At 69.4% G+C, this 57011-nt stretch carries 54 protein-coding genes and 4 pseudogenes (2 of these 58 running past the window's edge); 35 read left to right on the top strand and 23 right to left on the bottom strand.

Features of this window, described 5'->3' with window-relative positions; genetic code table 11:
- Together ADL29_RS10805 and ADL29_RS10810 are read left to right on the top strand one after the other, a co-directional pair.
- A protein-coding gene (locus ADL29_RS10805; protein WP_245689313.1) for a Gfo/Idh/MocA family oxidoreductase crosses the window boundary here: on the top strand, positions 1-1463 show its 3' portion. The gene continues 532 nt to the left of window position 1, outside the view; only the last 1463 of its 1995 coding nucleotides appear in the window; the start codon falls outside the window, past its left edge; the stop codon is at positions 1461-1463.
- On the top strand, positions 1460-2002 hold the full coding sequence (locus tag ADL29_RS10810; RefSeq protein WP_157878445.1) for a hypothetical protein: 543 nt from the start codon (positions 1460-1462) through the stop codon (positions 2000-2002). The genes ADL29_RS10805 and ADL29_RS10810 overlap by 4 nt, the downstream gene beginning before the upstream one ends.
- A gap of 264 nt (positions 2003-2266) precedes the next feature.
- Here ADL29_RS10810 and ADL29_RS10815 read toward each other — a convergent pair whose 3' ends face one another.
- Both ADL29_RS10815 and ADL29_RS10820 read right to left on the bottom strand, forming a co-directional pair.
- Positions 2267-2896 (bottom strand): hypothetical protein, encoded by a 630-nt coding sequence (locus ADL29_RS10815; protein ID WP_063788436.1) that lies wholly within the window; start codon positions 2894-2896, stop codon positions 2267-2269.
- The gene (locus ADL29_RS10820) at positions 2893-3465 is read right to left on the bottom strand and encodes a hypothetical protein (protein ID WP_053923454.1); all 573 of its coding nucleotides are present in this window, start codon (positions 3463-3465) and stop codon (positions 2893-2895) included. The genes ADL29_RS10815 and ADL29_RS10820 overlap by 4 nt, the downstream gene beginning before the upstream one ends.
- Before the next feature lie 267 nt (positions 3466-3732).
- Here ADL29_RS10820 and ADL29_RS10825 point away from each other — a divergent pair, with 267 nt between their 5' ends.
- The 8 genes and pseudogenes from ADL29_RS10825 (at position 3733) to ADL29_RS10860 (ending at position 11106) form a co-directional block, all read left to right on the top strand.
- Positions 3733-4767, top strand: a complete 1035-nt coding sequence (locus tag ADL29_RS10825) for a sensor histidine kinase (RefSeq protein WP_157878446.1) — start codon at positions 3733-3735, stop codon at positions 4765-4767.
- A complete protein-coding gene (locus ADL29_RS10830) occupies positions 4764-5417 on the top strand; it encodes a response regulator (RefSeq protein WP_053923456.1) in 654 nt (217 codons plus the stop codon). Before ADL29_RS10825 ends, ADL29_RS10830 begins: the two co-directional genes overlap by 4 nt.
- A 253-nt stretch (positions 5418-5670) precedes the next feature.
- The gene (locus ADL29_RS10835) at positions 5671-5877 is read left to right on the top strand and encodes a hypothetical protein (RefSeq protein ID WP_342671149.1); all 207 of its coding nucleotides are present in this window, start codon (positions 5671-5673) and stop codon (positions 5875-5877) included.
- 118 nt (positions 5878-5995) lie between these two features.
- Positions 5996-6688, top strand: a complete 693-nt coding sequence (locus ADL29_RS10840) for a hypothetical protein (RefSeq protein WP_157878447.1) — start codon at positions 5996-5998, stop codon at positions 6686-6688.
- Between the two features lie 101 nt (positions 6689-6789).
- Positions 6790-7287: pseudogene (locus ADL29_RS10845) on the top strand (FAD-dependent oxidoreductase); the annotation flags it as partial.
- A 608-nt stretch (positions 7288-7895) separates the two neighbouring features.
- Positions 7896-8549, top strand: a complete 654-nt coding sequence (locus ADL29_RS10850; protein ID WP_245689315.1) for a papain-like cysteine protease family protein — start codon at positions 7896-7898, stop codon at positions 8547-8549.
- Positions 8550-8611: 62 nt separating this feature from the next.
- Entirely contained in the window at positions 8612-9445 is an 834-nt protein-coding gene (locus tag ADL29_RS10855) for a hypothetical protein (protein ID WP_053923460.1), read from the top strand.
- 197 nt (positions 9446-9642) lie between these two features.
- On the top strand, positions 9643-11106 hold the full coding sequence (locus ADL29_RS10860) for a glycoside hydrolase family protein (protein ID WP_053923461.1): 1464 nt from the start codon (positions 9643-9645) through the stop codon (positions 11104-11106).
- 135 nt (positions 11107-11241) lie between these two features.
- Here ADL29_RS10860 and ADL29_RS10865 read toward each other — a convergent pair whose 3' ends face one another.
- Entirely contained in the window at positions 11242-11949 is a 708-nt protein-coding gene (locus ADL29_RS10865) for an NAD(P)-dependent oxidoreductase (RefSeq protein WP_053923462.1), read from the bottom strand.
- A 118-nt stretch (positions 11950-12067) separates the two neighbouring features.
- Here ADL29_RS10865 and ADL29_RS10870 point away from each other — a divergent pair, with 118 nt between their 5' ends.
- Complete coding sequence (locus tag ADL29_RS10870; RefSeq protein ID WP_053923463.1) at positions 12068-12784, top strand: TetR/AcrR family transcriptional regulator; 717 nt, start codon at positions 12068-12070, stop codon at positions 12782-12784.
- 48 nt (positions 12785-12832) lie between these two features.
- On the opposite strand, the gene ADL29_RS10875 is transcribed toward ADL29_RS10870, so the two are convergent.
- Positions 12833-13405 carry an SRPBCC domain-containing protein gene (locus ADL29_RS10875; protein ID WP_078970887.1) on the bottom strand — a complete coding sequence of 191 codons (573 nt, stop codon included), beginning with the start codon at positions 13403-13405 and terminating at the stop codon, positions 12833-12835.
- A 159-nt stretch (positions 13406-13564) separates the two neighbouring features.
- On the opposite strand from ADL29_RS10875, the gene ADL29_RS10880 reads away from it, so the two are divergent.
- Entirely contained in the window at positions 13565-13972 is a 408-nt protein-coding gene (locus tag ADL29_RS10880) for a winged helix-turn-helix transcriptional regulator (RefSeq protein ID WP_078970888.1), read from the top strand.
- A 407-nt stretch (positions 13973-14379) separates the two neighbouring features.
- On the opposite strand, the gene ADL29_RS10885 is transcribed toward ADL29_RS10880, so the two are convergent.
- Entirely contained in the window at positions 14380-14979 is a 600-nt protein-coding gene (locus ADL29_RS10885; protein WP_053923507.1) for a 2'-5' RNA ligase family protein, read from the bottom strand.
- Between the two features lie 358 nt (positions 14980-15337).
- Here ADL29_RS10885 and ADL29_RS10890 point away from each other — a divergent pair, with 358 nt between their 5' ends.
- Together ADL29_RS10890 and ADL29_RS10895 are read left to right on the top strand one after the other, a co-directional pair.
- Positions 15338-17212 (top strand): SpoIIE family protein phosphatase, encoded by a 1875-nt coding sequence (locus tag ADL29_RS10890; protein ID WP_425424218.1) that lies wholly within the window; start codon positions 15338-15340, stop codon positions 17210-17212.
- 353 nt (positions 17213-17565) lie between these two features.
- Positions 17566-17799, top strand: a complete 234-nt coding sequence (locus ADL29_RS10895) for a hypothetical protein (protein WP_053923464.1) — start codon at positions 17566-17568, stop codon at positions 17797-17799.
- A gap of 69 nt (positions 17800-17868) precedes the next feature.
- Here ADL29_RS10895 and ADL29_RS10900 read toward each other — a convergent pair whose 3' ends face one another.
- The gene (locus tag ADL29_RS10900) at positions 17869-18678 is read right to left on the bottom strand and encodes a hypothetical protein (protein ID WP_053923465.1); all 810 of its coding nucleotides are present in this window, start codon (positions 18676-18678) and stop codon (positions 17869-17871) included.
- A 542-nt stretch (positions 18679-19220) separates the two neighbouring features.
- On the opposite strand from ADL29_RS10900, the gene ADL29_RS10905 reads away from it, so the two are divergent.
- Positions 19221-20141 (top strand): DUF1353 domain-containing protein, encoded by a 921-nt coding sequence (locus tag ADL29_RS10905; RefSeq protein ID WP_053923466.1) that lies wholly within the window; start codon positions 19221-19223, stop codon positions 20139-20141.
- A gap of 242 nt (positions 20142-20383) precedes the next feature.
- Here the strand turns inward: ADL29_RS10905 and ADL29_RS10910 are convergent, their stop codons facing one another.
- The 6 genes from ADL29_RS10910 to ADL29_RS10935 form a co-directional block, all read right to left on the bottom strand.
- Entirely contained in the window at positions 20384-21571 is a 1188-nt protein-coding gene (locus ADL29_RS10910; protein WP_053923467.1) for a cytochrome P450, read from the bottom strand.
- Complete coding sequence (locus tag ADL29_RS10915; RefSeq protein WP_078970889.1) at positions 21568-22281, bottom strand: cyclodityrosine synthase; 714 nt, start codon at positions 22279-22281, stop codon at positions 21568-21570. The genes ADL29_RS10910 and ADL29_RS10915 overlap by 4 nt, the downstream gene beginning before the upstream one ends.
- 338 nt (positions 22282-22619) lie before the next feature.
- Complete coding sequence (locus tag ADL29_RS10920) at positions 22620-23789, bottom strand: macrolide family glycosyltransferase (protein WP_053923468.1); 1170 nt, start codon at positions 23787-23789, stop codon at positions 22620-22622.
- A 613-nt stretch (positions 23790-24402) separates the two neighbouring features.
- On the bottom strand, positions 24403-25212 hold the full coding sequence (gene xdhC / locus ADL29_RS10925) for a xanthine dehydrogenase accessory protein XdhC (RefSeq protein ID WP_107094939.1): 810 nt from the start codon (positions 25210-25212) through the stop codon (positions 24403-24405).
- Between the two features lies 1 nt (position 25213).
- Positions 25214-27655, bottom strand: coding sequence for a xanthine dehydrogenase molybdopterin binding subunit (gene xdhB / locus ADL29_RS10930; protein ID WP_053923470.1), 2442 nt, complete (start codon positions 27653-27655; stop codon positions 25214-25216).
- The gene (locus ADL29_RS10935) at positions 27652-29145 is read right to left on the bottom strand and encodes a xanthine dehydrogenase small subunit (protein WP_053923471.1); all 1494 of its coding nucleotides are present in this window, start codon (positions 29143-29145) and stop codon (positions 27652-27654) included. Before ADL29_RS10935 ends, xdhB begins: the two co-directional genes overlap by 4 nt.
- A gap of 719 nt (positions 29146-29864) precedes the next feature.
- Between ADL29_RS10935 and ADL29_RS10940 the strand changes: the two genes are divergently transcribed.
- The 5 genes and pseudogenes from ADL29_RS10940 (at position 29865) to ADL29_RS46515 (ending at position 33815) form a co-directional block, all read left to right on the top strand.
- A complete protein-coding gene (locus ADL29_RS10940; protein WP_053923472.1) occupies positions 29865-30854 on the top strand; it encodes a pirin family protein in 990 nt (329 codons plus the stop codon).
- Positions 30855-32306: 1452 nt separating this feature from the next.
- Positions 32307-32768: a hypothetical protein gene (locus ADL29_RS10950; protein WP_053923474.1), complete on the top strand. Its 462-nt coding sequence runs from the start codon at positions 32307-32309 to the stop codon at positions 32766-32768.
- Between the two features lie 96 nt (positions 32769-32864).
- Positions 32865-33340, top strand: a pseudogene (locus ADL29_RS46510) (LD-carboxypeptidase).
- Complete coding sequence (locus tag ADL29_RS44485) at positions 33241-33546, top strand: hypothetical protein (protein WP_211274287.1); 306 nt, start codon at positions 33241-33243, stop codon at positions 33544-33546. Before ADL29_RS46510 ends, ADL29_RS44485 begins: the two are co-directional and overlap by 100 nt.
- Before the next feature lie 32 nt (positions 33547-33578).
- Positions 33579-33815, top strand: a complete 237-nt coding sequence (locus ADL29_RS46515; protein ID WP_425424221.1) for a hypothetical protein — start codon at positions 33579-33581, stop codon at positions 33813-33815.
- On the opposite strand, the gene ADL29_RS10960 is transcribed toward ADL29_RS46515, so the two are convergent.
- Entirely contained in the window at positions 33797-34717 is a 921-nt protein-coding gene (locus tag ADL29_RS10960; RefSeq protein WP_053923475.1) for a DNA glycosylase AlkZ-like family protein, read from the bottom strand. The two genes, ADL29_RS46515 and ADL29_RS10960, sit on opposite strands and share 19 nt — an antisense overlap.
- 15 nt (positions 34718-34732) lie before the next feature.
- Here ADL29_RS10960 and ADL29_RS45060 point away from each other — a divergent pair, with 15 nt between their 5' ends.
- From ADL29_RS45060 to ADL29_RS45070, 5 genes and pseudogenes are all read left to right on the top strand, one after another.
- Positions 34733-35638, top strand: coding sequence for a hypothetical protein (locus ADL29_RS45060; protein ID WP_053923476.1), 906 nt, complete (start codon positions 34733-34735; stop codon positions 35636-35638).
- 19 nt (positions 35639-35657) lie between these two features.
- A complete protein-coding gene (locus tag ADL29_RS10970; RefSeq protein WP_053923477.1) occupies positions 35658-36323 on the top strand; it encodes a nitroreductase in 666 nt (221 codons plus the stop codon).
- Positions 36324-36455: 132 nt separating this feature from the next.
- Positions 36456-37181: an SDR family NAD(P)-dependent oxidoreductase gene (locus tag ADL29_RS10975; protein WP_053923478.1), complete on the top strand. Its 726-nt coding sequence runs from the start codon at positions 36456-36458 to the stop codon at positions 37179-37181.
- A gap of 10 nt (positions 37182-37191) precedes the next feature.
- Positions 37192-37539, top strand: a complete 348-nt coding sequence (locus ADL29_RS10980) for a MerR family transcriptional regulator (RefSeq protein ID WP_053923479.1) — start codon at positions 37192-37194, stop codon at positions 37537-37539.
- A gap of 466 nt (positions 37540-38005) precedes the next feature.
- Positions 38006-38179 (top strand): annotated as a pseudogene (locus tag ADL29_RS45070) (pirin family protein); the annotation flags it as partial.
- A 158-nt stretch (positions 38180-38337) separates the two neighbouring features.
- Here the strand turns inward: ADL29_RS45070 and ADL29_RS46235 are convergent.
- The 3 genes and pseudogenes from ADL29_RS46235 to ADL29_RS10985 all read right to left on the bottom strand — a co-directional run.
- Positions 38338-38528: pseudogene (locus ADL29_RS46235) on the bottom strand (epoxide hydrolase); the annotation flags it as partial.
- Entirely contained in the window at positions 38518-38739 is a 222-nt protein-coding gene (locus tag ADL29_RS43400) for a hypothetical protein (RefSeq protein ID WP_157878450.1), read from the bottom strand. The gene ADL29_RS43400 and the pseudogene ADL29_RS46235, both read right to left, overlap by 11 nt.
- A gap of 233 nt (positions 38740-38972) precedes the next feature.
- The gene (locus ADL29_RS10985) at positions 38973-40082 is read right to left on the bottom strand and encodes an FAD-dependent monooxygenase (RefSeq protein WP_053923480.1); all 1110 of its coding nucleotides are present in this window, start codon (positions 40080-40082) and stop codon (positions 38973-38975) included.
- A gap of 166 nt (positions 40083-40248) precedes the next feature.
- On the opposite strand from ADL29_RS10985, the gene ADL29_RS10990 reads away from it, so the two are divergent.
- From ADL29_RS10990 to ADL29_RS11015, 6 genes are all read left to right on the top strand, one after another.
- The gene (locus ADL29_RS10990; RefSeq protein ID WP_053923481.1) at positions 40249-41211 is read left to right on the top strand and encodes a TetR/AcrR family transcriptional regulator C-terminal domain-containing protein; all 963 of its coding nucleotides are present in this window, start codon (positions 40249-40251) and stop codon (positions 41209-41211) included.
- Positions 41212-41482: 271 nt separating this feature from the next.
- The gene (locus ADL29_RS10995; RefSeq protein ID WP_078970894.1) at positions 41483-42097 is read left to right on the top strand and encodes a DUF4253 domain-containing protein; all 615 of its coding nucleotides are present in this window, start codon (positions 41483-41485) and stop codon (positions 42095-42097) included.
- Between the two features lie 396 nt (positions 42098-42493).
- Positions 42494-43642 (top strand): sensor histidine kinase, encoded by a 1149-nt coding sequence (locus ADL29_RS11000; RefSeq protein WP_245689317.1) that lies wholly within the window; start codon positions 42494-42496, stop codon positions 43640-43642.
- Positions 43639-44304, top strand: coding sequence for a response regulator (locus tag ADL29_RS11005; RefSeq protein WP_053923482.1), 666 nt, complete (start codon positions 43639-43641; stop codon positions 44302-44304). Before ADL29_RS11000 ends, ADL29_RS11005 begins: the two co-directional genes overlap by 4 nt.
- Positions 44305-44424: 120 nt before the next feature.
- Positions 44425-45072 (top strand): GOLPH3/VPS74 family protein, encoded by a 648-nt coding sequence (locus tag ADL29_RS11010; RefSeq protein ID WP_053923483.1) that lies wholly within the window; start codon positions 44425-44427, stop codon positions 45070-45072.
- Between the two features lie 19 nt (positions 45073-45091).
- Positions 45092-46627, top strand: a complete 1536-nt coding sequence (locus ADL29_RS11015; protein ID WP_211274284.1) for a carboxylesterase/lipase family protein — start codon at positions 45092-45094, stop codon at positions 46625-46627.
- Positions 46628-47263: 636 nt separating this feature from the next.
- Here the strand turns inward: ADL29_RS11015 and ADL29_RS11020 are convergent.
- Positions 47264-48202, bottom strand: coding sequence for a MerR family transcriptional regulator (locus ADL29_RS11020; protein WP_053923485.1), 939 nt, complete (start codon positions 48200-48202; stop codon positions 47264-47266).
- 367 nt (positions 48203-48569) lie between these two features.
- A complete protein-coding gene (locus ADL29_RS11025) occupies positions 48570-49172 on the bottom strand; it encodes a TetR/AcrR family transcriptional regulator (RefSeq protein ID WP_107094940.1) in 603 nt (200 codons plus the stop codon).
- A 114-nt stretch (positions 49173-49286) separates the two neighbouring features.
- Here ADL29_RS11025 and ADL29_RS11030 point away from each other — a divergent pair, with 114 nt between their 5' ends.
- Complete coding sequence (locus tag ADL29_RS11030; protein ID WP_053923487.1) at positions 49287-50297, top strand: zinc-binding dehydrogenase; 1011 nt, start codon at positions 49287-49289, stop codon at positions 50295-50297.
- 181 nt (positions 50298-50478) lie between these two features.
- Positions 50479-51423, top strand: coding sequence for an alpha/beta hydrolase (locus ADL29_RS11035; RefSeq protein WP_053923488.1), 945 nt, complete (start codon positions 50479-50481; stop codon positions 51421-51423).
- 153 nt (positions 51424-51576) lie between these two features.
- Here the strand turns inward: ADL29_RS11035 and glpK are convergent, their stop codons facing one another.
- Positions 51577-53091: a glycerol kinase GlpK gene (gene glpK / locus ADL29_RS11040; RefSeq protein WP_053923511.1), complete on the bottom strand. Its 1515-nt coding sequence runs from the start codon at positions 53089-53091 to the stop codon at positions 51577-51579.
- 36 nt (positions 53092-53127) lie between these two features.
- Entirely contained in the window at positions 53128-53895 is a 768-nt protein-coding gene (locus ADL29_RS11045) for an IclR family transcriptional regulator (protein ID WP_053923489.1), read from the bottom strand.
- A gap of 163 nt (positions 53896-54058) precedes the next feature.
- On the opposite strand from ADL29_RS11045, the gene ADL29_RS11050 reads away from it, so the two are divergent.
- On the top strand, positions 54059-54481 hold the full coding sequence (locus tag ADL29_RS11050; protein WP_053923490.1) for an ATP-binding protein: 423 nt from the start codon (positions 54059-54061) through the stop codon (positions 54479-54481).
- Here ADL29_RS11050 and ADL29_RS11055 read toward each other — a convergent pair.
- Both ADL29_RS11055 and ADL29_RS11060 read right to left on the bottom strand, forming a co-directional pair.
- The gene (locus tag ADL29_RS11055; protein WP_053923491.1) at positions 54450-54680 is read right to left on the bottom strand and encodes a hypothetical protein; all 231 of its coding nucleotides are present in this window, start codon (positions 54678-54680) and stop codon (positions 54450-54452) included. The genes ADL29_RS11050 and ADL29_RS11055 overlap by 32 nt on opposite strands.
- A 115-nt stretch (positions 54681-54795) precedes the next feature.
- A complete protein-coding gene (locus tag ADL29_RS11060; RefSeq protein WP_078970895.1) occupies positions 54796-55590 on the bottom strand; it encodes a class I SAM-dependent methyltransferase in 795 nt (264 codons plus the stop codon).
- 174 nt (positions 55591-55764) lie between these two features.
- Here ADL29_RS11060 and ADL29_RS43405 point away from each other — a divergent pair, with 174 nt between their 5' ends.
- On the top strand, positions 55765-55902 hold the full coding sequence (locus ADL29_RS43405; RefSeq protein ID WP_157878451.1) for a hypothetical protein: 138 nt from the start codon (positions 55765-55767) through the stop codon (positions 55900-55902).
- A gap of 124 nt (positions 55903-56026) precedes the next feature.
- Here ADL29_RS43405 and ADL29_RS11065 read toward each other — a convergent pair whose 3' ends face one another.
- Positions 56027-57011 carry the 3' portion of a cytochrome P450 gene (locus ADL29_RS11065; protein WP_053923493.1) on the bottom strand. 209 nt of this gene lie beyond the right edge of the window, so 985 of the gene's 1194 nt are visible here — the last part of the coding sequence; its start codon lies beyond the right edge, outside the window — the gene reads right to left on this strand; it ends in the stop codon at positions 56027-56029.

A 57011-nucleotide genomic window follows, 5' to 3' on the forward strand; every position in this document is an offset into this window, starting at 1 on the left:
TCGAGGAAGCCGGACGGCTCGACGGCGGCACCCCGCTCGTCGTCGACGCCACCGACAGCGGCCCCGGCCTGGCCGTCGCCATCGCCGCGGCCGCGGACGGCGGCCGGGTGGTACTGCTCGGATCACCGCGCGCCGACGAGGCCGACGTCCCGCTGCAACAGCTCCACGACCGTCTGATCGACCTGCGCGGCGCCCACGTCTCCCAGCTGACCGAGGCCGACGAGGAACGACTCAGCGACCAGTTCTTCGCCCTGCTGGAGCAGCGCCGCTTCACCATCAGGGACGTCCTGTCCGACTACCCGGCGCACAAGGCACCGGAGGTCTACCGGCGCCTCGCCGGCGATCGTGCTTTCGTCAGCGCCGCGCTGCACTGGAACACCCCGCGCCCCGCCCCGGCCCGGCCCGCCCTCGCCGCACGCCCGATGCGGTTCGGCCTGATCGGCTGCGGCGACATCGGCATCGAGGACGCCAAGGCGCTCGCCGCCGCGGACGAGGCCGAGCTGACCGCCTGCCATGACCCCGTCGCGGAGCTGGCCCAGGAGACCGCCGCCCGGTTCGGCGGCCGGCGGGAGCCATCGGTCGCGGCCCTGCTGACGAGCACCGACGTCGACGCGGTCGTCATCGCCACCCCGCACGACACCCACGAGCCGCTGTTCAGGGAGGCACTGGCCGCGGGCAAACACGTCCTCCTGGAGAAGCCGGTCGCCCAAGACCTGGCCTCGGCGCGGCGGATGCTCGAACTCGCGGAGGCCAGCCGGTTGCGCACCGGCGTCCTCTTCCCGACCCGCACCGACCCGAGGTTCTGCCAGGCCCGCGAGGCCCTCGCCACCGGGGAGATCGGTGCACCGCTCGGCGTCGCCACCACGTACTTCACGGACAAGCCCGCGGCCTACTTCCTCGGCGGCATCAGCGGCCGCATCTCCACCACCTGGCGTCTGTCGAAGGACCGCGCAGGCGGCGGCTTCCTCATCATGAACCTCATCCACCAAATCGACGCGGTCCGGGCACTCATGGGACAGGAACCCGACCGCGTCTACGCGGAAACCGCCCCCTCGACGACGGCCGCGGCCCCCGGAATCGAGGACGTGGTCAGCGTCGTCCTGCGCTTCGGCACCGTCGTCGCCACCCTCATCGGCAGCGCCAGCGTGGTCGGTGGGCAGGGCATGCACACGCGCGTCTGGGGCGAGAAGGGCGAGGTCCGGTTGACGCCGGACTACTCGCTCACCCACCGTGGAGCCCCCGGCCCGGCGGACAGCTCCGCAGTCGACGCGGCGCCGACCGCGATCGACCTGCGCACCTGGGCGTTCACCCGTTTCGCGCGTGCGGTCCACGAGAGGACGCCCGTAGATGTGAGCCTGGCCGACGGACTGCGCACCCAGGCGGTGGTCGAGGCCGCGTACACCTCCGCCCGGCTCGGCCGCGCCGTCTCCCCGACGCGTCTCCTCGAAGGCGGTGCACCGTGAGTACCTGGCAACGCATCCGGGGCACTTCCGACGGTCGCCCGACGCCCGGGGACCTGGTGTGGTTCGCCGACGACCCCGCAGCCGACGAGACCTGGGGGCACGGGTACCCCATCCCAGGCGCCGAGGAACGAGCCGCGCACGCCTGGGCCGCCACCGCCCGCACGGCAGCGGAAGCCGCCGGTCAGCAAGACGTCCAGGTGGTGGGTGCAGGCGCCCTCGCCCGCCTGGTCCGACTCGCTCTGCCTGACGACACGGACACCGGCTCCCTCCCGCAGCCGGGCGCCGTCATCGAGACAACCGGCACCACCGCGGGCATCAAAAGCGCGCTGGCCACTGTCCGCCCTGGTGGACTCGTCCTCCTCGCCGCCCGCCCACTGCAGACATCGACCCCCCTGCCCACCTACCACGGCATCCACCTGCCAGGCATTCGCGTGCTGCCTGTTCCCTGGTGCGACGGCGTTGACGACGCACCGCAAAACCTGGTGGCGTGCTTCCTTCGCTCCGTCACCCGGCTGAGCGGCCGCCGAGGCAGCGGGTGACGTCCTGGGCGGGCATCGCCATGGTGGGGGCCGGGGTTGTCGGGTTCGGTGCTCGGGCGGCGGGGGTGGCTCCTTTCCGGGGAGCCCCGCCGCCCGAGACCGGTCCGGCCATCGCAGCACTGTCGGTGGGCGCCGTATGGGATGAGATCGACGCGGTGGACCGGGGCGCCATACCGGGCCATCCCGACTGGCCTGAACCGGCCTGTGCCGCCTGTAGTTCAGGTGCCCGCCTCCGCCGCCTGTACCGTGCGAGGCCCCGGCCTGCTACTCCAGCAGCGTTTGGTGTCTGTGGTGGTCCGCGTGCAGCCGTCCGGCCCGATGACGTCGCAGCCAGTAGTGCCCGGCCACCACCGCGAGCAGTGGCCCCCAGGCCACCAGCGGCAGATAGCAGACGGTCATGATCCAGTACCCGATGCCGTGCGGTGAGTCCGGTTGGCCCATGGTGTCCGGGTCGTTCCAGCCGAATGCGCCCATCCCGCAGAGAACGGTGAGTGCGGTCGCCCCCATCCCGGCCGGAATGACGGCCACCGCCGTCGGTATGCGCCGGTCGCCGATGAGGGGGATCCAGCGGGGGAAGACCTCGCCCCAGCGCTGGACCAGACCGAGCGCCAGCAGCCCGAGGCCATCGGCGAACAGGGTCAGGGCGATCATGTAGAGCGAGAACCAGCTGCCGAAGGTGACCGTGGCCATCGCTCCGTCACCGGTGAAGCCGACCGGGATGCCCAGCGCCGCCGCGATCCGCCACAGGCCGCTGGGCAGCGGGGTGAGCGCGGTGAGGCGCGCGAGCCGGACCACCCAGCGGGGCGGAACCGCTGTCGCCGTGCTCGCCGGGCTCGTCGTTCGCGCCACGGTCGCCGTGTTCGCGTGGGTCGCCGTGGTTGTCGTGGAGGTCATCGCTCGCGCTCCGCACCGGGGGTGGGCGGGAGGACGTGCCGCACCGTGAAGTCGCCGCTCTTGACGGTCTCGTACGGCGCTGCGCTCAGGCACTGAGGCACGTTCATCTTCGGGATGTCGTCGACCGCCCAGCTGTAGCCGAGCCGGTCGTGCGTGCCGTTGTCGTACACGGTGAAGCCGACCCGCTTGCCGATGACCCGGCCGTCGTGGTGGTCGGAGCGCGTGATGATCCCGGTGGCGGTGGCGACCGGGCCGCCGGTCAGAAGGCAGTCGATCCGGCCTTCGAAGGTGGCGCCTCGCGTGCCGTCGGGGGAGTGGTGGCTGAAGCGGAAGGTGCCGCGCGAGGTGCCGCCAGGCAGGTTGGCGGGGGCGAAGCCGTGGGCATCGAAGGAGAAGGTCACACGATCGCCGTTCTTTCCCCGGTCCATCGTGGCGGAGCCGGTGAGGCTGGACTCCTTGACCTTCTCCTTCGCCTTCTCGGGCTTTGTGGACTCCATGGTGGGGGTGCCGGCGGTGGCGGTCCCCGCGAGCAGTCCGAGCGTCACCGCCGTGGCGAGCACGCCACTCACCGTCGTCCTTGTCGTCCTTACGTATCGCATGCTGAACGTCCCTTTTTCTGGCGCCTGTTGGGTGTGTGGCCTCGTTGACGTGATCAGCCTCCCCGGCGTGTGGGGCCGCGGCCATCGGCCGACCGGCAGATCCCTGGGCGTACGGAAGGTCCTGCCTCTGCCGATCGGCAGAGGCAGCACCCGCAACCTGGTCCATAAGCTGGACCTCGGCGGACCGGCCGGACCTGGTCGGACTTGGGGAGGGGGCGGGCAATGAGACGTGGCCCTGTGGCTGTGGCTGTGGCTGTGGCGGTGCGTGCGTGGGCGGGGCGGGCGGCCGGGCTCGCCGCGGCCGTACTGATCGCCGTCACCTTCGGATGGGCCCCGGGCGCCACGCAGGACGAGTCCGGTCCGCTCTTCGCCGCGGCGACGGCGCTCGTGGTGCTGCAGGCGGCCGCGTTCCGGTGGGCGCCGCGCCGGGAGGCGGCCGTGGGCATCGGCCTTGCGGCGGTGGCGCTCACACTGTGGCCCCAGCCGCTGGTGCCGGCCGCGTCGCTCTACGAGCGGGTCGGCATGGGCGCCTTCTGGTTCCTGCCCACCCTGGGGGCGGCCGTCGTGGGTGGATACCCCCGGCTGATGGAGCGCCGCAGGAACCAGGCCGTCCGCGCAGCACGCCACAGCCAGCAGCTCGAACTCGCCCACGACCTCCACGACTTCGTCGCCCACGACATCAGCGGCATCGTGGCGCAGGCCCAGGCCGCCCGCTTCGTGGCCGGACAGAATCCGGAGGCGGTGGTTGGGGCGCTGGAGCGGATCGAGCGGGCTGGTCTCGCGGCGCTGGCCTCGATCGACCGTACGGTCCACCTGCTGCGGGAGCCGGGCCACGAGACCAACTGCGCGTCCCTCCCGGGTGCGGACCAACTCGCCGAACTCGTCCGGCGGTTCGACGAGAGCGGCCGCACTCGGGCCCGTATCGACATCGCCCCCGGAGTGGAGACCGCCCTGTCCCGCGAGATCGCCGCCACGGTCCACCGCGTCGTGACGGAGGCACTGACGAACGTCCGCCGCCACGCCCCCGACGCAGCCGGCGTCGAGGTGGCCCTCACGCTCGCGGACAAGGCCGTCCGGCTGACCGTCACCAATGACACCGGCCGCGGCCATGCCCGTACGCGCGAGCACGGTGGGACCGGCGGGATCGGAGGGACGGGTCTTCTCGCCCTTACCGAACGCGTCCGCGCCATGAACGGAACCCTCCACACCACCCGACGCGACGGCACCTGGCGCCTCACCGCCACCCTCCCCGCCACTGGAGACACGGCATGACGACGACCCGCATCCTGATCGCCGACGACCAGGAGGACATCCGCAACGGCTTCCGGCTGATTCTCGACTCACAGCCGGACATGACCGTGGTCGGCGAGGCCGCCGACGGCGCCACCGCCGTCGGCCTCGCCCGTACGCTACGCCCCGACGTGGTGCTCGCCGACATCCGGATGCCGCGCCTCGACGGCCTGGAGGTCACCCGCCAACTCGCCGCCAGCACCCGGGTCGTGGTCGTCACCACCTTCGACCTCGACGACTACGTACACACTGCACTGCGCCACGGCGCCTGCGGCTTCCTGCTGAAGCGCTCGGGCCCCACGCTGTTGATCGAGGCGGTACGGGCGGCGATGGCCGGCGACACCCTGATCAGCCCCCAGATCACCGTCCGCCTCCTGCGACACCTCACCCCACCGGTCGCAGCCGCCCCTGCCCCCGATCCGCTGACGACCCGGGAACGGGAGATCGCCCGCCTGGTCGCACAGGGCCTGACGAATGCGGAGATCGCGGCACGGTTGGTCGTCACGGCCGGCACGGTGAAGACCCATCTCGCCAATATCCAAGGGAAATTGGATGCCCGGAACCGGGTCGGGATCGCCGCCTGGGCATGGGAGTCGGGCCTGGCGACACCTGGCGCGGCACAGACCCCATGACACGTCTGACGCCGCGCACCGAGAGCCCGACCGCCCGGTGGGCTCAGAAAAGCCACTCCGAACAGGACTGATACAACCGAAATGCTGCTGGAGTACTACTGACGCAGGTCACCAGGCGCTCGTTTACCCGACGCGGTCAGGTCGGTGCGGGCGCGGAGGCGGCGCAGCATGCGCGGGTCTTCGAAACCGACGGAGCGGGCGGCGGGAGGAACCCACCGCCGCCTTCGACAAGGCCGACGACGAACACCGCTTCGTGGGCGGATGGGACGTGATGGGCCTGATAGCAGGGGCCGGACCGCAGTACTTCGCCTGGCAGTCCTGGAAGCTGGGCTGGATCGATGACAGCCAGGTCATGTGCCGGGCCTCGGCAGGCGGCGACACCGTGCGCCTGACTGCTGTGGAGTATGTGCCGGCCGATCTGCGCACGGCGCTCCAGGTGGCCTGTTTGCACGCTCAGTGACCCCTCGACCCCCGCGGACCCGAAGCCTGAGCCCAATGCGGACGCCAGCAGGTAGTGGTCAGGCCACCCCGGGTGCCGTCCCGCGCTGAGCGGTCGGGTCCAGGCACAATATGGCCGCATGACGCACCACGCAGTGGACTGGTCGCAGCTCAGGCATGCGTACGGACCAGCAGACGACATACCCGGCCTCTTCGCGCGCCTTGCCGGTGGCCAGGAGGACGAGAAGGTCTGGCACGAACTCTGGTCGGCGCTGTGCCACCAAGGCACCGTGTACGAGGCGAGCTATGCCGCTGTGCCAGTCCTCGCGGACATCGCGACCGGTCGTGCGCCTGGCGAGCGGAAGCAGGCGGTATGCATGGCGGGCCTGACCGTCGCCGAGGCCGACACGGCCCAGCGTGCCTGTTACGCCTCTCAGATCACCGAGTTGACGCTGGCAGCCCGCGACTGCCTGCCCGAGGTCCCGGCCGATGAACCGGAGACCTTCGTGTATCTCGCGCAGAGTCTGCTGGCGTTCGAGAACGTGCCGCTCTGGTCTCAGCGGCTTGAACTGCTTATCGAGGAATTCGAGGCCGAATGCCCCGAGTGCGAGGCGCTCACCTGCATACTTCTGGGTGAGTACGCGGACGAGTGCGATACCGAACTGCACCCCGCGAGCCCGGACGAGCTGACCGGCGTTGGCGCCCGCCTCCACACCATGGCGCGTGCCGCCGGCCAGGACCAGGTCGCTGACTGGGTGCGCCGCCTCTATGGACAGGTGACGTGCTCGGAGTGCGAGACAAGGTTCGTCATCTCCGAGAGTGTCGCCGACTAGACTTGCATGGAGATCATCTGGCGGATCATGTGAAGGTGCCTGCCAGGACTTGTCCGGGCACTCACGTAGGAAGCCAGATGGCCAGGGCTGTTGCGGTAGCCGTCATCGCGCCCTCGCCGGGCAAGGAGATCTTCGCTCACCGGGAGAGCGGTGACACCCTGCACGCCTACGTGGCATTGTCCAGGCCGCAGGACTGGTTTGCCGCCATAGATTTCACCGGTGCCGCCGCCGCGGCCGCGCGGATTGCGCAGGAGTTCGACGGCTGGGCGCCGGAGCTCACCGCGCTGATCACCGACGCGGACATCGAGCCTGTTCTGCGCCCTCACTACGCCTTGCCGGCCGCGCACCGGTGGGACCGGGTGGCGGGGGTGACCCTGCTCGGTGACGCCGCCCACCTCGCGGCCCCGAACGGCGAGGGCGCCAACCTGGCCATGCTCGACGGCGCCGAACTGGGCAAGGCCCTCGCCGCGAATCCCGACGCCATCGAGGCCGCGCTGACTGTTGTCTGCGGCGGTCCAGTCAGCTTCGCGTCTCCATCAAGTTCGCCCGAGCTCGCGGAGGCACTCCCAGAGGCGCAGAGCGTGCCATCAACAGGGTGAAGGCACGGCGGGCATCGCCGCCAGCTAGGACAAAACGCTCGAATGCTACCTCGCCGGCCTCCGTCTCCGCGCAGCAACCATCTGAATCGACGGCCTTCTGCAAGTCTTTGATCACAGTGGAAGCCACCCTGGAAATACCGCACAGTAACCGATACCAAATCGGGCGCTAAGCCGCCGTGTTGATTACCGAGCGTGGGTAGTCGATTCGGCGGCGTAATGCCTTTTCTTGTCCTACTCCCCGGTAGGGCAAGGGTGTTGATGGAGCGTCATTGCCCAAAGGGCTTCAAGTGTTGTAAGAATTCCCTACCTCAGGGAATGGGCGTGCGCTCCCCCGACTTCGTATCGCATTCAACTTCGAAGGCTGTGAAGGCGCTCGTGGCATGCCCTGGGTATCCCCCACACGAAAGATTTGAGATATGCGCTTTCGCCGAGTCTTGACACTGAGGAGAGCCTTAGCGGCAGCCGCGGCAGCCGTGGTCGCTGCCGGACTCCTCCTCACTGTCGGGAGCTTCGCCCAGGCGGGCTCCACCACCGGAACCATCACCGATGGCCGGGGCAACTACAGGACCATCAACAAACGCCAGGCGCCCAACCTTTCCGCTCAGGTCGTGGGAAAAGCCCACGCCGGCAGCACGGTCTCCATGACCTGCCAGGTGCAGGGTGACACCGTCGAAGGCGACTCCCGCTGGATCTGGTCCGGCTCGGGATCCTTCTACATAGCCCACGCGTTCATCAAGGAAAACACCGACCGCCTGCCGGACTGCTCCTCGTCCGCCGGCGGACGGGTCACCCTCAACATCTCCATGCAGAAGCAGATTCAGGACCAGTGGTGCTGGGATGCCTCCGGCCTGACCATTGCCAAGTACTGGGGATACCGCCAGTACAGCCAGGACGACTTCTGCCGACTCGCCGCCCAGAACGGCGACCTCAGCTGCGACAACCAGCCCGCCACGCTCGACGACATGGCCAACGCCTGGGCCGGCATGGGCTTCTCCGGCACCGGAAACGGCCTGTCCCGCAACGCGTCCTTCTCGGAGACCGGAAACGAGATCAGCGGCGGTCGGCCATTCGCCGCACGTATCGGATGGACTTCCGGCGGCGGCCACATGAATGTCATCTACGGGTACGACCGATCGTCAGGCACCATCGCGGTCGGCGACCCCTGGCCCTCCACCCAGACCTACACCTGGTGGAATTACGACGACTACGTCAACAACTCGTCGTTCCAGTGGACCCATTCCCGTATCGGCATTCACAAGTAGGACGGGCAGCAATGCGTAGCAAGAAGAATTCCATAAACCGGGGTGCTGCTCGTTTCGCAGGTGTGACCCTCGGTGCGACGCTCTGCGCGTCAGCATTCCTCTGCACCCAGGCACAGGCTGCCGACCGCCCGGCGGGCGTACCCGACTACCAAGGCGCACGCCAGGTGCTGCAGTCATCACAGGTCCACGACACCGTCAACCGATTCCTCAATGCCGCAAATTCCCAAGGGAATGCAGGGGCGGACGGCGGGCAGGAGGCCGAAGCGCCCCTGGCCGCCGGAGCACACGACGCCCCGCAATCCTTCAGCCTGAAGGACCCGGTCGCGATGTACGAGATCACCCCCGATTTCGTCACCGGAAAGGCAAAACCCACGTCGGCCGGCGCGCTACGGTTGTCGTACCTGGCCTCCGAAGTCAACGGCGCGAACGGCCATCGCGCCACCGCCCTGCTGGCCGGCCATACGTCCCCCGCCAAGGGCCAGAAATGGCATCTGACCGGAATCCAGGACGGCAACGCCGACATCGGCTACGCCAAGCAGGCCACATCGGACTCGACGGTATTCAGCGAGCCGCAGATCCACGCCTGGTACCGGCTCAGGCATGGCACGGTCCAACCCCTCAACCGCGAAGCGGTCTCCGGTTTCGGTGGTAAGCGGGCGATGTCGCTCACCGCGTACCAGAAGCTGGTGCACGGCCGGTACGCCGACAAGCTGCCGGGGTCGGCATACGACCGTAAGGGCCTGGCCGGCGGGTACAAGCTCGCCGCCCCGGCGCACCACGCGCCGTCCTCGACACCCATGTTGCTCGGCGGCTCGGGAGCGCTCGCGCTCGCCCTCGCGGGCGGTACGTTCGGGGTCCGCGCCCACCGCAAGCGGATGCGCTCCCAGACAAGTTGATGCGCAGGCGGACGAGTTTGAGCGTCCGTCCATGCCCCGCCGCCCGTGCGGCGGGGCATGGCGCTTTCATGGCCCATGCCGCGCCGGGCGTGCAGCGTGCTCGTAAGAGTGCTCGGTCCGTCGACGGGACCATGCACAACCCTCGCGGCCGTGAGCCGGTACTTCGCCGCACCACGGCACAGAACGAAGGAGAACGTATGCTCCGAAGCACCATACGATCGGCCGCCGTCCTGATATCTCTGCTGGTCATGACCCTGACCGGAGTCGCCCAGGCGACGGTCTCGGTGGCGCCGGCAACCCCGCGACCACCCACCCTGCGCACCGACTCCTACCGGTCGAGCCCGGGCCCCGTCGTGGGAGATTCGGTCTATGACTACGCGCCGAGCGTCATGGTGGACGGCGTGTACAAGATGTGGTGGTGCGGCCAGACGCCTGGAGGGAAGGTTCCGGGCGATGACATCCTCTACGCAGAGTCGTCCGGTCTGAACGGTCCGTTCCACGCTCAGGGGAGCTCGGCACCTCACCAGATCGTGTTCGACGGAACCGGCACCGGCAGCTTTGACAACAAGCACACCTGCGATCCTTCGGTCGTGCGCGTCGGCGGCATCTACTACATGTACTACGGCGCCGAACGGCAGGACGGCGAGCCCACCACCATCGGCGTCGCCTCCAGCCCCGACGGGATCCACTGGACCCGGCTCAACCACGACAGGCCCATCATCACCCCCGCGCATCAGCAACAGACGGGGAACAACTACGGCGCCGGCCAGCCGAGCGTGATCTACCGCAAGGGCGAGTTCTACCTGATCTTCACCGACACCACCGGTGCCGGGGCGGCGCATAACGGGGGCGCCGGACAGTTCGCCTGGCGCTCGCCCGACCCGGCCTTCCAGTCACAGGTCGACGTTTTCACCGCTTCTGGCTGGAAACCCAGGACCGCCGCCAACTCGCGCAGCTTCTCGGTCGTCAACGCGGTCTCGGCGGACTGGCAGTTCTCGGACGCCTTGGGCGCGTTCATCATCGCCCATGACAACACTCCGGGGCAGACCGCCTTGACCTTCCTCGATTCCGACAACCTCGCGCGGCACCGGTACTCCGAGGTGGCCATCCCCGGTCAGTGGACGGAGGGGCCGGCCATCGCCTCCCGCCCGGACAAGCACTCCGTGGTCTCGGCGAACAACGACTGCGGGCGGATCCCCATCGATGTGATCCGCTCCACCACGACCTTTCCGCCGCGGCAGCCGGCCCGTATCGGCCTCGACCTGCTCAGCCACACCGGCTGCGCGTCGATGCCACGTGGCCAGATCGCCGCGATGTACGAGGGCTACGGGTTGCAGTCCAGCGGCCTTCCCGCCGCTGTCGTGGTGAGCGGCCGGCGGATGCAGATCCAGGACGCCTCCGTCTACACCGACCTGACGCGCAACCGGATCAGGGTGCCGTCGTCGATCTACTTCGCCGTACCGTACGGCGCGTCGTTGCATGACCGTGCGAGGGTCCTCGGAGCATCTGGCCTGCCGGGGGCATTCGAGCTCGATCACCACTCCCTATGGCCGGTCAGCTGCCCGCGGCTGGTCTCGGACAACCATTCGTCCATCACCATGGTGGACCGCAGGACATGGTTGTCCCACCCGCGCGGGCCCGACCTCGACTGCCTCGGCTAGCCAGCCCCCCCTCGACGGGCGGCCACCGAGGATCTTCCGTTACCGCACCACCCCCGCGCGGGTCAGGGTGCTCCAGGACCCCCTGGCCCGTGGGAGAGTTCGCGAACTCCCCCACGGGGGTCTGGCTGTGGGCTTTCAGTAGCCGATGGTGAAGCGACGCTGGACGAAGCGGGGCAGCTCCGCCTCGTCGATCAACGCCACAGCCGCATCCTCCACCGAGATCCGGCTACGACCCTCAGCATCCAGAACAGGCTGGTCCCCTCCGACCCTGAAACGCCCGGTGCGCTCGCCGGGTGCGATCTCCTCAGCAGGGCTGAAGTACGTCCACAGCCGGTTCGACGCCCGCAGGACGTCGAGCGCGTCGCGGTGGCCGCGTACCGCTGCGGCGTATTCGCGGGGCAGCCCGAGCTCGTCGAGGGCGGTGTGCAGCAGCTCGTCGGAGTCGGCGCGCACCACTCCCGGTGCGATCTCCAGGCTGCCGGCGCCGCCGATCACGATGAGCCGGGTCCGCGGGTGGCTCTCCAATGCCTTCAACAGTGCCCGCGCCGCCGTCGCATAGACGGTCGGGTCGGCGATCGAGCGCCGCACGGTGTCCGCGAAGTCCTTGGCGGCGTTGCCCGGCTGGAACCCGCTGATCAGGACGTCGAGGCCGGGCAGGACGCCGGCGACGCTCTTCGGGTCCAGGGCGTCGACGCTCACCCACGTGATGTTGTCCCGACGCTCATCACGCTGCGCCTGAGTGGCGTTACGGCTGAACGCCCTGACGTGGTGACCGCGGTCGAGGGCCTCGCTGACGACCCGGCTGCCGATGGTGCCGGTGGCTCCGATGACTCCGATGTGCATGGTTCTCCCCTTGTGCATGCAGCTGCGGAACGCCACTGATGTGACGCCCGTGCAGAAACTATACGCCGTGAAGTTTTGATACGGGCGCTCACTAAATGGACGCTGTAGAGTGTCTGTTGTGACAGTCACAGGCAGTAGGGGACGGCGCGAGCGGCTACGAGCCGAGACCACGACCGAAATCAAGAAAGTGGCACTGGCCTTGATGGCCTCGGGCGGGCCGGACGCCATCACGCTGCGGGCCATCGCCCGCGAGATGGGCATGACCGCCAACGCCATCTACGGTTACTTCGCAACCCGGGACGACCTCGTCACCACGCTCATCAACGACGTGTACACCGCCTTGGCCGACGCCGTGGACGCTGCCTGGGAAGCCGCCCCCGCCGCGGATCCCGCCGTACGGATCGAGGCATGGGCCAACGCCTTCCGGACCTGGGCCCTGGTGAACCCCCAGGGCTTCCGGCTCATCTACGGCGACCCTGTCCCCGGCTACCAGGCGCCCGAAGGCGGCCCCGCCCCGGATGCCGCACGCCGGGTCTGCACCGGGCTCACCGCACTCGCGGCAGCCGCATGGCCCCACGCCCAACACCTCTACCAGGACAGCGCCTTCGACTGGTCCGACTTCGACCCCGGGCTCCTCGACAAGGTGCGCCCCGCCTTCCCCGACCTGCCGCCCGCAGCCGTCGCCCTCGCCCTGCGCATCTGGGGGCACCTGCACGGCCTGGTGTCACTGGAGGTCTACGGCCACCTGCACACCCAGACCGCCAGCCCGGACAAGCTCTTCCATGAGGAACTCGCCCAGCTCGTACAGACGTTGGGCATCCCGCGCCGACGCTGAACGTCCGAAGCGCCGACAGGTCCATGCCTGGGGGTTGCGTCCCAGGTGTCAACCCCTTGTGTGTGGACGGGTGCCGGGTTGCCCCGTGGCCGTCAGAGCCGCCGCGAGTCCGTTCAACCGCAGGCGGGTGGCGCCGCGCAGGTGGGGGAAGTCGTGGTCGGGCTCCGCGGAAGGGGCGAGGAAGGCTGCTTGCTCGGTCCAGCTCAGGTGGGTGCCGCCGGCCTCCGGGTGCAGTTCGACGGTCACCAGCGAGGACCAGCGCGGCACGTCGTCCACGCGGGACGTGTACGCGTAGACGATCCTCGACCCCGTCCTGATGTCGAGGTAACGGGATGCGTACGCGAGCCGTTCCGGCGGTGCGCCTGGAACCGTGAAGACGCTGGACGCCGTCTCGCCGCCGTGCACGGTGAAGTCGTGGTGGTACGACACCTGGCGGCCCGGCAGCTTGAACCACCGGCGCCGGACCGGAGTGTCGGCAAAAGCCTCGAACACCGCGCTCGGCGGCGCGGCCAGATGGAATCCGACCGTGAAGGAGTCGTGCCGCACGCCTGGGACCGCGCTGCTGTCCGGCGCGTCAGTGACTGCGTCCGCGGCAGTGGTTCCGACAGCGTTGGTGGCCATCTTTTCCTCACAAGGCATCGTGACGGATCGGGTGAGCGCCCATTGGTTACCATCCGTATGTAATGGGGTACGGCCGCTGCGATCAAGGCCTGGCGCTCACGCACTTTCCCGTCAGCTGCGTACTTTCACGTCAGCTACGCACCCGAAGGGAACCGACATATGGATTCCGCACTGCGCTCCCAGCTGGCGGCCGCCGGGGTCACCGCGGAGTGCGCGGCGACCATCGGACTCGTACGTGACGTGCTCGCCCGTGTCGGAGACAAATGGACCGTCCTGGTCATCACCACGCTCGGCGACGGACCGCTGCGCTTCACGGCCCTGCACGAGCGGATCGCCGGGGTTTCGCAGCGGATGCTGAGCCAGACGCTCCGCTCGCTGACCCGCGACGGACTGATCACGCGGACGGCCTACGCCGAAGTGCCGCCGCGCGTCGAGTACGAGCTCACTCCACTCGGGCGATCGCTCAGCGACACCGTCACGCATGTGGTGCGTTGGGTACAGGCACACCAGATCGAGATCGTCCATAACCGTGAGGTGTTCGACGGAGCCGGTTCCGCGGCGCCGTGAAGCAACGGGCAGCACTGCCGCGTTCGCCGCTCGCTGGGCTCGCGGCGGCATGCGCCGGCGAAACGGTGCCAGAGCAGGCCGCTGCCGTGTTTCGGTGATGCCGGCGAACCCGTCGGAGAGATCCGGGCGCGGGGTCGGGCTGCGCCTGCACGCCGCCTGGCGACGCCTGGAACTGCGGGCCTCCGAGCGGGAGTTGGTACGCCCGAGCGCCTGCCCCGGACCGCGGGGCCCTCGAACGGACCGGCCCGCATGCGGCGGAAGACCCGCCAGATCTCGGCCAGGATCACGATGTTGATGGCGGCGATGATGTATGTACGGGAAGACGCCGGACACGATGGTGCCGATCAGCCTGGTGGCGGTGTGCAGCTGGGAGTCGTAGGTGCATCAGCACAAACACCGTTGCGGTATCAGCAATCCTGCGGTCGGCGGATCTCGCCCGTGCCCAGTGTGATCACGGCCCGGGGTTGCATGGGCCCCTCGCCGCGTCGGGAGAGCAAGACCACCTCCTCGACCACCGCCGACAGCGCACCGAGCCGGACAGCGCACTCGGCGGCCAGGCGCTTCGGGTCCTGGGTGCGGCCGAGGGACAGATGCGGGGTGAAGCGGCCGGCGCGCCCGTGGCAGAGCGGGAACCGCAGGCCCAGCTCCTGGTGGAGATGGGCCCAGGGCGCAGGGTCCGCCGCAGCCGGATCGAGCCACAACGTCGCGTAGTGCCGGTGCCGGAAGTACCGCACTCCGGCCAGGCGCGCCGTGAACGCCGTGCTCTGCGCCGCCCAGGCGGAGAGCACCGGCACGGCCCGTGCGAACGCCTCCTCCGGTACGAAGCCGAACAGCAGATTCACATGCGGCGGCCACCGCCGTACCTGCGGATCGTGCTCCCAGCGGATGTCCTGGATCACCGGCCAGAGCTTCCGCGGCGGCAGCCACGCCACCGCCGTCCGGGCCGTCGGCGCCACCTCGAGCGCATCTACCGGCTCGGCCCCGCCGAAAACCGGATTCCCGTTCACATGGCCATGGTCCCCAATCGGGCTCGGAAAATCGTCCAGAGCCACACGTACGGTTCCCGGTGAGCACGAGTGCAGCGTCTGCCGGAACGGCATCGCGGACTTTCTGCCAGCGTTGGCCACCGACACCGTGGCGGCCAGGGACGGCAGCCGGTCAGCAGCGCCCTCGAAGGTCGCCGTGCGCGGCCGGACGGCCGGCACTGCACAGCGATTCCATCACTGTGGTGCTCGGGGGTGCACGGTCGGCCGGTGCCGGGGGACGATGGTGGTCGGGAGCCTGCGATGAGTGCCTCTGAACCGGCTGGTGCCGGGCGGGTGCGGTTTGCTTCGTCTCCGCCTGGTGGGCTGCTGGACCTGCTGAATGTCGCGGCCGTTGTGCTCGATGCGGACGGGCGGGGCGGGGGTCTTCCCCATACGGCACAAGGACGGCAGCACCAGGCTGGTGGAGTTCCGCAACATGCGGCTGCTGGATGACCGGAACGATCTCTATGCGCTGGGGCTGGCCTCGGATCAGGCCACGGTGCGGCAGGTGGAGCGGGACCTCGCCCTGTGTACCGGGCTGGTCTCCCAGTCCCCGATCGGATTGGTGGTCATGGACACCGATCTGCGGTACGTCACGTGCAATCCCGCGCTGGAGCGCATTGATGGTCTGACCGCCGAGGAGCTGGTTGGCCGGCGCGTCCGTGACGTTCTGCCGCATTTGGACCATGAGGCCATCGAGGTCTCGATGCGCCAGGTGCTCGCCACCGGCGTCCCGATCCTGGACCAGGAGATCGTCGGGCGCACCTTCGCCGATCCGGATCATGAGCATGTGTGGTCGGTCTCGACGTTCCGGCTGGAGGACCCTGGGGGGAAGGTGCTGGGAGTGGCGAAATCGATCGTGGACGTCACCGACCGGCACCGTGCGGCTGCCGAGGCGCACCATGCGCGGCAACGTCTGGCTCTCATCGCGGACGCCTCCGTGCTCATCGGCACCACCCTCGATCTGGACCGGACCGCGCATGAGCTCGCCGACATCGTCGTGCCCGACCTGGCCGATGTCGCCGCCGTGGACATCCTCGACAGCGCCCTGGAGGGCCGCGGCCCTCCACTGCCGGCACCGGGACCCGCACTTTTGCGGGCGCTGGCGGTGAAGGCGGCCTACCCCACCGAAGCCGTCCGCGCCGCCGACCCTGTCGGCCACCTAGCGCACTACGGCGCCGACCGTCTGGTGACCCAGTGCGTGACCTGTGGCCAGCCCGTCCTCGTCTCGCACGTGGAAAGCAGCGACCTGCCGAGTATCGCCCGCGACCCCGCGGCCGCCGCCCTCCTGGCTCGGGCCGGCCTGCACTCCTACCTGGCCGTTCCCCTGATCGCCCGCGGCGTCGTGCTCGGCGCCCTGGATCTCAAGCGCATCCGCAACCCGGTGCCGTTCGACGAAGACGACCTGGTCCTGGCCAGCGAGCTGGCCGCCCGAGCCGCGGTGTCGATCGACAACGCCCGCTGGTACCAGCGCGAACGGAGCACCGCGCTCACCCTCCAGCGCAGCCTCCTGCCCCAGCACCCGCCGCACCGGCACGGCCTGGAGATCGCCTACCGCTACCAGCCCGCGGGCGCCGCCAGCGAGGTCGGCGGCGACTGGTTCGACGTCATCCCCCTGCCCGGCGCCAAGACGGCCCTGGTAGTCGGTGACGTGATGGGCAGCGGCGTCACCGCCGCCGCCACCATGGGCCAGCTCAGCAGCGCCATCCGCTCCCTGGCCAATCTCGACCTGGAGCCCGCCCAGGTGCTGCACAACCTCGACTGCAGCACCAGGGGCCTGGAGCAGTGCATCGCCACGTGCGTCTACGCCATCTGCGACCCCGGCCACCAGCAGTGGCGCATCTCCACCGCAGGCCACCTGCCACCCGTCCTGATACGACCCGGTCATGCCCCTCAGCTCCTCGAACTGCCCACCGGCGTACCCCTGGGGGTCGGCGACATCCCCTTCGACACCACCACGCTCGACCTTCACCCTGGCGACGAGCTTCTCCTCTACACCGACGGCCTGGTCGAGACCCGCGACCAGGCCATCGACACCCGCCTCCACACACTCCTGGACCTCCTCGTCGAACCCCATGGGTCCCTCGAGGAAGCCTGCGACCGGCTCCTGCACGCCCTGCGGCAACCTGACGGCCACGACGATGTGGCCTTGCTCCTCGCACGCGTGCCGGACCATCCGTCACCGCCTCGACGCAGCGGTGGCCCGAGCGCCTAGAGGGCACATCTGATCAACGTTCAGGTCGGGATGCCCGTAGCGCCCGGTGCGGTTCGCCGGGGTGGTATGGATTCTGAAGTTACGTAGAGAACGGCTCCGTAGAGAGCGGCTCATGGTGTGAGCCGTAGCCCAGTGGATCAAGATCAGAGGCCCCCTTAGGGGCGCAGGGTTGCCTGAACGTGGCCAGGAGGGAGTCGTCCTCGGTCCGGGCGCGATAGCGGCCCGCCCGCCGCACCCTTTCCCAGACATCCGCTGATGCCCAGACATCCGCTGAATTTTCCTCCTGTCCCGAATTGGGTGGTTGTGTGTATCGTCCTCAGAGGCAGTTCCCGCACGCGATGGGACTGGGAGACATGATGAAGAAGATCATCGCGATAGCATTCGCCACCGCACTGTTCGGGGCCGGAGGTGTCGGCATCGCCTCGGCGGCCACCGCAGTGCCGGAGGCTCCGCCGGGCCAGGGCGCCGTCACCACAACGTTCCACTGTCCCGCCCCGCGCGGCACCTTCGCGATCACAGCGGACCGGTGGGTGATGGGCCAGTACGAGTGGTATTACGGCGAGCAAGGCTGCACGTACAGCTCGTAGCCGTCGGCGCCCCGGGGCGTACGCGGGCAGGTGATCGAAGAGGCTGAGGGTGACCTGGCCTCCGCGGGTTCAGCTCTGATGGATGAGCACAGGGCCACCGAGTGTCCGCATGTCGTAGGGGTAGAGCCAGGCGCCCCAGGTGCCGGCCTCGAGCGCGTCGATCGCTATCAGCGCGTCGGATGCGTTCTTGCAGTGGGGGTGCCGCACGGCAAAGGCCGTGATGCGGGCGCGCAGGGTGGGCAGCCAGGCGGCGATGAGCTGCGGGTCACCGTCGTACCACCAGGTGAACTTCAGCTCCTCCCATAGGAGTTCGGTGCCCCAGCCGAAGGCGAGGCGGACCACCCCGGCGTCCGCTTCGGGGCCGGTGAGCCTGGCGATGTGGTCCAGCCACGGCTCCAGGGCACCCGTCGCATGAGCGATGCCCTCGATCAGATCGGTGATCTCCCAGTACGGCCGGCCGTCGGTCACGGCGACATGCAGCAGCGCCCGGAAGGCCCGCTCGACCGCGGCGCGCTCGGCCACGGGCCAGTCCGCGAGCCGGGCACCGCGGCGGCCGAGGCGCCCCATCACATCCGACGGGTCGGTGCCGTCCCCGTCCGGTCCCCAGCGGCGCAGCGCACGAGGGATGAAGCGGCGCCACAGGACGGAGTACTGGTCCTCGTCCCAGTGGCTGGCGACCTCACGCATGAAGTGCCCAAGAAGATCGTCCGGCACATCGGCAGGGTCACCGCCGAGAACTCGCAGCTCCGACTCCGCAGTGCAGTACGTGCACCCGTCGACCGGACCGTCGAGCCCAGGTGGCGAGGCAAAGACCTCGTCCACCTCGGCCAGCGCGTCGCGCCACAGCGTGTACGCGGCGAGCGCAGGGGGTTCGGACATGCTGGGACCTACCAGGGGACTCCGCGCGGCCGACACCGGCGAAGAGCGCGACGCTACCAGCAGGCCGATCGATGGGTACCACCAGGGGCTGTCCGGAGTGATCCGCCCGACGGGCAGGCCCTGGTCCACCTCGCGATCTCCGTACCGCCGCCGGCTCCCGGCCTGCGGACGCGCAGAAGCAGCCGGAACCACCCACTGGAGCCACCACTGGAACCACCCGATGGAACCACTCCCGCAACCCGTCGGAACCAGACACCGCACGCGGTCGACCGAGAGCAACGATCCGCAGGGCCGGACGAGCGGTGTGCGCCATGGCCTGATGTGGGCCCGCCGCGCCACGGGTGGACGGTGACGGTGAGGCGCATGGGTGACAGATCGCCAGGAGGGCGGATAGCGGCAGCCGATCGCCGGAAGAGAAGGGGTATGAACCCGCGTGGTGAGAGGGAGGTACGCATGTTCGCATCCGACGGCTTCATCGTGATCGGCCGCCTGCCCGGGCCCAACCGGAGCAACGAGGAGACCGGAGCCTGCGAGGCCGCGCGATGAGCCGGGATGCCGAGAACCCTTTCACCCCGCAGCCGTCCCGCTTCTACGACGGTGGCGTCGACGCCGGCGAAGGGCAGGAGGAAGTCTCGCCCAAGCCCGGCTCCAAGGCCCGGATCGAGCTGGTCCGGTACGCCGATGACGGCAGCGAGCAATTCGCGATGCAGCGCCGCATCGCCTACGACGACCGGCACCTCGGCGAGCTCCTGGTGCCCCGGAACACCCGCACTTTCCGCAGCGATCTGACCTCGGTGCCCGCGCTCTTCACCTGGCTCGTGCCGAAGACCGGGGAACACCTGCCGGCCACATTGCTGCACGACGGACTGATCCACCCACCGGGGGATCCGACGTACATCTCGACCGAGGACCGCGTCGTGCTGCGGGTAGAGGCCGACCGCGTATTGCGCGACGCGATGGCGGACGCCGGCACCGCGCTGATCCGGCGGTGGCTGGTCTGGTCGGCGGTGTCGACGGTGACGATGCTCGACGGCAAGGGAACGGGCTGGTCGAAGCGGCGCGCGTGGTACTACCGCCTGACTGCGGGCCTGACCGTCTTGCTGATCTTCGCGCTCGGCATCTGCGCGTCCCTCGACCTCTTCGACGCGACCACCGGCATCCCGACGCTGCCCTGGATGGGCGACCGGCCGTGGTTCGTCGAGCTCGTCGGCGGGCTGTCGGGCGCGGTCGTGATCCCGCTGGTGCTGGCGCTGCTGTTCTGGGGGCCCTTCCGGATCGCCGGCGCGGTCGTGGGGGTGAGCCTGGCAGTGCTGCTGTACGTCACGTTCGCGCTGCTCGCCCTCACCGCCCTCTACCAGGTGCTGGAGCTCATGGCGAAGAGGCAGAAGGCGGCGCTCGGGCTGGCGGGCGTGCTGGTGGGCATGGGGATGGTGGTGCTGCTCGTATCCGTCGCGGTGCGCTGACAGCGATGATGCGAGGCTCCACTCACAGACGCCGTCGCGGCCCTCGCTGCTGTCAGAAGCCACGCGGACACGACTGCGCGAACGGAGACCGCCGAAGGGAAGCTGAGTCGCGGAAGGGGCCATCGAGCAGCGGCACGGGGTCGCCCGTCCCGCGACTCCCACCAGAGTGAGGGTCCCGACCTCTCTCGGGTCGGGACCGTCACACGTGTCTCGGGCGCAGGCTCACGCCGGCACCGCTGCTCCTACCAGGCGACCGGCAGGCGCTCAGGGATGCGCTTCATAAAGCGGGTGCGCCACACGAGTTGGTCGACCGGGACGGCCAGATGCAGGCCGGGCATGCGGGTGGTGAGGGCCTCGATCGCCGTCTCGATGTGCTTCTTGCCGAGCGGTACGGCAGGGCAGTAGTGCCCGCCGTAGCCGAACGAGAGGTGAGCGGCCGCGTTGGGCCGGTCGATGTCGATGGTGTGCGGGTCGGGGAACACGCTCTCGTCGGTGTTGGCGGCCTCGACCAGGACGAGGACGAGTTCGCCCTTCTTGATCTCCGTGTCGCCGAGCTGTAGGTCGTCCATGGCCAGGCGGGGCAGCCCGTCGGCGATGGACAGGTTCACGCGCAGCAGCTCATCCACGGCGGCCGGTATCCTGCCGGGCTCCGCGCACAGCTGCTCCCACACACCGGGGTTCTGAAGGAGCGTGAACACGGCCATGGTCAAGGCGCCCATGGTGGAGATGACTCCGGCGCCGAACATGGTCACGCCGACGGTGGCGAGCATCTCGTCAGTGAGGTGCGCATAGTCGGGGTCATCACGGAGGGCCGCGAGTTCGGCCATGAGCCCGTCAGTGGCGGGGTCGTTGAGCCGCCTGGTCATATGGGCGATGTCACGGTCCCAGTTCAGGCGCGCCCCGGTGATAGGGCATGCCGAGTTCATGAACGCGATGTCGAGACTGGACGCCAACAGCGAGGCGTCATCGCGGGGTATGCCGAGGATGTGGCAGTGAAGGTGCTCGGCGTAGGGGTTGGCGAACTGTCCGCGCAGGTCGACCGGCGGGCCGTAGCCGAGGATGCCGTCGACCAGGTGGGTGGCGTGGTCGGTCATCCACTCCGTCAGACCACCGGCCCTGGGATTGATCGCCTTGAGCACGGCCTTCCGCAGACCGGCGCCGGTGATGTTGCCCATGTTGTTGACCACCTCGGGCGGGATGGTCAGCGCGTACTGCCGGGGAGCGCCAGGGGCGGACGTGTCCTTGAGACTGAAGCGGGGGTCTTCGAGCACCTGTCTGCACAGGTCGTAGGAGGAGACGAGCCATGCCTCATCCCCGGCGATGGTGCGTACCCGTGTGACCGGGGTGGCGCGCAGCTGCTCGATCTCCGGGGGGAGGCGGTCGCCGCGCGGGGAGAACGGGAAGTCGATCAGGGGCGGGGCGGTCGTCACTGGTCGTGTCCTTCGGTGAGAGTGCCGGCGGGAGAGATCACGGCGTGGCCCTGGTTGCGTGTGGCGCGCAGGCCATGCCCGCGTGAGTACAGGAGATCGGCCATCGGCAATGCCTGGTGGTAGCAGTTGAGCGAGGAGGGGACGCCCATGATTGCGGGGGTGTCGATGAACAGCGGCGCTTCGGCGCAGATGTAGTCGAGGCAGACCTGACGCTGACGGTCCGTGGGCTGTTGCTCATCGAGCACCTTGCTGGTGAGGAACTGGACCACGAGCTGATCACAGACGTCGCGGAACGCCGGGTCGGCGGTCAGCCGATCGTCGAGGCTCTCGCGTATGACCCGATAGGCGGGGATGTCCAGCAGCGCGGACATGGGGCGGCCGCGGAGCCTCGTACCGTCCGGGTCGAGCGCGGCAACGGCGGCGGTCACCTTGGCCCGTACACCGCGCAGGTTCTTCACGGCCTTGCGCTGGGCCTCGACGGCCGGATAGCCGAGTGCCTCATACATGTCGGCGACATGCAGATCCGTATAGATGAGATCGACCTGACGGAAATTCTCCAATCCCCAGGCGGCGAGGCTGAGCACTCGCTGGTGGGTGAAGTAGGAGTTCCCCGGAGAGATGCCGATGACGGCGTGATCACCTTCGTCGGTGATGACTTGGCAGTGCGGGGTGTACGGACGGACGTGAAAAATCTCGGTCGCTGTCGTCACGAGACGATGTCCCTACGTGCCGCTAGTCCCTGGGAACCCCGTGTTCCCGGTGTGGCGGCGACACCGAAAACCTACCTGATTGTCGGTTCTGGATGATGTCGAACCAGGAAGTAACTCCCAGGTCAGGCCGCCTAGTTGAGTTCATATCGCGTTCACAAGTGCGGCCTGGTGATCGGGAACGAGCGCGTCGCGAAGCTGCTCAGGCCGAACCCCCGGGTCGGGGAAGGCGCGCCATTCCCCGCCTGTCCGCGCCGGGCGCTCCGTCCCCCGACCGTCGACCTCAGCCGGTACGTGTTCGGCCCTCGCCGTCGTAGGACAGTGATCGCAGCCCGGCGCTGTCAGCCCACCCGCTCCTCCACCAGCTGCTCCTCGATCAGATCCACGGCCCGACGGGTGCCGCCCTCGGTGCGCACCTCGGCCCACAGCCATGCCGAGCGCGCGGCCACCTGTGGATCGCCGATGAGTTCCATCAGGGCCGTACGCAGCGCCGCCGCCGTGACGTCCGCGGGGTCGATGCGACGGGCGACACCCAGATCGACGAGCCGATCGGCGTAGAGGCACTGCTCGGCCCCGTGCGGTACCGCGATCATCGGCACGCCGGCGTACAGGCCCTCGCCACTGCTGCCCATGCCGGTGTGCGTCACCCAAGTGTCCACCTGCTCGAGGATCGTCAACGGCAGGACCCACGGCAGCACTTCGAAGTTGGGAGGAATCCGTTCCCCCAACAGGCCTGGATCGCTGCCACTGTCGATCTGCAGCACCACATGCCAGCCCGGAAGATCCGCGAAGGCCGCCACGCACTGCCGGTAGATCTCCCGCTGCCTGAGGTACGCCGAGCCGCCCAGCGACACCAGCAGCACCTTCGTCGCACCGGCCGGCCGCATCCAGCCGCTCTGCTTCTCGCCGGCGCTGCAGCAGGGACCGACGAACGTCACCGCCTTGGTGTCGACCCGGTCCGCATGTGGCTGCATGGCGCGCGGGATCAAAGCCAGCACCCGCCGCGGCCGACCTGTGAACTCTTCCACGTTCGTGGTCACCGCACCGCACCGGGCCAGCCAGGCGGCGAACCGCGCCCGGTGGGCGGGACCTCCGGGCAGCCCGGCAAACGCCGCATCCATCTCCTCCTGGGCACCCTCCCAGGCCACATGCGTCGGTGACAGCTGGACGAGGCCGCGGCCCTGCGTCTCGGCCAGCGCGCGGCCCGCGTACGCGCCGATGTCGTAGAGATAGAGGTCGGCGGGGGTGTCGTCGTACGCGGCGTGCAGCTGTGGCAGTACGGCCATCGCCTCGTCGAGGAAGAGGGAGGCGGTGGCGATGGGATCCTGCGGCCAGTCGCCGGCGGCGACCGGCAAGGTGGAGACCAAGCGGACCAGCTCGGCACCGGTGGGGGTGATCAGCTCGGCGACGTGGTCGGCGTTGGCGTACGTCACGCGATGGCCGCGGGCCACCAGCTCACGGATGATCTCCAGGCTGGGCAGCACATGGCCGACCATAGGCGTGCCGATCATAGCGATATGGGATGGCCGGAGCATATCGGTACTTCCTTGTACAGAGGGGTCTATGGAAGGCAAACGCTGAGGGGCGCGACTGAACAACGCGGCAGTGCGCAACAAGGCAACGCGGCGCGCGGTGCCCGGGGCACCGGGAAGGCATGCACTCGGCAGTGACCGTCTCCGTGAGCGCGGCGTGGACTGCCGCTGCCTCTGCCTATGGCACGACGCGCGGGCTTGGAGATACGCCCTGACCGGCAGGGAGCTCGCCTGCGGGCCGGCCAAGCGGCCCTACGATCTCCGCCACGCCGGAATCTCGTGCTGGCTGTACTCCGGTGCGGACCCGGCTGCGGTGAGTGGTCGTCTCGGGCAGATGATGCTGCAGGCGGGTTCGAGAGTCCTTATCGGCCCCTCCGGTCCCTCCGGCCTCGGCACCGTGGCCGCCCGTTTCTTTCAGCCTGTGACACGTACCTGACGCGCCGTCCTCTCCGGTGGCAGGTCGTAGGGGCAAGCTGGTCCTGCGCCGGTGGGGCCGATGCTTGTTGAAGTGACGGGTGTATTCATGCCGAAAGGGCGCCCCGCACGGGTGCGTTCGCACGAGCGCGGGGCCCCCTTCGATCCGGTTGGCGCGTCAGTTCCCCTCGGCTTCAAAGCGGCGCAGCACATCGGCAGCAACGCTCACGGCAATGGTCGCGGGCTCCTTGCCGGTGATGTCGGCCAGCCCGATCGGGGTCTTGATCCGGTCGATGGTGGCCTCGTCGTGACCGCCCTCGGTGGCGAGGCGTTTGCGGAACCGCACCCACTTGGCCGCCGACCCGATCAGCCCGATGAAGCCGAGATGGGCGGTGCGCAAGGCGGCGTCGCACAGAGCGGCGTCCTCGGCGTGATCATGGGTCATGATCAGGATGTGGGTGCCGCGCGGCAACTCCGCCAGCACCTCCTCGGGCAGCAGCGGCGTGTGATGCACGTGCACCTGCGCCACCGCGTCTGCCAGCACGTCGAGCCGCTCCTTGGTGAGGATGTCGGAGCGGGTGTCGATCAGATGGAGGTCGAGGTCCTGACGTGCCAGAATGCGTGCCAGTTCCAGTCCGACGTGCCCGACGCCGAAGATCGCCACCGACCGTGCCACCGGCAGCGGTTCGAGCAGCACCGAGACCGTGCCGCCGCAGCACTGCACGCCATGCTGGTTGGTCACCTTGTCGTTCAGGGCGAAGTCGATCAGCTCCGGCTCCGGCTGGGCCGCGGCGATCATCTCCCTGGCCCGGTCGATCGCGACGGCCTCGACATTGCCGCCACCGATCGAGCCCCACGTCTCGGTCTGCCCCACAACGAGTTTCGCACCGGCGTTGCGCGGGGCGTGGCCGCGCACGGTCGCGACGGTCACCAGCACGCCGGACTCCCGGCGTGCTCGCAACCGTGCGACCGCGGCGACCCACGTCATGTCAGGCACCGCTCAACGCTTGTGCGTCGGTTCGGATCCTGCCGTTGGCGGCGTGCCCGTTTCCGGCGTGGTCGTCGGTGGCAGACCCGTTGCGGGCGTCACCGTTCCGCGAGACATCGCCCTGGCGAGCCGCCTGGATCGCCCAGTACACCGCCTCCGGCGTTGCGGGCGAGGCCAACTCGACGCTGACCCCGCCCGGCCCGAACGCGGAGGCGGCCTGCCGCAGGGCTTCTCGCACCGAGAACGCCAGCATCAGCGGAGGTTCACCCACCGCCTTGGATCCGTATACCGCGCCCTCTTCGGTGGCGTTCTCCAGAAGCGTGACGTTGAACTCCTCGGGCATCTCCGAAAAGCTCGGCAGCTTGTAGGTGCTCGCGGCCTGGGTCAGCAGCCGGCCGCGGTTCGGCCCGTCACTGGCGTCCCAGCGCATGTCCTCGAGCGTCAGCCAGCCCGCGCCCTGCACGAAGCCACCCTCGACCTGACCGATGTCGATCATGGGGGACAGGCTGTCGCCGACATCGTGCACGATGTCCACCCGCCGGATGCGGTACGCGCCGGTGAAGCCGTCCACCTCCACCTCAGCCGCGGCGGCGCCATGGGCGAAGTACTTGAACGGCGAGCCGTGGAACGTCTTCGCATCCCAGTGCAGACCCTCGGTCCGGTAGAAACCGGCTGCCGACAGCTGAACCCGCTGGAAGTACGCGGTGCGCACCAGATCGTCCCAGGCCAGCTCCTTGTCGCTGCCCAGCGTACGCGCGACGCCCTCGACGATGCGCACATCCGAGGCATGCGAACCCAGTTGGGTGGCGGCCACCTGCAGCAGCCGCTCGCGCAACTGCTCGCAGGCGTTCTTCACCGCCGCACCGTTGAGATCCGCGCCGGCACTGGCGGCGGTGGCGCTCGTGTTGGGGACCTTGTCGGTCCGCGTCGGGGCCAGCCGCACCTTGTGCAGGGGGATGCCCAGCGTGGTCGCGGCCACCTGCAGCATCTTGGTGTGCAGGCCCTGGCCCATCTCGGTGCCGCCGTGGTTGATCAGGACCGAGCCGTCCTTGTAGATCAGCACCAGCGCGCCGCCCTGGTTGAAGGCGGTGAGGTTGAACGAGATGCCGAACTTGAGGCCGGTGACCGCAAGTGCCCGCTTGGTGTTCGGGTGCGCGGCATTGAAGGCGTCGATCTCGCGCTTGCGATCGGCGACGCCGGCATTGTCCTGGACCTGCTGCCAGACGGCGGAGATCCGTTCGGGCCGAACGACCGGCTGTCCGTACGGCGTCGACTGGCCCTGCCGGTAGAAGTTGCGCTCCCGCAACTCCATCGGATCCAGGCCGAGCAGCGGCGCGCACCGGCCCATGATGTCCTCGATCACCAGCATGCCCTGCGGTCCGCCGAAGCCGCGGAAGGCGGTGTTGGAGACCTTGTTGGTCCTGGCGATGCGACCGGCGATGCGCGCGTGGGGAATCCAGTAGGTGTTGTCGATATGGCACAGGGCACGGGCCACCACCGGCTCGGAGAGGTCCAGGCTCCAGCCGCCGTCCGCGGTCAAGGTGGCGTCGAGGGCCTGGATGCGGCCGTCGGCGTCGAAACCGATCTTCCACTTGGCGTGGAACCCGTGCCGCTTACCGGACATGGTCAGATCCTGAGTCCGGTTGAGCCGCAGCCGGACCGGTCGGCCGGTCAGCTTGGCGCCGAGCGCGGCGATGGCCGCGAACCCGTGCGGCTGCATCTCCTTGCCGCCGAAGCCGCCACCCATCCGCAGACACTGCACGGTCACCTCGTGGCTGTGCAGACCGAGCACATGCGCGACGATTTCCTGCGTCTCCGAAGGATGTTGTGTGCTGCTCTGGACGAACACCTGCTCGGCCTCGTCGACATGGGCCAGCGCCGCGTGCGTCTCGAGGTAGAAGTGTTCCTGATCCGAGAACTGGAACTCGCCGGTGAACACGTGCACGGAGTCGGCGAAACCGGCGTCGACGTCGCCGGACAGCATGACGGGCCGAGCCCCGTGGAAACTGTCGGCCGCGATCGCCTCCTGCAGCGTGACCAGAGAGGGAAGTTCGTCGAGTTCCACCTCGACAGCCGCCGCACCGAGCCGGGCCGCCTCCAGCGTCTCGGCAAGCACCCAGGCGACCGCGTGGCCGTAGAACATGACCTCGTCGGGGAACAGCGGTTCGTCATGCTTCATCCCGGCATCGTTGACGCCGGGGACGTCGGCACCGGTCAGCACGCGGACCACACCGGGCACGGCGAGCGCGGGCTCGGTGCGCAGCGCGGTGATTCTGCCGTGGGCCTTCATGACCTGGACCGGGTGGGCGTGCAGCACGTTCTTGGTGCGATACACCAGGTCGTCGGTGTACAGCGCGGTACCGGTGACGTGCAGGTGAGCGCTCTCGTGCGGCATCGAGACGCCGACAACAGGCTTTTCGGGACGCTCGGACAACTGGCTCATGACGACACCGCCTCGGTGGTCTGCGCGTACAGCTTCAGCAGGCTCTGGCCGAGCATCGCGGAGCGGTACTCGGCGCTGGCGCGATGATCGTTCATCGGCGTGCCCTCGGCCTGCAGCACCTGGGCCGCGGCCTTGACGGTCTCCGTCGCCCACGGCTTGCCCTCCAGGGCCGCCTCGGCGGCGAGGGCGCGGATCGGGGTGGCGGCCACGCCGCCCAGACCGATGCGCGCCTTGCGGACGATCCCGTCCTCGATGTCCAGTGCGAAGGCGACCGCGACGCTGGAGATGTCGTCGAAGCGCCGCTTGGCGATCTTGTGGAAGGCCGTGGCCGGCGCCAGCGGCAGCGGGATGCGCACCGCGCGGATCAGCTCGCCGGGACGGCGCACGCTCTGCCGGTAGCCGGTGAAGTAGTCCGCCAACGGGACCTCGCGCTCACCGTCGGCGTCGGCGAGCACCACCGACGCCTCCAGCGCGAGCAGCGCGGGCGGGCTGTCACCGATGGGGGAGCCGGTACCCAGGTTGCCGCCGAGGGTCGCACCGTTGCGAATGAGTCTGGACGCGAACTGCGGAAACAGTTCTGCCAGCAGCGGGACGTCGCCGTCGAGGCGGCGTTCGATCTCGGTGAGCGTCAGCGCCGCCCCGATCTCGATGTAGTCCGATTCGACGCGCAGCTCCCGCAATTCGGACAGCTGGTCGATGGCGACCACGCAATCCGCCCGGCGGGAGCGGATGTTCACCTCGACGCCCCAGTCGGTGGAGCCGGCGACCACCACCGCGTCGGGCCGCTCGCGCAGCACCTGCAGCGTTTCGGCCAGGCTGCTCTTCCGCAGGAACGCACTGTCGTCCCGGGCGTATTCCGTGGCAACCGGAGCGGGCGGGGACTGCTCGCGACGCCGCGCCAGCGGGTCCTCGTCGGTGGGCGTACCGACGGCGAACGCGGCATCCCGAATCGGGCGATAGCCGGTGCAGCGGCACAGGTTTCCGCTCAGGGAGTGCAGATCGAAACCGTTCGGACCGTGCTCGGAGTCGGTGCTGTCGGCCGAGTCCGAGTCGGGGTGTGCGTCCCCGTGTGCGTGTGCGTGTGCGCAGCGGTCGGGGCGGTAGTACTCGGCGGCCATGCTGCAGATGAATCCCGGCGTGCAGTAGCCGCACTGGGAGCCGCCGCGGACCGCCATCTCCTCCTGCACCGGGTGCAGGGTGGGCGCCATGCCGGGTTCGCCGGCGGTGGCGAGACCCTCGGAGGTGATGATCTCCTGACCGTCGAGCGCCGCGGCCGGGACCAGGCAGGCGTTGACCGCCACCCAGTCGGTGGGCTTGTTCACCCCGGGACGGGCCACCAGGACCGAACAGGCGCCGCATTCACCCTCGGCGCAGCCCTCCTTGGTGCCGGTGAGGCCACGCTCGCGCAGGAAATCCAGCGCAGTGGTGTGAGGCGCAGCCGGTGAAATCGGTGTCTCTTTCCCATTGACCGTGATCCGCGCTTCTACCATGACAAGCCTTCATTTCGGTATGCGATCGGTCGATTCATCATGTTTGCCAATTTCAGGCAGCTTTCTGTGTTCAGACGCGCCACGTGAGGGGAGCGGGCGCACAACGGCACGCGACAGCGAGGTGCCGGAAGGTGGTGACGAGAAACCCGGAATGTGCCACGGACGGGCACATCAGAACGGCGTGCTCAGCAGCCGTGCGCGATCCGACCCGGAACCCAGACCGTGCACTGGGCGAGGCGACCGAGATCAGAGCTGGTGTACATCCGCTGGTCGCCTCCTTTCGGTGGTCATGGGTCGACGTCTACCGCAAAGTAGTAGCTGAGGCCACCGAGATCAAGAGGTTGACCGCCGAGGATCGTCGAGCGCTACCTGGGCAAGTACAAGATCGACAAGAGTGATCGCACGTATCCGCGGAGGGTATGGATCGAGGACACGCTGCCGAACGAGCTAACCGGGAGACCCTCGAGCGGAGATGGTCCCGGCGGCGAGCCGGACAGTCGATGAGGCGCCCGGGTCGACAGGAATCCGCATCCCGCGAGCGCCGCCGGCCGGTGGCTCGGCCCCGCGACGTCCCTTCCGGCGTCTTCCCAGGTGGTGACCCTCATGACGGGAAGACGTCGCAATCCCTGTCGTGCGGGCGGTGTGGACCCTGGGGGTGTCGCCGTCCACCGTTATGGTTGAAGTTGGAACAATATTGTGCGGGCTGGGAGGCGGCCACGGTGAGTAATACCGAAACGAAACCCATGGAACTGCGATGCGGCGCCCCGACGGACAGCGTGCTGCCGGCCGAGGCGGCACGGGTGGACGTACTGACCGCACGCGAGGTGCCCCTCGGCGGCCCCCGGGCGATGACCGTGCGGCGGACACTGCCGCAGCGCGCCCGGACTTTGATCGGCGCGTGGTGCTTCGCCGATCACTACGGCCCCGACGACGTCTCGCTGACGGGTGGCATGGAGGTAGCCCCGCACCCGCACACCGGGCTGCAAACGGTGAGCTGGCTGTTCAGCGGGGAGATCGAGCACCGTGACAGCCTGGGCAGCCACGCCTACGTACGGCCAGGTGAGCTGAACCTCATGACGGGCGGCTTCGGCATTTGCCACTCCGAGGTGTCCACGCCGCGGACCTCCATCCTGCACGGTGTCCAGCTGTGGGTGGCGCTGCCGGAGGAGCACCGCAACGCCGAACGGGACTTCCAGCACTACGCCCCCGAGTCCGTGCGGATCGACGGGGCCGAGATCAGGGTCTTCCTGGGTTCCCTCGCAGGTGAGGTCTCCCCGGTGCGGACCTTCACCCCCCTGATCGGCGCCGAGATCCTCCTCCAGCCGCGCGCGGCCGTCACGCTCGCCGTGGACCGCGGCTTCGAGCACGGCCTCTTGGTCGACCACGGCGACGTACGTCTGAACGATGCCCTGGTGGGTCCCGCGGAGATGGGCTACGCCCATCCAGGCAGCGAGGCGCTGACGCTGACAAACGATTCGGACGACATCGCACGGACGGTCCTGCTCGGCGGAACCCCCTTCGAGGAAGAAATCGTCATGTGGTGGAACTTCGTGGGGCGGTCGCACCAGGATATCGTCGAGGCCCGTTCGGCCTGGATGGAAGATGCGGATGGTGCGCGCTTCGGCGAAGTGAAGGGCTACGACGGCGATCGGCTCCCCGCCCCCAAGCTGCCGAACGGATCTTTGAAACCACGCGGACGTGTGCGCTGAACTGCTGCTATGAGTCGTCAGTGGATCAGCGACGCGTGCGTCCGCCACCAGCCGGGCTGGGCGGCCCTGAGTGGCCGCCCGTGCTTCAAAATGGTGACTTCGGGAGCACCCTGCAGGTCGCGTGTTCCGTCATGTGTGACAACCTCTGGTCGGACTCATGCTGACTCCATGCTGACTTTCCTGAAGGTCAGTCAGTTCAGCCCGGAGTGTATGCCGACCTCGCGGGCGGTGGAGCGGTCGTAGTGGTGGTGGCACGCCCGCAGCCCACGGGGAAACTCACAGTGGTCGGCCACGAGGACGTTCACTCGCCGCAGTCACCGGCGCCCCAACCAGCCGAGCCGCTTCAGCGAGACGCGAGGCCGACTCGGACGCGGCGACCTGTCCGTCGCGGGCGTGCGCTATGACGTCGAAGTCCTCCCAGACGGCGAGCGCTGCGGTTGTCACGGTGTTCGACTCCTGGCGCTCGGTGGCTCCGATACCGGGCACTCTCCACTGAACTCAGGGCATTTGTTCTACTGGTTGCTGTGCCGGCCGCGCTGCACGACGCGGTCCGCGACGGGGCAGGCTTTGACTTCAGTATTCCCACCACAGGTCCATGTCCCTGTGGACTCGCTCGCGCAGACATCTTGAGTGTGAGTAGACCCATTGCCGCACACCACTTGAGCGCTCCGACTCAACCGGGCTGAGCCGGAGCTCTGTCGCTCCCCGGTCTTGTTCAAGATCGACTATCAGGAGGCAGAAGCAACAGGTGGGGTTCCGGTCCAACGATGCACTCCCTTGCAGCCGAGCCAACAGTGCTCGGCGCACCGTTCCACGCACCCTACGTCGAGACCAAGTGCCCCGATTACGGGACAGCCCTTAGGGCAGTGTCCGGCGATGCAGGTCGCCGGTGGTGACGTCGGCCACCCCGACACCACATACGTCACTGCCGGATTGAGCGATGAGCCACGCTGCGACGCGCCGGTTGCCGAGGCGGAAGTCGATGCAGCCGATGGCCGAGCGCATGGGGATCGATCACCAGCAGTTGCAGCAGTTCATGACCGGCCTCGGTACTGGTGGGCTCTCGTATTCAACTGTCGCCCGTTCTCGGCATGGACCAGCCTGGCGGTGGCCGAGTGTGATCTACGATGGGGGCGCCTGCTGACCGTGGATGGCGTCACGTGTGGCGGCCGGTGCCTTGCTCTCCATGGGCAAGTCCTTGCCGCTGTCGGGCTTCACCCCAACCTGTGGCAGGTTGATGACATCATCGGATGGGCGGGGCGCCTGCGGGGCCTGGATCGGGTCCTGGTTGCCGCTCAAGCGCGGGTGGGTCAGCTGACTGGCAGTCGTCCAGGGGAGGCCGAACGGCCTGCGTGACGGTCTTTCCGACAGGCGGCCGTTGGGGACGGCCACGGCCACGACCACGGCCACGAGAGTCGGCCCTCTGATACCTTCCAGGACCAAGGGGTCGGCGTGGATGAGATTTCGAAAGCGCGTGACGAACTGGACCGGCTGGGCCGGTCCCTGCGCAAGCAACTGGTCGCGCTGATCACCGATTTGACCATTCGTGTGCACCTCCGCCGGCTGTCCCTCGACGAGCCGAAGGTTGCCGACGGGCGCGAGCCGCTGCGCTACCACTATTCGACGGGGTACCAAGGCAATCGTCCGGCGACCGCCACCGCTGCCGAGACGGCCTCCCGTGCGGCCTCCCTCCTCCGCGCAGCCGGTTGGGATGTCACGGCGTCGCAGGAGGATGACGACGGGAGACTCTGGCTAGTGGTCGTCGCTCACCGCGATGGCAACGGCATCCGCATCCTCACGAGCGACGACACACCCGCCGTGGTGTTCCGCGGACAGACGCCGGCGCTGGCACTGTGCCCGCCGGGCGGCGCTTGGCTGGCGGGCTCGCATGTTCAGGTGTCGCCTGTTCGCTGATGGCTGCCTGGCTGCCTGGCTGCCTGGCTGCGTGGACGATGGGTGATTGATGGAGACGGCCCACCTTCGGCTCGGCGGGTGTAGGAGGATCCCGGCATGGACAACTGCGACAGTCATCAGTCCGTGCAGTCGCCGCGGTTACGGCCCGGGGATCGGGTGCGGATCGTCTCTCCAGCCAGTCCACCCAGCCACGAGGGAGTCGCCCGTGGCGTCGAGCTGCTGACGTCATGGGGGCGTCGGGTCGAGTTGGGCGAGCGCGTGTTCGATCAATGCGGGTATATGGCTGGCCGAGATGAGGGTCGCGTCTTCGACCTGAACTTCGCGTTCGGTGACCCGGGAGTCCGCGCGGTGCTTGCCACCCGGGGCGGCAAGGCGCCTACCGCATCGTCGACGACCTGGACCTCGAGGCCCTGCGGCGCGACCCTAAAGCCTTGGTCGGCTTCAGCGACATCACTCACTTCCACCTTGCCTGGTGGGCGCGATGCGGCCTGGCTCGCTGCATGGCTCGTTCGTCAACTGGAGTGACGAATGGTCCGGGCCGGCTTCGGCCGAAGCCCTTCGCCGCGCGCTGATGACCACCGACCCTGTCATCATCCACCGGGACACCAGCCAAGCCAGCGCGGCGGTCACCGTCGAGGGCACCGCGACCGGTGTCTTGGTCGGCGGCAACCTGGACGCGATCCGCACCGAGGCGGGAGCCGGTCTGCCGAGCCTTGAGGGGGCGATCCTCTTTCTCGAACAGGAGGCACAGGGCTGGGAGAGGTCGACCGCGCACTGACCCAGCTGACCCGTACTGGGGCCCTGGAGAGGCTGCGCGGTGTCGCACTTGGCCAGTTCCTCGGCTTCGACCAGGATGCCGGTGACCCAACCCTGGGGGGATGGGGCATCGCCGATGTACTGCGCGACCGGCTGACGCGCCTGGGCGGTCCTGTTCTCGGCGGACTCCCTGCCGGACACGGCCTCCACCCTCCGACCATCCCGCTCGGCACTCAGGCCACGAGCGACACCGCCGAAGGAACCTTGACGGTTCAGCCGGCCGTCGCCTGATCGTCGACCGCCTTACCCAGCGTGCAACGCCCACGCAGCGGTGATGGATCGGCGTTGCGGTCGAAGAGGGCCCTGGTGTGGTCGGGGTCGAGGTACCAGTCGCGGCGGCGCCAGCCCATGGCCGTGGGGTCCAGGCCGGGCAGCAGGGCCGCCGCGGGCTCGGGGGAGTCGAGGCGGGTGTCGAGGTCCTCGGGCAGGAGGTAGCCGGCGGCTTCGTCGAGTTCGACGGCCTGAGCGCCGGTGGCGGCGAGGGCCCTGTGGGTGTCGGTGAGGTTCCAGCCGGTCCACCACTTGAGGTCGTCCGCCGTCACGGGGCCGAACGCCTTGAGGTAGTGGCGGGCCAAGGTGGTCTTCGCCTCGACAGCGGGTATCTGCGGCAGGGGCTGGGCCGGGGCCCAGCGGAACTGCGCGGAGGTCCAGGACCCTGCCGGGCGGGCCCGGCGGATACGGCCCTCGGCGGCGAGCACGCCCAGGATCGTTGAACTGACGCGCTGCCGGGACTCGTACGGCTTGCCGGGGGAGATCACGATCTGCTTGCGCAAGTCGGGTATGGCGATGGCGAGTTGGGCGGCGGTCGACTCGCCGCACGAGGTGAGTGCCGCCAGCGTGGCCCGCTCCGCGGCCGTGTAGCGGTGCTCGTCCCAGCCGAGCGCCTTGTGCAGGTGCGTCAGGGCGTCGGCGCGGTGACGGTGCGTGTCGCGGACGGTCGCGGACCGGATGGCCGGGGCGAGTCGAGCGGGGATGACGAACATGGTGCGGCGCATGCACCGGATGCGCTCCAGGGCCGGGCTGCCGGGCGGGGTGGCGCCCCGGGCGCCGGCCGGTATGCCGTAGAGCGCTCGGTCGATGGCGGCAGCGGAGGGGTGGTGCATGCGGGCCGCGGCGGAGTTCCTCACGGCCATCGCGGGGGGGGGGATATGGGCAGCGAGACCGTCTTCCGCGAACCGCTGTGGACCACCCAGTCCAGCCCGCTGCAGTTGCGACCGCGCGCCCTGCTGGACATGGCTATCAACGGCTTCGCCCGCTACCTCGCCGAACACCTCCTGCCGTGTCCCACCCTCGTGCACAAGCACGGCACCGTCGTCGTGCGCACTCTGCGCCTGGACGGCCTGGCATCCGACCTTTGCTTTGCTCACGCCTCCTGGCTGGACGTGGGGATGGGGATACGGACGACCGTCAGCGACGCGGGTGAATGGCCGGGCATCACACTGAACTACCGGACCGATGACCGTCCGGCCGCCCGGGCTCGTTTGGTCCTGCGCGGGTTGAGTGTCGCCGAGCCTGACAGTCTGTCTGCCCAGCCCGGCCGGCTTCCCGAGTCTCTGCTCGCTCGCTTCCCCGCCGACGGACGATGGTCCACCGACGAGTTCCGCGATCACACACATACCATGCGACCTTTCGATTCGGACCCGGAACTGCTTGCCCCGCAGGAAGGGGAGACCTCGCTGACCCGCAGCCGCTGCGAAGTGGCCGACCAGTGGTCGTTCATCGAGATGACCGAGCCGGCCACCACCGCCCGCGAACGCACCTTCGGCCAACCCGGCCTGCCCGCCGACGCCGTCCGTCAGGCCGTAGCAGCACCGGTCCGCAGTCTCATGGCTTCCTTCCAGCGCCCCCTGTTCGTCTTCGACCGCTGCCGTACTCTCACCCACGCTCACCGCACTCCGGACGGGGACCAAACCGTCTTCGCACACGCCATCCATGCAGGGCCCGGCCTCCCGGAACCGGAGCTACACCCACATATGATCCGGGTCACCTCTCTGCCTCTTGTCCGTGTCTGCCGCTTGATCGTGCTGAAGATGGTGGAGAGAAGTTGCCGTTGAAGGGGGAGGGCGAGAAGACGTGGATGTGTACGAAGCCGTGAACAGCCGCCGGGCCGTTCGGACGTTCAGCGATGAACCGGTATCCCAAGAGGTACTCGAACGAGTGCTGACCGCAGCGGGCCGGGCTCCGTCGAGCGGGAACCTCCAGCCATGGCATGTGTATGTCGTGACCGGCGAGCCCTTGGCCGAACTGAAGAGGCGCGCGACGGCCAGGGTGTTGGCGGGAGACCCGGGTGATGAGCGGGAGTTTCCGATGTATCCGGCCGAGCTGACCTCGCCGTATCGGGAACGATTCTCCGCCGCGGCCGCCCAGCGCTACAAAGCGCTGGGAATCAAGCGCGACGACGCCGCCCGGCCCACGAAGATGGCCGCCTTGAACTCGGACGCGTTCGGGGCCCCGGTCGTACTGTTCTGCTACCTCGACCGTTCGATGGGGCCAGGACAGTGGGGGGACGCGGGGATGTACCTGCAGACGGTCATGCTGCTGCTGAGGGCGGAAGGGTTGCACAGCTGTCCCCAGGTGATGTGGACGATCTATCGCGAAACCGTCAGCCAGATAGTGGGAGCCGATGAGGGGCTCGTGTTGTTCTGCGGTGTCTCGGTGGGATTCGAGGAGGAAGGTGGGCCACGGCTGCGCAGCGGGCGGGCGGACATGGCAGAAACCGTGCGCTTCATCGGAGGGTGACCGCTGGTGCGTTGACCACGATCGTTCGCCGGGGTGGATGCCCGAGGTCGTCTTCCGTCCTTGACCTTGACGCCAGGGGCAAGGCTTAGCGTCTCGCGCATGGAAGAGACACACATCCTTCACGGCCGGACAGTGCTGATCACCGGAGGGGGCAGCGGGATCGGTCGTGCGGCTGCCCAACAGTTCGCTGCAGAGGGCGCCGAGGTTCTCATCGTCGGCCGGACTGGCGAACGCCTGGCGCAGACGGCCGGAGAACATCCGCGTATCCGGACGTTCGTGGCTGACGTGGCCGAGCCCCATGCCCCCGCCGAGATCGTCGCCGCTGCGGTGGAAGCGTTCGGCCGCATCGATGTCCTGGTCAACAACGCCGCGATCACTCGTCCTGCTCCGCTCGGTGCGATCGAGCGGAAGGTCGCCGAGGAACAGCTCGCCACGAACCTTCTCGCCCCGGTGTTCCTCACCCAGCACGCGCTGCCGCACCTGGGGGCCGGTGGCACCATCGTCAACATCACATCCAACCCGCCCCACTACGGCTGGCCGGACAACTCGATCTACGGATCCACGAAGGTGGCTCTGGACTTCCTGACCCACACCTGGGCAGTCGAGCTCGCGCAGCGCGGCATTCGCGTTCTGTCGGTGGCCCCGGGGATAACGGCGACACCGGTGCTGAGTCGAGCCGGGTTCTCGGACGAGCAGATCGCCGCGGCGGGCAAGGAGCTTCGGGCCCGAATCCCCCTCGGGCGTATCGCTCAGCCCGAGGAGATCGCCTGGTGGATCGTGAACGTGACGCGCCCCGGAGCCGGTTACCTCACCGGTACGATCATCCGTGTCGACGGGGGACTGAGCGCGGCTGGGTGAAGATGCAACGATGCTGATCGGAGAGCTGGCGAACGAGGCCGGCACCACCATTCGGGCACTGCGGTATTACGAACAGCAGGGCCTGCTCCATCCTCGGCGAGCGCCGAACGGGTATCGGGAGTATGACGCGACGGCAGTGGGCCAGGTGGGCAACATCAAGCTGTTGCTCTCGATCGGCCTCACCGCCCATGACGTCCGTGCCTTGCTTCCCTGCCTCGATCAAGACATCACCGATGGTCCCGTCTGTCCCGCGAGCGCACAGGTCATCGCTCGAAGGCTCACCGACGTGGAGGAGAAGATCGCCGCGCTGGACGTCTTCCGTACACGTCTCATCGAAGTACTGGCCCAGGCCCGGTGACTGGCGCATTGACCACAGGCGTCCGACGGGATCGGTCACGTCGCTCGGCTTCGTGACCGGCCCGGCGTTGCCGGCGTTCACTGTGGACCTTGGCGCGTTCGCGGCGTTGGGCTGCCGGCACATCGGGGTGTCGGGGGTTGGCGTTGCGCCACCGCAGGTATGCCTGATGTGCTGACCGCTCACCGATCGTGGCCGACGCGTCCGTCTGTGCTCACGGACACCCTGATCGTCCGCAGCTCGGTATCAATGGCGTCAGGGAGGTTCATGCCCGCAGCGACGCCGGACCGCAGGTAGTCCAGTACGGGCCGTTTCGAAGTCGCCGGCCGACGGCGGGTGAGCCAAGTGCAGGTCGGCATCCCAGGGCGGGTCCACCCACACGGGCGCGATACCGGAGAGGACCGGTCCGGAGACGACGGACTGACGCTTGCGCCTACCCTGACCTGCACGAAACCGTGAAACCTGTGATGTGTGGTGGAACTTCGTCGGCCGCAGTCACGACGACATGGTGCGGGCGCGGGAGGACTGGCAGAACGCCTCCGATCGCTTCGGCGCCGTCGAAGGGTGTCCGGGAGACCGCCTTCCCGCCCCCGCTCTGCCGAACGCCATCATCAGGCCGCGCAGGAATCCACCGCGCCACTGACCGACGCGTCACCCCCTCTCCCCTCAGACACTGCCTGGACGCGTTCTGCAGGTATCGGGCCGGCGGGCACCGGCGGACGGGAGGGCCTTGGCCGCCAGAACGGTGAGCAGGAGCAAGCACGGCGCTGGTGGTGAGGCTGATAGAGCCCGCAGGGTCGCTCAGGGCCTGCGGCCGTGGAAGGCGCGGCGCAGGACGCTCACCCAGGCCTCGGGGTTCTCCCAGGGGATGAAGTGGCCACCGTGCTCGTGGGCGTTGACGTGGTGGAACCAATCCGTTTGCGGGCCGGTCTTGAACGCCGGACGCGCTCGTGGGCTCCAGGGGGAAGGCCTGTGGGGTGGTCATGGCGTGGTTCCTTCTGGCCGGGTAGGGGGAAGCGGTGCCGTCGGCCTGGTGGGTGGTGGGGCGGCGAGGGCCATTTCCAGGAGTGCGGGCAGCGGTGCGGCGAGTGCCTGCCGGTGGCGCGGGTCGAGCTGCTCGGGCAGGGCGGCCAGGGCGGCCAGACAACCGATGCGCTCCTTTCGCCGCGACTCGACCACCTTGGCACCAGCGCGGACACTCAACGGTTCTGACGATAGAACGTTTCCCCGTCTGCCCCGGGGCGGCGTTGCGTGTTGGTGAAGTCCAGGCACAAGAGGCCGGAGAGCGTCCGCTGCTACCTCAAGTCCTCCCCGGGGCCGATCGCCGAGCTCACCAGTCTGCCGGCCCACGGCGACGGCAGGTGCCGAGCGTGGGAGCGGTTCTTTGCTGTCCTGTGCTGTTCCTGCCTGCTTCGATGTGCGTTCCGGGCGGGAGATCAACTGTCCAGTGAGAGTGCGTTCTTGGCGTGTGTGACGGATTCCTCCGAGGCGGGTCCGCCGGGATTCTCTGTGGCCAGGGCCTGGTTGAGGGTGACGAAGGGGCGCATCCGCTGCTCGTAGCGGGCATACGCGGTGCGGTGGTCGCCGTTGTCCTGGGCAAGGCAGTCGGCCAGCACATGGGCGCCTACGAGGGCCAGGCTGGTGCCCTGCCCCGAGAGAGGGGAAGGGCAGTAGCCGGCGTCTCCGAGCAGGGTCACCCGGCCCCGCGACCACTGGTCCATGCGGATCTGGGCCATGGCGTCGCAGTAGAAGTCGGGTGCCTTCCGGGCAGCCTCGGCCAGGCGGGTCCCTTCCCACCGCATCGACGCGAGCTTGTCCACGACGAGCTGCTGCAGAGTGTCGGCGTCGCGGAGTTCATGGGCGAGGGGGGCGGACTCGAAGCCGAAGGCGATCCTGAGTTCGGTGTTGTCGCGTACGGGCATGATGCCGAACCCCGTGTCGCCGTCCCGCAGCCACATCTGCCAGTCGTCCAGGGCGAGGAAGTTGTCCGCGCTGAATACCGAGAGGTAGCTGCCCAGGTGGTGGGAGAAACGGCCCTCCGGACCGAAGGCCAGGCGCCGCACGGTGGAGTGGAGGCCGTCGGCCCCGACCACGAGGTCGAAGACGCGGGACGGCCCGTGCGCGAAGTCGACACGCACGCCGGTCTCGTCCTCGTCGAGCGCGGTGATGCTGTTGCCGAAGAGGTACTCGACGCCTGCGCGCGTGTGCTCGTACACCATCCGTACCAGGTCCTCGCGCAGCACCTCGATGTCTTCGCTGTCGAGCCGTCCACTGCTGAAAGTCGCCTCGGTGGAGCGGTCGACCTCGTGGCCGTCGGGGGCGAGGATCGACATACCGCGCATCCGGGTCCGTACGCGGCTTGCCTGCTCCAGCAGGCCCATCCGCTCCACGACTTCGAGCGCGACGCCCCGGACGTCCACGGCCTGGCCGCCGGGGCGTTGGCCTGGAGCGCGTTCGACGACGGTGGGCGCGAAGCCGTGGTGGCGCAGCCAGTAGGCGAGGACGGGCCCGGCAATTCCGCCGCCGGAGATGAGTACGGTGCGCATGAGAAGCTCCTCCAGTGCTCAGTACGGTGTACGCGCCCTGAACGTACGTCGTACGCTCAGCCGCCTCAACTGGCCAAATGTGCGACGTGTACTAGGGCAGAGGCGCTCCATTCGGCGTTGCCGCTGCTACCCTCTGCACTAGTACAGGACAGGAAGGCGGCACGTCGTGACGAAGACCACAGGAACAGCCGGTGATCCGCCCTATCTGCGCATCGTCGCCGTGATCCGGCGGCGTATCGCGGACGGTGAACTCGCCCCCGGGGACCGGGTTCCCTCGACCCGCCAGATCGCCGCGGAATGGGGCGTCGCGCTCGCCACCGCCACCAAGGCTCTGACCACCCTGCGTCTGGAGGGACTTGTCGAGGCCCGGCCCCGGGTCGGTACGGTCGTCGCCGGAGCCGTCCCCGCCGCGCCGCCCCGCAGGCGCCCGTCGCCCGCCCCGGACCCCGAGCAGGAGCTGAGCCTCGACCGGATCGTCCGTACCGCCATCGAGATCGCCGACGCGGAAGGGCTCTCGGCGCTCTCCATGCGCGGCGTTGCGGCCCGCCTCGGCGTCGCGGCGATGTCGACCTACCGGTACGTCCCGAGCAAGGAAGACCTCGTCCTGCACATGGCCGACGCCGCGTTCGGCGAGGAGTCCTACCCCGCGGACGCACCTGAGAATTGGCGTACCCGCATCGAGCTGGGCGCCCGGACCCTGTGGAGCCTGTACCGGAAGCACCCGTGGCTGGCCCAGCTCGGCTCCCTGACGCGCCCGTTGCTCGTACCCAATCTGATCGTCCACGGCGAGTGGGTGCTGGGCGCCCTCGACGGCCACGGCCTCGACCCCACGACGCTGTTCGACATCCACGTCCTGCTCTACAGCCATGTGCAGGGCCTGGCGATGCACCTGGAGATGGAAGCGCACGCCGAAGCCGCCACGGGCCAGTCGGAGGACCAGTGGATGGACAGCCGCGCCCCCGCCCTCCAAGAACTGGTGGAATCCGGCCGCTTCCCCGCCTTCACCAAGGTGGTCGGAGCCTTCGAGGAGGGCTACGACCTGCGTCTCGACGCGCTCTTCGAATTCGGCCTCAAGGCACTCCTCGACGGCCTGACGTCCCTCGTCGAAGGTCAGGAAGCTGTCGCGTAGACGCATGAACGATCCGCCCGTAGTGGGTGATTGCGTTGCCGAGCGGGGTGGTGGTGCTGCTGGTGGCTGCGCTGTCGGTGCCACGGTCTACGGTGCGACCATGTCGTCTGCCCTGCCCGATGGTCTGCCTCCCGGCCGGTTCCTGTCTCGTGGTCCCGTACGCGTGTGGGTCTCTGACGCATTTCCTCAAGACGTCGGACGGCTATGGCCCCGCCTGCTGAGCGAGCACAGAGCACACGGCCTGGTTCCGCTCCTGTGCCGGCCCGATGCCATGGGAAGCCCGCTCAGCCTGGACCGCGTCGACGCCGTCCGCCTGGAGGAGGTGCTGGCCACGGACTTCGCCGAGTACCGCCGCAGGAGGCTGCCGTTCTGGACGGACCCGACGCCGGCCCCGGTACCTGAGGAAATCGAGCCGTGGCCACACGACCCCGGGCCGCCCTTCGAACAGTGGCCGGGCCTGGCACCGGAGATGCCCCGCACCTCTGACGGCCCCACACCCCAGGAGGCTGCCTCAAGCCTGCTGGCCGGGCTCATCGAGACGGGACGGTTCGGCCTGGACGAGTGTCGCCTCGTTCTCGTCCCCGCCCATCGCGGCAGCGATGCTCTGGCGTTGATCGGCTGGTCCGCGGAGGCACCGCTGTCTCTGCTGTGTGCCCTCCTGCGGAGCTGGGAGGACCGCTTCGGCGCCCAGGTCGTGGCGGCGTTCGGCAGCGAGCTGCACGTATCGGTCGCGAGACCTCCCGTTGGAGCAGAGTCCGTGAACCTGCTCGCTTTGGAGCACGTGCTGTCGACCGCGGACAACATCGTCGATGACCCGCCCATGCCGTTCCCCGAGTACGCGAGGGACCTCGTGGGGCGGACTTCCTGGTCGTTCTGGTGGGACTAGGCATGACGGCCGGCTCGTCTCGTTCGTTGGGCCGCCTCGTTCGTTGGGTCTGGTGTGCCGCTGATGGATGCGCAGTGGGCGCGGATCGAGCAGTTCCCCCCGGACCGGACAGTTCCAGACGAGATCGCGGTGGGTCCGCCTGCCGGAGAAGTACGGCAACCGGCGGGGCGTCTACAAGGGCTGCACAGGGGAGCCACCGACGGCGCCTGGGAGCGGACGCGCCCACACCCACCCCGAAACCGCCCGCAGCGCCCTCCACGGAATCCCGTGAACACATCGCACGACCGCGACTCTCCCCAGGGCCCCGGCAGACGGGGCCTCAGCGGCGATCGCCGGCGTAAAGGTGTCGGTGAGCCAGGGCCGCAGCGCGGAGGCTCCTGCGGCTAAGGTGCGCACGTGTCCCGAGAGCCAGCAGCGCCGGATGATCGCGAGTTCCTCCCCTCGGCCAGGGCGGTGCGCGGGCTGCGGGTGAGCGGTGTCCTTCTCGTGCTGGGGGTGATCGGCCCCTCCGTAGTGGTGGTCGGCCTCGAAGAGGATTCTCTCTGGCGACTGGTGAGCGCCCTGCTGCTTCTCGCGGCCCAGGTGGCCGCCCTGTGGTGGGTCGTGCGCCGTCCCACCACGGTGCTCGGCCTCACCCTGGCGCTCGGCGTCGGCACCTGGGCGCTCCTGCCGAAGGTGAGCCTCACAGGAGCGCTGCTCGCCGCGCAGTTCGCGCTGTGCGTGCTCTCGGCGCTGCGCCCCGCCCGGGTCACCCGATGGTGGCTGCTCGGGGCGCTCGCCCTGGCGCCGCTCGCGCTCGTAGGAGGAGGCGCCTTCGGCCTTCTCGCGTACGTCCTCGCGGTCACCCTCGCCTGGACCAGCGGGCAGTGGCGGCGTGCCCAGCGCGCCCGGCTGATCGCGGAGACCAGCAGGGCGGTCGCCGAGGAACGCGCCCGCATCGGCCGCGAAGTGCACGACGTGGTCGCCCACACCGTGTCCGTGATGGTCATCCAGGCGGGCGCGGCCGAGGACGTCTTCGACGTCAACCCCGAACAGGCCCGGCAGGCGTTGCGTGCCATCGACGACGCGGGCCGCTCCGCCCTCGGCGAGCTCCGGCTGCTGCTCAACTCCGTCCAGCCGGAACCCGGCGACGACGGACGACGGGCACGGTGCGGCCTCGACCAGCTGGAAGAACTCGCCGGGCCGGTGCGCGCCGCCGGAATCACCGTAGAACTCGCCGTCCACGGTCGCACCGCTGACCCGGCGGCCGCCATCGACCTGGCGGGCTACCGCATCGTCCAGGAGGCGCTCACCAACACCCTGCGGCACTCCGTCGACGCCACCGAAGTGCGGGTCTCCGTGTCGTACGACGCCCAGTGCGTACGCATCGTGGTGACCGACAACGGCCGGGCGGGCGCCAGACCGCGGCGCTGGCCAGGCAGCGGCCGCGGCCTCCTGGGCATGCGCGAGCGTGCGGCACTCCTCGGGGGGACCCTGGAGGCGGGCCCGGGCGCCACCGGCGGTTTCGAGGTGGAGGCGGTGCTCCCGATAGGCTTCGGCGCGTGACGATCCGCGTGGTGGTGGCCGACGACCAGACGCTGGTGCGGGGCGGTTTCCGCATGATCATCGATGCCAGGGACGACCTCGAGGTCGTGGGCGAGGCGGACGACGGGCAGCAGGCGGTGCGCCTCGTGGGGGAACTGAAGCCCGACGTGGTGCTGATGGACGTCCGCATGCCCGTCCTGGACGGGATCGAGGCGACCCGGCAGATCGTCGCCTCCGGAAGCGCCAGCCGGGTCCTGGTCCTGACCACCTTCGATCTCGACGAACACGTCCTGGCCGCCTTGCGTGCCGGAGCCAGCGGTTTTCTCCTCAAGGACATCCGGCCGGCAGAGCTCGCCGAGGCCATCCGCGTCACGGCCCGCGGTGACGCCCTCCTTGCGCCGAGCGTGACGCGCCGGATGCTGGACCGTTTCGTTCGTACGGCACAGCCGGTCGCCGCGCCCGCACCGGCCGCCCTGGCCGAGCTCTCGGAGCGCGAGCTCGAAGTCCTCACCCTCATCGGACAGGCCCTCTCGAACGCGGAGATCGCCCGGCAGCTGGTGCTGTCGGAGGCCACGGTGAAGAGCCATGTCTCGGCGGTCCTGCGGAAGCTGCAGCTGCGCGACCGGGTGCAGGCGGCGGTCGCCGCCTACGACCACGGGCTCGTCAGGCCGCGGCATGTCTGAGTTCTCAGGCGGCACTCATACTCAGGGCTGAGCGGCGCCCCCACTCATCCTCCGGGCCCAGGAAGAAGTCCATACGGTCGGTGGATCAACCGCGGACGTGCACGCCGTAGCGTCGTTTCCATGACCGGACTCCTGCACCATCGAACCTACCTGACCTGCTACGACACGGCCGCGCAGGCTCTGTACGACCGCACGCGCAGTGCCTTCCTCATCCGGGCCGCGCTGCTGACCGAACTGGCACTGGGCGGTCATCTCGCCGACGCCGACGGGGACGCCGTGGTGACCGCGCCAGGGCCCACCGGTGACCCCGTCCTCGACCGGACACTGGACGACGTCGCCACCCACCGGCGCTCCTGGAAGGCGTGGGTGCGCCACGACCGCAAGGAGACCCTCGAAGCCGTCGAGGACCATCTCGCGATGCTCGGCGTCCTCACGGTCGAGGAGAAGGCGTCCCTCGGACCCGGCGGCAAGAGGCGCGTCACTGTCACGGACCCGGCCGCCGTCACCGCACTTCAGGACCGCCTCTCCGGCGTCCTCCACGCGTCCGGCCCGGTCGCTCAGGTCGACGCCGCCGATGCCGCACTCGTCGTGCTGGCGGCGGCGGGCAGCGCCCGGTCCGTGGTCTCCCGCAAGGACCGACGCGACCACAAGGACCGCATCGAGGCACTGACCGCCCGCCTGGGCGAGGCCGGGCCCGGCCTGGAGAAGACGGTCCGCACCATTCGTATGACCATGATCGCGGCGCAGGGCGGGATGGGCGGCAGCTGAGATGCGGAAACTCGCGACCATGCTGACGGCCTGTGGCCTGGTGGCTGTGATGCTCGCTTCCCTCCCCGTACGGGCTTCGGCGCATGCGCCCGCCCCCATGGCGCGGACCGAGCAAGGGGCGCTTCTGGGGAGCGCACACCACGGCTATCGCACCTTCAGCGGCATCCCCTACGCGGCGCCTCCCGTCCATGCCCTGCGCTGGGCCGCACCCCACCCGGCCCGGCACTGGCGCGGGGTGCGCGACGCGACGAAGCCCGCGAGCCCCTGCCCGCAGGCACCCGGTGAAGTACGCGGCGGCAGCACGGACGAGGACTGCCTGTACCTCAACGTCACCACCCCGGCCACGTCCCCGTCTGCACACCCCAAGCCAGTAGTGGTCTGGCTGCACGGCGGCGGCTTCACCACCGGCACCGGAAACTCCTACGACGCGCACCGCATGGCCACCCGGGGCGACGTCGTCGTGGTCACCGTCAACTACCGGCTCGGCGCACTGGGGTTCCTCGCCCGCCCCGGCCTCGCGGGATCGGGCACCTTCGGGCTCGCCGACCAGCAGGCGGCCCTGCGCTGGGTGCGGTCCAACATCGGGGCGTTCGGCGGGGACGCGGGGAACGTCACGCTCGCGGGTCAGTCCGCCGGGGCGTTCAGCGTCTGCGCCCAGCTGGCCTCGCCGTCGGCGGTGGGCCTCTTTCACCGGGCGATCATCGAGAGCGGGCCCTGCACAGGGTCCCCGGAGCGTCCCTTCGCACCGTCGGCGGCCCCGCGCTCCACCGTGGAGGCCACCAGCGCCAGGCTCGCCACGAAGGTTGGCTGCGCCAAGGCCCGGCACGTCCTGCGCTGCCTGCGCCGGGTCGAGGTCTCCCGGCTGCTCGCCGCGCAGCCCGTGGACCAACAGCCCGCCTACGGAACGCCATTGCTGCCCCAGGACCCCGCGGCCGCCGTCGACGAGGGCCGGATACGACACGTACCGGTTCTCATCGGGAACAATCACGACGAGGGCACCGTCTGGTCCGCCGGCATCATCCGTGCCGGGACCGCCGTCACCCCCGCCACCTGGCCCAGGGTCGCCCGGAACTTCATACCCGACTCCCACCGCGCCACCGATGTCGTGCGCACCTATCCGGTGACCGCCACACCGAACGGCGGCCCGGTCTTCGGCGCGGTCATCGGCGATGCGAACTTCGCGTGCCCAACCCTGCGCACCGGAGCGCTCCTCGCGAGCCAAACGCCCACCTGGCGCTACGAGTTCGCCGACCGCGACGCGCCCCGGCCCACTCCGACCCCACCGCCGTTCCCGCTCGGCGCGACCCACACCGCCGAGCTCCCGTACTTGTTCGACCTCGGAGGCAGACCGCGAGACATGACCTCCGCGCAGCAGCGACTCGCCCACACGATGATCGACTACTGGACGCGATTCGCCCGCACCGGCAACCCCAACGGGCCGAGAACGGCGTCCCGTTGGACGAGAGCGGCGGTGCTGTCCCTGGTCCCGGACCGCATTGAGCCGACCAACCCGGCTGCCCGGCACCACTGCGGCCTCTGGGCGACCATGCCGTGACCGTGACCGCGACCGCGACCCGGATCCGTGTTCTTGTACCGGTCGCGGTCGAAGCCGGGCGGCCGCCCGCCGAGCCCCGACGAAGCCAGGTGACCAGCCGGGTCGCGCTTCTCCAGAATGGTGTGCGGGAGCTGCCGACGGCGCAGGTAGGCACGGATCTTGCGGGACGAGTACGCGCGGTCGGCGATCACACGGGCCGGACGGGTGCGCGGGCGCCGCCGCCGCTCCTTGCCACCCGGACCCGATCCATGAGCTTGGTGCATTGCGGGGCACCCCCGCGCCGGCCGCCGGTGACCACGACGGCCAGGACGTGCCGGAAGGCGCCCGCAGTCAGGTGGAGTTCGGCGGTCAGGCCGCCGCGCGAGCGGCCAAGCGCAGGGTCGTCCGGCTCGGCCGCCAGGCAATCCGTGCCCGGCCGGCCCGGATCGTGAGCCCCTTGTGCCTTACCCGGCCGCGTGCTGGTCGGGCCGGCACACCGTGGAGTCGACGGAGACCTCCGGGCCCCGTCAGCGTCGTTCTCCACGACATGGCTCGTCCGGCGGCGCAATCCGGGATCCCGGAACACCTCGGCCAATGCGGCGGCGTTCTCACCCGACGCCAACTGGGTCCGGCTCCTGCCGCCTTGCGGCCGCCCCGTCATCGCTGTGTCCGGATACGCAGGGCCCGGACGGACCAGTCGAGCACCGGCGCCAGACTCTCCGGGGCCGGCCAGCCATTGATCACTGCGAGCAGCTGGAAGTACCGCTCCCGGCAGGGGTCGTTCACGCTCTCCAGTCGAGTCGCCAGTCGGCGGCGGAGCTCGATGCCGTCGGGGCGGCCAAGGAGGTGCGCGTAGTGCGCCGTGAACGCCGCGACGATCGGATCGGCCTCGGGCGAGGCCGGGTCGATGCCGGCGGTGAGGGCCGGGCCGACCTGGTCACGGACGGCCGCGGCAATGTCGCGGCGCGGTCCCATCATGTCGCTCGGGGCCATCTCAGCTGCCTGGTCCTCGGCCATCCGCCGCACGGCGGCACGGAAATCCGAGTCCAGGGACAGTTCCGCCAACTCCACCCACGCCTGCACTTGCTCCGCCTCCGGGTTGTCGGGCAGCTCGGGGGTCATCGAGCGCATGACCCCCGTGAAGGCGGGGGCGGCGCCGAGACCGCCGAAGACGGCGTCGAGGAAATCGCCGATCAGACGTCGGCGTTCGTCCTCGGAGAGCTGGGCCAGTTGGTGCATGAGTTTCGTCTCCTCAGGGGTGGACCCGCGCACGGCCACCGCCGTCAGTACCGCGCGCCGCAGGCGCAGGACGCGGATCTGTACTGCCAGTGCTTCGGCGTGCGCCGCGGCGACCTCGGGAAGCGAGAGCTCCCGGTCCACGACCTTGCGGATCGTGGGAAGGTCCAGTCCCAGCTCGCGCAGGGTCCGCACGAGGTCCAGGCGTGCGACGGCATCGATGTCGTAAAGGCGGTAGCCGGCCGGGCTGCGGTTCGTCGGCGTCACGATCCCGCGATCGGAGTAGAACCGAATGGTCTTGACCGTGAGACCGGTCCGCCGAGCGAGTTCGCCGATCGAGTAGAGCGTGTCGCCGTCCATGTCCCCACCTTCGCGTCTCCCCTTACTGGAGACTCAAGCCCCTTCGCCTGCCAGGTGCCAACCACCTCTCACCCACAAGTCTTGACAGTTCGACCGCGAACTCGAGTTCCTGCTGCGCGGCGTACTCACCCGCCAGCGCGCGGTGCGTGCGGTGATCGCCGCCACCCTCACCTGGCCCGACGCCCGACCGCAAGGCCGGGTATCCGCTTCGGGCTCATCGACCGTGCGCTCGCACCCCTCCAGGACACCTTGGGGTGCACAAGCCCGCGATCGGCGTCATCGAGGGTGACGGATCCCGTCGGCATGCACGTCCATCACCCTGACCAGCGCCCTCATCCGGCTCACCTCATGATCGACAAGGCGATACCTAGCGCCGACCTTGATCGCGAGGTCCGCGCGCGCCCTCCAGGACCAGGTCGACCAGGCGGGGGACCAGGGGCTCTTCCAGTGGCTCGCCGGTGAGCAGTACCCGCGCCAGCAGGGGGCCTGTGATGGCCTCGACCACCAGGTGGGGGTCGGCATCGGCGGCCAGTTCCCCTCTGTCGATGCCGCGGCGGACGAGGGCTTCGGCGCGCTCGAGGCGGGTGCTCCAGTAGGAGCGCCGCCCGTCTTCCAGATCGTCGTCACCGCGCACGGTGCCGAGGTGGAGCAGCGCGGTGCCGGCCGGTGTCGCGAGGTATCGCGCCAGAGCGGTGAACAGTGCGGTGAGGTCCTCGTGCACGTCACCGGTGTCGGGTGTCGGGAGGGCGTGGTCGGAGTGGGTGGCCAGCGCGTCGAAGATGAGGTTCTCGCGGGTCTTCCAGCGCCGGTAGACGGAGGTCTCGTGGACGCCGGCCGCGCGCGCGACGGCGCCGACGGTGGTCGCGGCCAGGCCCTGCGAGGTCAGCAGGTCGACGGTGGCGGCCAGGACGGCCTGGCGCATGCGTTCTCCACGGCGCCTGAGCGGCGGCGCCTCCTTCTCACCCGTCATGACACAACACCCTATCGCAAGTCTTCTTGCGATAGGGGATGGGCGGACGTACGGTGTAACGCAAGACGACTTGCGATAACTCGTAGGTCACCGACCGGAACGAGAGACCCCACCATGGAGCTCATGCGCGCCGCGCGGCTGCACCTCCCCTCGCGCACCCTGACGATCGAGGAGGTGCCCAGACCCGTCCCCGGACCCCGGCAGGTCCTGGTCAAGGTCGAAGCCGCGGGGGTGTGCCTGTCAGACGTCCACCTGATCGACGGCACCCTCACGCCCACATACCTGCAGCAGGAAGCCGTCACTCTCGGGCACGAGGTCGCCGGCACCATCGCCGAGCTTGGCCGGGACGTGACCGGCTGGGCGGCTGGGCAGCGGGTCGTGCTGCAGGCGGGGGACATCCGCGACGGCCTCGTTCTGACGCGCGGGGTCGACTACGACGGCGGCTGGGCCGAGTACGCGCTGGCCGGTGTGGACACACTGTTCAACCTGCCCGACGCGATCCCCTTCGAACAGGCGGCGATCATCCCCGACGCCGTCTCCACCCCCTGGGGAGCCATCACCACGACCGCCGGGGTCCGCCCGGCGCAAGCCGTGGGCGTGTGGGGCATAGGCGGGCTCGGGGCCCACGCCGTACAGCTGCTGCGCGTCGTCGGCGCCTGCCCGATCATCGCCGTCGACCCCCTCCCGGCCGCCCGTCGACGCGCCGTGGAATTCGGCGCCGACATGGCCCTGGACCCGGCCGACCCCCAGCTGCGCGAGCAGGTCCTGGCGGCCACCGGAAACCGGGCGCTGGAGGTCGCCTTCGACTTCGCCGGTGCCGCCGCCGTCCGCGAGCAGGCCCTGACCGTCCTCGCGCCCAAGGGACGCCTGGTCCTGGTCGGGCTGACCGACACACCGCTGACCGTCAACGACGGCGCCCTCTTCAGCTATCTCCAGCATCAGATCCTCGGCCACTACGGCTCCGCCGTGGACGCCGTCCCGCAGCTGGTCGCCCTGATGGAAGGCGGCCGGCTGGACTTCTCACGCTCCGTCTCCGACGTGCTGCCACTCGCCGACGCCGCCAAGGCCGTCCACCGCCTGCACACCAAAGAAGGCGAGCCGATCCGGCTGATCCTGCGCCCCTGACCCCCTCTTCCACTTCCACCCGATCCGGCACCACCGCCACACCGGCTGAGCCGGTCTGTCATGTCGCGGCACAGTGCCTCCTCGTCACCAAGCCGATAGCGGTGGGGGAGACAGCGCAGTCGCAGCGACCGTTCGCGGTCGTTGTGCAAGAACTCAGCAATCCTGCAGAAAGGCGCCACCCATGCCTCTCGACCCCGCTATCGCTGCCGTCCTCGACCAGGCCAACGCCGTCACCTCGACGCCCATCCGGACAACCGACCCCCAGGTGCTGCGTGAGGCGCAGCGGCAGCTGTCGGCTACGACGGGCCTGACCCATCCGACAGACGTCGGCTCCGTGCAGGACACCGCGGTGCCCGGTCCCGCCGGGGACGTCCCCGTGCGGATCTACCGGCCCGCTGCCGGGGGGCCCGCCCCGACGGTGGTCTTCTTCCACGGCGGCGGCTGGATCACCGGAGACCTGGACACCCACGACCTCGTCACCCGCCGCCTGTGCCGCGACGCAGGCGCCGTCGTCGTCGCCGTCCACTACCGCCGGGCTCCCGAGCACCCCTTCCCCGCCCCCTACGAGGACTGCCTGGCCGCCACCCGCCACGTCGCCGACCACATCGAGCAGTACGGCGCCCAGCGCGACCGACTCGCCGTCGCCGGCGACAGCGCGGGCGCCAACCTCGCCGCCGTCATCGCCCAGACCTTCCGCGACGAGAACCGCCCCCTCGCCGCCCAACTACTCGCCTATCCCGCAACCGACTTCGACGGCAACTACCCGTCCCGCACCGAGAACGCCACCGGCTACCTGCTCACCACCGAGAACATCGCCGACCTCCAGCACCTCTATGCCGGAGACGACCCCGCGCTCCGCAGGACCGCCCAGGTCTCCCCGCTGCGCGCCCAGAGCCTGGCAGGACTGGCACCCGCGATCATCGCCACCGCCCAGTACGACCCGCTGCGCGACGAGGGCCTCGCCTACGCCCAGGCTCTCCGGAACGCCGAAGTGGAGGTCTTCGTCCGCAACTACGACGGGCTGATCCACGGCTTCCTGAACATGTTCCCCCTCTCGCCCGCGGCCGACGCCGCCGTCACCGAGCTGTACGCGCAGCTCACCGCCCGGCTCGACACCACGGTCTGAGCCGCAAGCACGAAACGGTCCGGGCCGCTTCCCGCTTTGTGCTGACTTGCTGGCCTCGAACTGCCGTCTGACCTGCAACGATGCCGTGCCGCGCCGCTTCGGGTTCCACTGGCAGAACCTCAGCCTGCCCGCCGAGCCTCGGGAGGCGGGCCGTCAGGGCGGGTTCGGCTGCGCGATCCAGCTGAGCGAGCGCTCGACTGCCCGCTTCCAGTTCTCGTACTCCGACTGGCGCCGCCGGGGGTCCATGTCCGGCAGCCACTGGGCGGCCCGGTGCCAGTTGCGGCGCAGGACCTCCAGGTCGGGCCAGTAGCCGGCGGCGAGTCCCGCTGCGTAGGCGGCGCCCAGCGAGACCGTCTCGACGGCCATGGGGCGCACCACGGGCACGTCGAGCACGTCGGCCAGGAACTGCATGAGCAGGTTGTCGGACGTCATGCCGCCGTCCACCTTGAGCACCTTCAGGGCGAGCGAGGAGTCGGCGTTCATGGCGTCGACCACCTCCCGGGTCTGCCAGCCGGTGGCCTCCAGCACGGCGCGGGCCAGGTGCCCCTTGGTGATGTACGAGGTGAGGCCGACGATGACGCCGCGGGCGTCGCTGCGCCAGTGCGGCGCGTACAGGCCGGAGAACGCCGGGACGATGTAACAGCCACCGTTGTCCTCGACGGTGCGCGCAAGGGTCTCGATCTCGGGGGCGGTACTGATCAGCCCCAGCCGGTCACGGAACCACTGGACCAGTGCGCCGGTGACGGCGATCGGGCCTTCGAGTGCGTAGACCGCGGGCTGGTCCTCGATCTTGTAGGCGACGGTGGTGAGCAGTCCGTGCCGGGACCGTACGAGGTCGGTGCCGGTGTTGAGCAGCAGGAAGCTGCCGGTTCCGTAGGTGCACTTCGCCTCGCCGCGGGCGAAGCAGGTCTGTCCGAACAGCGCCGCCTGCTGGTCACCGAGTGCCGCGGTGATACGGACACCGGGGAGGACGGAACGGGCGGCTCCGTAGGTCTCGGCCGAGGAGTGGATCTCCGGGAGCATCGGGCGGGGGACCCCGAAGAACTCCAGCAGCTCCTCGTCCCAGTCGAGGGTGCTGATGTTCATGAGCATGGTGCGGCTGGCGTTGGTGACGTCGGTGATGTGCAGGCCGCCGGCTCGCCCGCCGGTGAGGTTCCAGATCAGCCAGCTCTCCATCGTGCCGAACAGCACCTCGCCGTCCTCGGCGCGCTGCCGCAGCCCGTCGACGTGGTCGAACAGCCAACGGATCCGGGGCGCGGAGAAGTACGTGGAAGGGGGCAGGCAACAGCGCTGGAGGAAGAACTCGTCCCCGGGCTGGCGTCTGAGCTCCTCGACCAGCGGAGCCGTGCGGGTGTCCTGCCAGACGATCGCCCTGCCCAGCGGGGTGCCCGTACGCCGGTCCCACAGCACGGTTGTCTCACGCTGGTTGGCGATCCCGACGGCGGCGACCTCGTCGGGGCCGACATCGGCGTCGGAGAGCGCCTGCGGCACCACGCGCTGCAGGGTCTGCCAGATCTCGACGGCGTCGTGCTCAACCCACCCGGGCTGAGGGAAGTGCTGCTGGTGCTCCCGCTGGGCGACCGACACCAGCCGCCCCTGGTGGTCGAACAGGATGCATCGGGTGGAGGTGGTGCCCTGGTCGATGGACATCACATACCGCTCAACCATGATCAGCCTTCCGTTGCGGTGCACGAGGGCGCGGGCTCACCAGCGGGCGGCCCCCAGATCTCTGGAGATCGCACGGGCGGCGTGGCGAACCTGGGTGACCAGGTCCGGCTGCGGGACCCCTTTGGAGTCGCAGATCCGCTCGACCGTGCCGGAGACGCCGATGGCGCCCACCACGAGGCCGCCGTGGCCCCGGATCGGCGCGGCGATGCCGGCCTCGTCCGTGATCATCTCTTGCACTTCGGCAGCCCACCCGAGCTCCCGGACCTCAGTGAGCGCCCGGGTGAGCCGCTCCGGGGTGACCAGGGTGTGCCGGGTGTACGCCTCCAGTCCGGCCTCCACGGCCGGCTCCAGCGGCACACCGCCGAAGGCCAGCAGCACCTTGCCGAGCGAGGAGGCGTGCAGGGGCAGCAGCGTGCCCACGTCGAGGGTCTGGAGGGTGTCGTCGGGGCGGAAGACGTGGTGGACGATGAGCACCTTGCCCTCCAGGGGAGCGCCCAGGCGGACCGCCTCCCCGCTACGGGCAGCCAGGGCGTCGGCCCAGTTGATGGAGCGGGACCGCAGCTCGTTCACGTCGAGGTAGCTGGTGCCCAAGTGCAGCAGCGCGGCCCCGAGCTGGTACTTTCCGGTCGTGGGGTCCTGCTCGACGAAGTCGATGTTCTGCAAGGTGCGCAGAATGCCGTGCGTGGTGCCCTTCGCCAGTCCGAGCGACGCGGCCACCTCACCCAGCCCGAGCCGACGGGGCCCGCTGGCGAGCAGACGCAGGATTGCTGCCGCCCGTTCGATCGACTGGACCGGGCCGGCCATGAGGCAATCGTAGTCCCGCGGTCGGCATCTGCCAGAAGGGACGGCCCTCCGCAGGCTAGCGTTCGGTAATGCCGACCGCCGTTCATTGACCGCCTCCACCGTCCCTCATAGCGTCCCTCTCAAGCCCGGCATCCAGCCGGTAGTGGGCCTCGGAGGAGGCAGCATGACGGCACAGCTTGAAGCGGCGGTGCGGGAGGCGGTCGGACACGTCTTTCCGCTGCCGCACATCCCCGAGGCCGTCTCGGTCGTACGCCGGCGGGTGCGTACGGTCCTGGCCGACTGGAACCTGGCCCCGGGCCTCGCCGAGGACGCGCTCCTCGTGATCTCGGAGATGATCACCAACGCGGTCGTCCACGCCCTGCCGCCGGCGGTGCTGCGGCTGTCACTGGTCGTCGACGGGAGCAACGCCCTGCGCGTCGAGGTCACCGACGCGGGGCCTGCGACGGCGGACGGACGGCCGGTCGTCGAGCCCCACGCGGGCGAGCACGGCCGCGGGCTCGGCATCGTCACCGCCCTGGCGGCCGAGTACGGAACGCAGGTCCACGCGGGCGGTATCACACGGTGGGCGGAACTCCTCGCAGCGTGAGCCGGCAGGCGCGGGGCCGCGCACGCACGACGAGGCGCCTGCGGGGAGTCGTTCCCCGTCCACGGCGGGCGACGCTGCCCCACGAGAAGGCGGCGGTGATCGCCTGGTTCGAGTCCCAGCCGGGCATCACGGCACAGGTGACGATGAGTTCGGTGGTGACGGTCATCTCGTCCAGCTGCCACTCGGTGAGCTGATGCACCGCCGGCAGCGTGCCGTCGTCGGCGGGGTCTGGCTCAGACGCCGGGACCGGGCCGTGAACGCCGGCCGATATCGATGTTGGTGCCGCAGCGGGACCTGCCCGACTGGGTCGCCGGTCAGCTCGCGACGATCAGGTAGTAGTCGAGGATCCGCTGTTCGTAGGCCCGCAAGAAGCTCCGGGGCCAGGTCCCTACGGCCCACTGTCGGCTCAGCCAGAGGTCCCACCCGGGCCAGACGTGCCGCCCGATCGGCTCGGCGCGTACCTTCGTCAGCCCGGCCGTGGTGAACGCCTCCGTGATCGCTGTCACCGGTCGTGCGATGTCCAGGCCGTTCGCGTAGGTATCCAGCAGCCCCGCCAGCTGCCCGGGCCGTCCCGGCGCATCGTCCACCGTGAAGAAGCTCGCCACAGCCACCCGGCCACCGGGGCGCAACACCCGTGCCGTCTCGGCGGCGAAAGCGGCAAGATCCGGGAAATGCTGTGCGGCCTCCACACTGACGACCGCGTCGAACTCCCCGTCCGGGAAGGGCATCCGTTCCGCGGCCCCCTGTGCGAACCGCAGCCGTCCCTGCTCCCGCATCAGTAAGTCGGCGTGCGCACTGCGCGCCCGCTGCAGCTGCTGTGGGTGGATGTCCATGCCGGTGACGGCGGCCGGTGCATACTCGCGCAGGGCCAGTGCACAGCCCATCCCCAGCCCACAGCCCACTTCCAGGACCTTCACCTCCTCCAAGGGGCCGGCGAGGTCCAGGACACGCCGGTAGAGATCCTCCTGACTGCGGATCCGATCCGCCTCGCCGAGCGGGGCGTCGAGGTCGACAGCACGCCAGTAGCCGAAGTTGATGAACCCCCCGGCGAAGATCGCCTTCGCGCTCAGATCAGCGGGACCGTACGTCTCCTCCACCATGGGGCGCATGGGGGGACAGGACTGCCGAGCACTGTCTGGCATACAGTGGCACCTCCTGGAACCGCAAGACGTCATGTGAGCGCCATGCTGGCACTCTCACGGCGAGTCCCGTGGAAGAACTGGCCGACCGCAGTGGTGCCGTAGGAGCCGGAGCCGGAGCCGGAGCCAAGGAAGAACCGCAGCGTGCACTTCCATGCCCCCGGGGCGCTCTGGTCATTCGGTGACGTCCCCGACACGTACCTGCGGCTGCACGGCGACCGGACGGGCCGAGGCGGACGAGGTCTGCTCGTCGGGTGCCCCGAGACCATCGCGGCCGCGTGACCGGACAACCGGACGCGGGCCGATCTCTGAGTTGATATCCCGTCCGGGGGACTCTTTTTCGGTGCCGTCCGCACCCTGACCTCCCATGGCATCCCAGGCAGCGCCGTCATGGCCCCGGTCAGCCCTACCAGGTGATCCGGAGCTCGGCGAAGCCGCCCGACAGCTGGCCCTCCTTCAGGCGCAGCTGCTCCACCGGGAGTTCCAGGCGCAGCTCCGGCAGGCGGGTGAACAGCTTGGTGAACATCGTCCTGAGCTCCAGGCGGGCGAGGGGGGCGCCGATGCAGTGCCAGATGCCGTGGCCGAAGCTCAGATGCGGATTGGGGTTCCTTGTGGCGTCGAATTCCTCCGGCCCTGTGAACGCCCGCTCGTCGAAGTTGGGCAGGCCGAGGTCGAACAGGACCAGGTCCCCGGTCCGTATCGTCACCCCGCCAAATTCCATGTCCTCGCTGGCGTAGCGCGGCGGCAGGACCGACCCGCCGGCCCGGGCGGTCCGCAGCACTTCCTCGACGGCGCGCGTCATCACGTCGGGGTCGGCCAGCGCTGCCGCGCGCTGACCCGGATGGGCGGCCAGCAGCACCACGCCGTTGTCCATGATGCTCGCGACGCTGTCCAGACCGGCGAACAGCAGCCCCATGGCCAGATGTGCCACGCGGTCCTCGGGCAGCTCGCCGTCGTTCAGCCGGGAGATGATGTCGGGGCCGGGCTCGGTCCGCTTGAGCTCGACCAGCCCCTCCACGTACGCGAACAGGTCGCCCTGCGCCCGTACAGCGCTCTCGCGGTCGTCCAGTTTGGCGATACCGGCCAGCAGCGTGGTCAGCTCCGCACGGCGCTGCGGCGGCACTCCGATGACATCGCAGAGGACCGTGAGGGCGAACGGCACGGAGAGCCCGCCGTGCAGGTCGCCGGGAGACCCCTGGGCGATGAACGCGTCCAGCAGGGTGTCCGCGGCCTCCTCCACCTTCGGCTTCATTTCCAGCACGCGCCGGGCCGAGAACAACGGCGTGAGCAGGCGGCGGGTCTCGGCGTGCTGCCGACGCCCGGCCTCGGCGTCGGCGTCGCTGATCAGCAGGTCCAGGAAGGGGCTGCGTACGTACTGCGCGGCGGAGGCC

The sequence above is a fragment of the Streptomyces chattanoogensis genome, from assembly GCF_001294335.1.
Classification (GTDB): Bacteria; Actinomycetota; Actinomycetes; order Streptomycetales; family Streptomycetaceae; genus Streptomyces; species Streptomyces chattanoogensis.

Bases quoted from the DNA above. Each gene is read 5' to 3' on its own strand.
- ADL29_RS10815 (WP_063788436.1), bottom strand. From the start codon at position 2,896: ATGACCTCCACGACAACCACGGCGACCCACGCGAACACGGCGACCGTG.
- ADL29_RS10830 (WP_053923456.1), top strand. From the start codon at position 4,764: ATGACGACGACCCGCATCCTGATCGCCGACGACCAGGAGGACATCCGC.
- ADL29_RS10840 (WP_157878447.1), top strand. From the start codon at position 5,996: ATGACGCACCACGCAGTGGACTGGTCGCAGCTCAGGCATGCGTACGGA.
- ADL29_RS10860 (WP_053923461.1), top strand. From the start codon at position 9,643: ATGCTCCGAAGCACCATACGATCGGCCGCCGTCCTGATATCTCTGCTG.
- ADL29_RS10865 (WP_053923462.1), bottom strand. From the start codon at position 11,949: ATGCACATCGGAGTCATCGGAGCCACCGGCACCATCGGCAGCCGGGTC.
- ADL29_RS10875 (WP_078970887.1), bottom strand. From the start codon at position 13,405: ATGGCCACCAACGCTGTCGGAACCACTGCCGCGGACGCAGTCACTGAC.
- ADL29_RS10880 (WP_078970888.1), top strand. From the start codon at position 13,565: ATGGATTCCGCACTGCGCTCCCAGCTGGCGGCCGCCGGGGTCACCGCG.
- ADL29_RS10890 (WP_425424218.1), top strand. From the start codon at position 15,338: ATGTCGCGGCCGTTGTGCTCGATGCGGACGGGCGGGGCGGGGGTCTTC.
- ADL29_RS10895 (WP_053923464.1), top strand. From the start codon at position 17,566: ATGATGAAGAAGATCATCGCGATAGCATTCGCCACCGCACTGTTCGGG.
- ADL29_RS10900 (WP_053923465.1), bottom strand. From the start codon at position 18,678: ATGTCCGAACCCCCTGCGCTCGCCGCGTACACGCTGTGGCGCGACGCG.
- ADL29_RS10905 (WP_053923466.1), top strand. From the start codon at position 19,221: ATGAGCCGGGATGCCGAGAACCCTTTCACCCCGCAGCCGTCCCGCTTC.
- ADL29_RS10920 (WP_053923468.1), bottom strand. From the start codon at position 23,789: ATGATCGGCACGCCTATGGTCGGCCATGTGCTGCCCAGCCTGGAGATC.
- xdhC (WP_107094939.1), bottom strand. From the start codon at position 25,212: ATGACGTGGGTCGCCGCGGTCGCACGGTTGCGAGCACGCCGGGAGTCC.
- xdhB (WP_053923470.1), bottom strand. From the start codon at position 27,655: ATGAGCCAGTTGTCCGAGCGTCCCGAAAAGCCTGTTGTCGGCGTCTCG.
- ADL29_RS10935 (WP_053923471.1), bottom strand. From the start codon at position 29,145: ATGGTAGAAGCGCGGATCACGGTCAATGGGAAAGAGACACCGATTTCA.
- ADL29_RS10960 (WP_053923475.1), bottom strand. From the start codon at position 34,717: ATGGCCGTGAGGAACTCCGCCGCGGCCCGCATGCACCACCCCTCCGCT.
- ADL29_RS45060 (WP_053923476.1), top strand. From the start codon at position 34,733: ATGGGCAGCGAGACCGTCTTCCGCGAACCGCTGTGGACCACCCAGTCC.
- ADL29_RS10980 (WP_053923479.1), top strand. From the start codon at position 37,192: ATGCTGATCGGAGAGCTGGCGAACGAGGCCGGCACCACCATTCGGGCA.
- ADL29_RS10985 (WP_053923480.1), bottom strand. From the start codon at position 40,082: ATGCGCACCGTACTCATCTCCGGCGGCGGAATTGCCGGGCCCGTCCTC.
- ADL29_RS10995 (WP_078970894.1), top strand. From the start codon at position 41,483: ATGGGAAGCCCGCTCAGCCTGGACCGCGTCGACGCCGTCCGCCTGGAG.
- ADL29_RS11010 (WP_053923483.1), top strand. From the start codon at position 44,425: ATGACCGGACTCCTGCACCATCGAACCTACCTGACCTGCTACGACACG.
- ADL29_RS11015 (WP_211274284.1), top strand. From the start codon at position 45,092: ATGCTGACGGCCTGTGGCCTGGTGGCTGTGATGCTCGCTTCCCTCCCC.
- ADL29_RS11020 (WP_053923485.1), bottom strand. From the start codon at position 48,202: ATGGACGGCGACACGCTCTACTCGATCGGCGAACTCGCTCGGCGGACC.
- ADL29_RS11025 (WP_107094940.1), bottom strand. From the start codon at position 49,172: ATGACGGGTGAGAAGGAGGCGCCGCCGCTCAGGCGCCGTGGAGAACGC.
- ADL29_RS11030 (WP_053923487.1), top strand. From the start codon at position 49,287: ATGGAGCTCATGCGCGCCGCGCGGCTGCACCTCCCCTCGCGCACCCTG.
- ADL29_RS11035 (WP_053923488.1), top strand. From the start codon at position 50,479: ATGCCTCTCGACCCCGCTATCGCTGCCGTCCTCGACCAGGCCAACGCC.
- glpK (WP_053923511.1), bottom strand. From the start codon at position 53,091: ATGGTTGAGCGGTATGTGATGTCCATCGACCAGGGCACCACCTCCACC.
- ADL29_RS11045 (WP_053923489.1), bottom strand. From the start codon at position 53,895: ATGGCCGGCCCGGTCCAGTCGATCGAACGGGCGGCAGCAATCCTGCGT.
- ADL29_RS11050 (WP_053923490.1), top strand. From the start codon at position 54,059: ATGACGGCACAGCTTGAAGCGGCGGTGCGGGAGGCGGTCGGACACGTC.
- ADL29_RS11060 (WP_078970895.1), bottom strand. From the start codon at position 55,590: ATGCGCCCCATGGTGGAGGAGACGTACGGTCCCGCTGATCTGAGCGCG.